This is a genomic window from Bacteroides timonensis (assembly GCF_000513195.1).
In the GTDB taxonomy this organism is placed as follows: domain Bacteria; phylum Bacteroidota; class Bacteroidia; order Bacteroidales; family Bacteroidaceae; genus Bacteroides; species Bacteroides timonensis.
The window spans coordinates 1-53,348 of the sequence record NZ_CBVI010000116.1; the positions used below are offsets into that span (position 1 = coordinate 1).

A 53,348-nucleotide genomic window follows, 5' to 3' on the forward strand; every position below is an offset into this window, starting at 1 on the left:
CGGTTGCTGGGGTCAGTTCGGTTGCTGGGGTCAGTTCGGTTGCTGGGGTCAGTTCGGTTGCTGGGGTCAGTTCGGTTGCTGGGGTCAGTTCGGTTGCTGGGGTAAACCTTCGCTACGCTCGGTTTCCCCCTAAATTTATATTTGAGAATGCTCTCAGTTTCAAATTGTTACAGTTTGGGACAAAACTATTCAGACCATAATAGGAGTAAGTCTTAGTGATTCTGTCCCAAATTTGGACTATTCAAACGAGTACTTCTCTTCAAGAGGAATGTACCCTTTAAGTCGAGTGCCGGGTACAGTTATCCTGTCAGAAATTTCAAAATATTTAGCCAAGTAGGTAGCCTTAGCTTGTAAGGATTTATCGTTATCATCCACAAGCTCATATTTATCATATATGTCCTGTAAGGTGGTTACTATCTCATTTTCTGAATATGGTCTGCCTATTATAAAGGTATCATGAATCTCATCTATCGGTACGAAGTAAATCTCCTTCTTGTGTGCGGTTTTAAGTTGCCGCTTCATGGTGGCTAAATCATAGTCAATTTCTACAATTCTATCCATACCAAACTTCTTATAGTATTTACAAAGCTCAGGAGCTTCATGTTTTAAAGACTTCAATTCCTCCTGCTGATCTTCTGTAAAGAATTTTAAGACTAACCCTTTAGGGTCTAAATCCTGTAACCGTTCCAATATCTGTAACTTTCTCTCTCTTGACAATGGTTTAGCCTTTACAGCTTTAGGTTTCTCTTTGTAATGCTCATAATGGTACGACACATTAAAATGTCCTGTCTCATTGTAAGCATTTACTAAGGATTGTAGATGTTTATAGAAAGATTCAAGTTTAGATTTCTGAATATGGCATTCTATCAGGAATGGGTTTATCTTGCCCTTGTAAGCGTCATTCTTAAACAAGAACTTATAAACAAGGATGCGTTCCTGAATCTCTGTCAGAAGTTCCCTTTCCCTACCTTTAAGAGTTTCTTTCAAGTCAGTAAGGATATTATAAACCTTCTTCTGTGCTTCCATCTCCTCAATGATTTCTTCACGGGATTGTGGCTTCAATTCATCATCCCAATTCGTAATATGGGTGATGCTACCAATTCCTAAACGAAACCTGCCTATTATTTGGACTGCATGAGTGAATGGGTCAATCATGGTCTGTGGCTTGCTCAAACAATCTGTAACCATTATTATATCAGGTTTATCAGGAGTGTCTAAATCTACCGCTGAATAGAACCTGCTCGTAAAGAAACTGTACTGCTCCAATATCTCGCCCGACATAAAGCTGTCGGAAGCCTCGTACCCGTCCTCATGGAGCTTACGAATGGCGTTATCCTTATTAGAACAATAGATTTTACTACGGTTTCTAATGTCGGCTTTCTCTATCAATGCCTTGGCATAGTCAGGTGAATTTAAGAATATGGCTTTCTTGTAATCGTTCAGGGATATTTGATTCAGAAACTCTTGCTGTACGTTATTTGTACCTATTAATGATAAGTTCTTCTTATAGTCAAAGGTGGGTACAATCTTGATATAGCTAAATGAATGGTTGGTAAAACCTTTTAAGGTTGGGAATAATGGGGTGGCTGAAATCAATGCCTTGTTGTCAAAGCTAAAGAAATCGAAGAATGGTAGAATTATATCAGGTCTGAAACCTGCGTCCTGTACAACTTTCTCACATTCATCTATTAAGAGGAAGAAGTCTTCGAAGAGGTTCACTTTTATATGTTCTGCCACTCGTTTGACTTTGGAATAGCTTTCAGGGGTTACTATGATCTTCTTGTAACGAATAGACCTGTTAAGTAGATATTTCTTAACATCATTATCCGAAATGCCTTCACGTACCCCCAATGAGTTGGGATATTTAACCTGCTTGCCGTCAATCACGGGTACATTGGGTTCAATGATTATGGAGTTACGTTTGGCATATCTATCGTCCAATTCACAGGTCGTAGCACCTTTGGCTGTCAAAGTCTTGTCGATTATAGCATTGCTCGGCAGACCGTCAGGATAAAGGTCTGACATGTATTCCTCGACCTGAATTTCAACGGGTTTTAACTCTAAGTTGGTGTTCTCTATCATAATCTGAATTTTAAATTAAATCGTTCATATTGTGAGACAAAATCAGTCAAAGTTATCTATATTAGGGTCTGAACAATTCTGTCCCAAGTTGGTGAAATATCGCTTAAAGATAAGCATATTGCTCAATTCCTCCTGATTGCCACTACAATTATTCCCTATATCGGACTTCAAAGCCATTCCTGTTACAAATCTCTTTCATTTCGTCCAATGTGTAGTAAGCATCCACTTCATCGCTGTCAGTCAGTAGCGTGTTATTGGGAGTATAGAAGTTCCGTATGTCAGGATGATATTGTGCCAACGAATCATTGATGAAGTAAGCACATTTCTGTTTAGCCTTTCGTGGCTCGTAGAATATATTAAACATTCCTTCAATGGTATCAACTTTCAGGAAACAATAAACCTTATCTATGTATAATGGGTAAATGCCTTTCACGTATTCACGCAACACTTTCATCTGTTTCTCAAGGTCGGCTTCCACCTCATTAAAATATTGCTCCGTGAAGTCCGTACTGTTGTACCGTTTAATATTGAAGTCTGAAAGCCTGATTCTGTCAGTCAGTTTATTCATTTGAACCCTGATAGATGTAAGTTCCTTCTCAATCTTAGACTTCCGTTCCTTGTAACGATTCTTATCTATGTCATTATCTAAATATAAGTCCTCCAACCTCGTCAGTTTATTCTCCTGTTCCTTATAAGAGGTTTTGAGAGCCTCCTGTTCCTCAATAGTTCTGCTCTTGTTCTCATTCTCTTCTGCTACGGCTTCAAGTCGTTGTTCCGCATTCATCTTACTAACATAGAATAGTTGCTCCTTAATGAAGTTCCATATAATAGGGTTTACAATTCGTTCATTCAGATAGACTTGGCTCATGCAACCTGTTGAACTACTCTTATTGCTTGTACATTTGAAGTGTACAGTATCCCTTTTATTGGAGTGTAACCTCGTATAGAATGCTCCACATTCAGAACACTTAATGAGTTTCTGTAATAAGTATTTGGTGGCTTTGGGATATGGGGTTGTCGTCCTGTTATGAGCCAGCTTCTCCTGTACCTTGTTATAGGTTTCTTCATCTATGATAGCAGGAATGTCAAAGTAGAATGTGTCAGTAATCTTGTCTATCTCGTCATAGATATTGGCTTCAACCCTGCCTGTATATGCACTGTTATTGAGTATAAACTTTGTGTTACCGATGCTTTTCAGTTTCTTAATGGCAGGGTATTTACCATAAATGTATCTTGTTGTAGTGATCAAAGCCTGTCCTTCTTCAAGGTACTTGTCAAACATTTCCTTTACGATTGTAGCATATTCATTCTTAACCAGGAATCCATCTTTTTGCCTTGTATAGCCGAATGGTGGGATGCCTGCGAACCATTGTCCCAAGCCTGCCGAATCCCGCTTACCAGATGCCATTCTAAAACGAATTGACACGAGTTCTTCCTCTGCTTGCTCAAATGCCTTACGCAGCTCCTTCTCAAATTCTAAATTGACTTCACCTGTCTCTACGTCAATAGTCCATTTCCTCTTATCTCTAAAGTAGATTGGAATGCTGTAGTCCCGATTAAACTTATCGACCAAAGTAACTCCATATAGAAAATTTCTCGTCAGCCGTGAAACCTCTGAAATCAGAACGACATCAACTTCATCGTTCTCACAGGCATTAATCAATTCATCCACTGATTTACGGTTGCCCTTACGAATATCATCCTTACCCGTTACATGTTCACCAAAGACCTTAGCGACTTTCAATTTAAATCTGTTGGCGACCTTCTCAAGTTCTAACTTCTGGCGATTATAATCCTGTATATTTGTGCTACATCTTAGCAATAATGCTGCTCGTTTCATTTCCTTAATGCTTGAATTTCAGTACAAATATAGCACTTTAAATTTAATCATAAAAGTTTTTAGTTTAGTTGATCAGAAAGAAACGTCCCAGGCTTCGTTCGGCATCCTGTTTGCTCTTGAAGTCGATGCTGTCTGTGTAGCCGAAACGCAGTTCCGGTGGTAAAAGAATGCGGCAAAACGTGGATTTCCGATACCCTTGGGCGCCTACCAATAGGGGCGATGTACTGTTGCCGTGCTGCCGGTCAAGTCCCCGCCAATGAGCCGTCATACTGAGAAACCAGCGGTAGAACAATTCCCGCCAATGCGGGTTTTCGCAGGGAACGAGATCGGCCAGGGCACGGATACGGTCTTTTCCGTCCCAGCGTCCGGTGTCGTTGAGGTATTCTTCCACAGGATTATGGAGGGGGATATAGTCGGAAGTAAGGTAGCGTGCTATGTCGCGGTCCCATACCCGGATACCTTCTTTCAGGGCATTGAGCGCTATGCTGCTTCGTATCCGCTGGTCGGCGGGGCGGAATTGGAAGTGGTCGCGCTGGCGGTATTCCAGCTCGCCCAACACGGTGTTGTAGCGGAATTCGTAGCGGCGGTTCATGAACTCTTCCAGGCGGAAGGCTGTGTCCTGTTCGGCGGTCATGCTGTTGCGGGTGCCGAAACCTTTACATTCACGGTAAAGATTATGTATGGCGGCACGTATTACGGGCTCGTCCGCTTCGCGATAATAATGCATCAGGGTTTGCCGGACTACCTCTTCCTCGGGAATGCCTGCTTTGTAACAGTGCTCGGCAAGCCGTGCCAATAATGGGCGCAGGTCGTCACCTCGTTTCCAGTTTGTCAGTTCGTCGAACGCGCGGTTGAGCGCTGCTTCGAAGAGCATGGAAAAGGTGTCCGATGAACTGTAGCCGGGCTGCATGCGTAATAGCGGATTGGTTTCCGCCTGCTTCTGTTCCTTGAAAGTGGTGTCGCCGGGCATGGCGAAGGGTTGTTCCAGGCAGAAGGGGATGGCAGCCGGATTATAATAAGGTCGCTCATCCAGCGTCATGCGGCAACTCTGGTTGAGCGACGGTTCTTTTAGGGTGATGGAGTAGGGCAGCAGGGGTTGGTAACAACTTACTGCAAGGCGGTAGGCGTGGGCATGAAACAGGGCCATTTCATTTTCATGTTTAGGGAATGAGCCGTCGGGCAGGGCGAAGAGCACCCATATCTTTACACTGCGTCCGCTGCTTCCACAAAAGGCGGCAAAGGTTTGAGGCAGCAGGGAAGCCTGTTGCTTTATCTGTTCCACTTCGGTGATACCTGCCAGATGGTTGACTTCAATCTGTACCAGTCCGTTGTAAATCTTCACCCGATGTTCTCCGTCTTTGGTGCGGGCATATTCCACGGCGGGGTAGATGCGGGGTAATTTATCTATGTTCAGATAGTGGTTATCTGTTCCTTGCAGCATAGGTATGAGGTGGCGCAGGGCTGATACATGTGCCGCTTTGTTCTCTTTCTTTATTTTTTCTATTAAGGTTTCAGCATCAAGGGTACTGAAAGATTCTTTGCCGGTTTCACGGTCGGCACGTATAAGGGTTAGCTTCATCGTGGTTATTTTTAGTTACTGTTTTTAAAAGACGGCGCAAGGTACAACAAAAAAACGGGGGGCAAAGTGTTTCTCAAATAAAAAAAGAATTCTGTGCCGAAACGGGTATAGGGTGAGTGGTCAGACTAAATATAATAGAAAATTTTCAGGTACACTTGAAAAAACTATCTTTTTTGAGGGGAAAATCAAGTGTACCTGATAAATTGTCTGTCGGATTGAATATTCTTATCCGGAAAATGGTAGTAATAGTATCCCTCTCTACAGGAGCCCTGAAGGGGTGAAATCAGATATAACCGTAAGAAAATTACGGAGTAATCAAAATAATACGTATCTTTGCTATTGAATCAAGTTGAAAATAAATATGCTAACAAAATTTGCAGTAACAAATTATAGAGGATTTGCCAATCGTATTGAGTGGGATTTATCCAATCCTGCCAATTATGAGTTTAACAAATCTGTGATTAAAGATGGTGTCATAAAAAATGGTATCATATATGGTCCAAATGGGTCTGGTAAGACGAATTTTAGTTTAGCAATATTCGACATAGAGAACCATTTGTCTCCGAAATGGAAGAAAATAGATTACTATGTGAATTTCGTTTATGCAGGTAACAATGACAGAGCCGTTAAATTTGAATACACATTTAAATTTGACAATGACACAATAGATTACATCTATGCCAAGAATGCTTCCGGGGTATTGGTAGAGGAAAGCCTTTTTGTAAACAAGATGAACATCTTTGAACGGAAGGATAATTCATTTCGTATTGACAAGCAGCAGTTCCCTATGGACGAAAGCATAGAAAAGAATCTTGAGAACAATGCCAATAATGTGTCTGTAATCAACTTCCTGTTTACATCTTATCCGCTCAATTCAGAACATTATCTGATTAAACTCAATAGGTTTGTCAATTCCATGCTTTGGTTTAGGAATCTTGATGTCCGTGAATTTATTGGACTTGAAACAAATATAACAATGTTGGATGAGTTTATCATCACAAACAATCTGCTTGATGATTTCTCCGATTTTTTACAAAAAGTAAGTGGTCAGACTTTCCGGTTTATTGCACATAATACTACGGATAAGCAGATTCTTTGCCAAATAGATAAAAATGAAGTCCCATTTAGACTGGTAGCATCAACAGGTACACAGTCGTTACAATTATTGTATTTTTGGCTGAAACGCATGGACGAAGCCTCGTTTGTCTTTATAGATGAGTTTGATGCTTTCTATCATTTTCGCTTAGCTTTTGAGGTGTGCAAGCGGTTGTTTGCATTGGATTGTCAGATTTTCACATCGTCACATAACACATATTTGATGACGAATGATTTGTTGCGCCCAGACTGCAATTTTATCCTAAACAATAACAAAATCAAGTGTTTGGCTGATTGTACGGACAAAGAATTGCGTTTTGGCCATAACATCGAAAAAATTTATCGTGCAGGAGCTTTTTATGATAAATAAGGAAAAAACGCTTTTTATCTTTGAAGGAGTCAAAACAGAAGATAAACTTATAGAGAAATTAGAGCATAATTTCTTGGGCAAAACGAATGCCATAAAATGTGTATTTGATGCCGAGATATACCAATTATATCGTGTCATAAAAGAAGAAAAAGAGTTCTCAATAGATATAGTTTCCTTATTAAAAGAACGTACGGCTGAAAACGCTAAAATTCTAGAAAATTACACCCGAGACAGTTTTGCCTATATATATTTGTTTTTTGACTATGATGCTCATTCTACGTTGGCAGATGACGATAAAATAAAAAAAATGCTTTCTTTTTTCAATGACGAAACTGAAGAGGGAATGCTTTACATCAGTTATCCAATGGTGGAAGCCATACGACATTTCAAGGATTTGGAAAGCTTCAAGTCTTTGACAATAAAATGCAAGCGCAGGAATTGTCCATATAAAGACGAATGTCATGACAAGGACGAATGCTTGAAAGAACCTCATTACAAAAGTGTTGCTGCTACAGATAGCAAGCCACAATTATCAAATGTAAATTCATATACAAAAACAGTTTGGCAGGAACTGATTACCGCCCATTTATGCAAAGCTAATGATCTTGTCAATGATGCTTTTACTTTGCCTACTTCTTTGATATCGCAGGAAGCTATCTTTTTAAAACAATTAGCGAAGCACATTTGTCATAAATGTCCCGAAGTTGCGGTATTAAGCGCATTTCCTCTTTATGTACTGGATTATTTTGGATGTGAAAGAACCATTACGAAGTTAAATTCTTAATCTGACAGTAAAATTCCATCATTCTTTTGGTTATGAGTTAATTCACCACAGAGTAACACAGAGTCTCGCAGAGTTTAATCAATTTGAAATCAAAAGAATAGAACTCCGTGAAACTCTGTGTTACTCTGTGGTGAAAACTCATTTCTTTCCGAAAGAACGCAAATTACACGAATTACGCAAATAAAAAACAGATAAGCTCTGATCTTTCTTTTGACACACCCTCCGTTATGTTCGGATGATAATAGCGCAGGGTAATATCTCTATACAAAACGCTCCTTGCGAAATGGCTGATTTGATATTGATTATCAGTGAAATGCAAGGCTTTAATTTCCTGTCGACAAGAAGCTAAGAGTTTGTCGACAAAAAGTTAACTTCCTGTCGACAAAGAGTTAACTTCTTGTAAACTGAAATCTGATAATTTTGCATTTTTGTTTACAAACTTTTTGGTGGCTCAAGCTTCTCAAGCTTTCAACTTGCTGTAGTTCATGAGTTTTCCTTCATGACTGTTTTACTCACAAAAAGAAGTAAAAATCGCAGTCCGTAAACTCAAGAACTTATAAACTCAAGAACTCACAAACTAATAAACTGCAGCAAGCTGAAGGCTTGCGAAGCTTCAATAAAAGTCCTCTTACACTTTCTTAAGAGAAACATCGCCTTTTCCTTGCTTTTACATCGCCTTTCCTTTATCTTTGTATCCGTTGTTTTGGTTTGTCCACGACTGTGAGCTTGCTGCTTTACAGCTCAGGGCTGACGCATTAAAAATATTTCATGGATAAAAGTTCACAAAGTAGTTCATTATCCCATCCTGCTGCCTTTCTTTTCCCTTTTACGCTTCCTTTTCTTTCATTTTTCTTAATAACCATCAGTGCTATTTTATTCATAAGTGAAACGTTTTGTGCCGCATTTCCGGTTTTTCTGCCTGCATCTTCATTAAAAGAGACATCCAACTGCCAATGCAAATTGTTTTCAATAGCCCAATGTGCCCGTATAGACTCTGCTATTTTTTGAGGTTCCAGCCCTAAAGAGGTGATATAAAACCTATGGCTTACAGAGGTTTCGCCTGTTGTTTTGATTGTTCTTTGTGAAGATATTCTCACAACCGCCTTCAATCCCTTCCATTCTTTGAACATTCCGGTTAACGCCTGGCAACTGTACACAAAACATTCACGGCGTTCATGTCTGCCATGAGACTCTTCCTCTGTTATATATTTGCCGTATCTGGTGGCATAATGTGCTTTGTTCACATCGATATTTTTATCATCCAAATCATCAAACCACCTTTTGACGGTATTATAAAGATTCTTATGGTTTTCTTTCAGAGCTAAGACATAATCTGCTCCACCCTCTATTATTTTTTTAGCAATATCCGTTTGACACCCCATCGCATCAATGGTTACAATGCACTTGACTAAATCCAAGGCTTCTAACAACAACGGGATAGCCACGATCTCGTTATGTTTTTCATTAACTTTCAGCTGTCCAAGACTGATGCCATTAGCTGTAGCCCAAGCACTAACCATATGAAGTTTAAAATTTGGATTACCAGTGGGGTGAGATGAGCTACATTTACTGGCACCACGAATGGTTTTGCCGTCAATAGCTACAACACCCTCATATTTCTCGCAGATTTCAAACATCCAATGCCGAAAAATACGTTCGAAATACTCAGGATTCAGAGCACTGAAAAAACGATTGAAGGTATCGTGACTGGGGATAGATTCCAATCCGGGCAGCCGTTCACGGAAAAAGTCAATCTTGGCATTGCCGAAATCTTCTACTTCATACCAGGATTCTGCACCACATATTACAGCAGCCATTGAAATATAAACGATAGCATCGGCAGAATGTACACGTTTCCTGTCAATACGAGGGTCATTGATTTGTTTACAAATACTAAATATTGCCATTATTTTAGTCAATTTATGTTTCTTAATTACGTATAAAGATAAGAATTTAAGATGATATATAAAAATAGTTTATGCATTAATTATCAATTATATATAGTGAGATTTTGATAAATTAAATATAAGTGTTTATGGTAAAAAACATAATGCGTCAGCCCTGCTTTACAGCTGAGAAGCAGCAAGCTCACAGCAATGAAGCATGTGCTTCACCATTGTGGGTAATGCGAAAACATCGTTTGTCAACGAAAGAAACATAGGCAGCCAACGAAAGAAACATAGGAGATTAACATAAGCAATCCCTGTTCTGGACATCACCGGAATGGGCGGGAAAATGCGAAAAAATAAAAGAACAATGGCGATATTATTTGATTGGTACGAGAATCCCAAAACCAAAGACAAGCAGGACGAAGAATTGACCCTGCACCCGCGCATCCGGCTGAACGGTTCCACGGGCACCGCCCAACTGCGGAGGTTCATACAAGAATATTGTTCGCTGACCGAAACCGATGTCTCGGCCGTGCTCGATGCCTTGTCGCACTTCATGGGGCGGGAATTGGGTGAAGGACGCCAGGTGCATCTGGACGGTATCGGCTACTTCCGCCCCACACTGACCTGCACCGGACCGGTGAAGGTGGACACCAAACTGAAAAGTACGAAGGTAAAACTGAAAAGTATCACCTTCCGTCCCGACATAGAGCTGCGAAGCGAGATAGGCAACATAAAAGTTAAACCGCTAAAACAACGGAATGTGTTGCAAAAGAAACTGACCCCGGAAGAGATTGACAAACGGCTGGAAAAATTCTTCGCTACCCATGATTTTATGACGAAAGGGGATTTCTATTCTATCACCGGAATGACAAGAACCACAGCTACCCGGCATATTCGGCGTCTTTGTGAGGAAGGAAAGCTGGAAAATAGAGGGTTGCAGAAACAGCCGATTTATGTGCTGAAGAGGTGTAATTGATAGATTATGAATGAGATATGCTTAAATGTATGGAGTGTAGGTAAAATTGCCTGCACTCCATACACGGTTGCTTGCACTACGCTGTATTGCCGATGAACAGGGGGATGCGGAGCGAGAGTGCAAGCGTGTAGGTAAAAGTGAGTATAAACTCTATGCAGAGAATGGGTTCGAGTTATAAATGCGACACTTCAGTCTCATAGTGCTGTTGAAGCTGAAGAATCTTTAGAAGATAAGGTTATAAAGAGAGCAATATTTTTATTACTTTTGCACCAATCTATCATTCATTTACTAAGGAATTCTATTTCATGGCTAAGAAAAATTCTACAAAAGATACGGAGCAATCCCTTTCCCTGTTTGGTAAAATAAGGGCGATCTTCAAAAACGAAACCATTCACTTTGTTATTGGCTTGGTACTGGTCATTTTCTCTGTGTACTTGCTGCTGGCCTTTTCTTCGTTCTTCTTTACGGGAGCGGCGGATCAAAGTATCATTGACTCGGGTAATGCACAGGAATTGGCTTCTACCAATAATGGGGTGAAGAATTATGCCGGTTCGCGCGGCGCTCAATTGGCAAGTTATCTGATTAATGACTGCTTCGGTATTTCCTCTTTCTTCATTCTTGTATTCCTTGCGGTGGCGGGGTTGAAGTTGATGCGTGTACGGGTGGTTCGTCTCTGGAAGTGGTTTATCGGTTGTTCGTTGTTGTTGGTTTGGTTCTCTGTCTTCTTCGGCTTTGCCTTTGTGGAGCAGTATAAAGACTCTTTCCTGTATCTGGGCGGTATGCACGGATATAATGTCAGCAATTGGTTGGTATCGCAGGTAGGTGTTCCGGGCGTTTGGATGATTCTGTTGGTGACTGCTATCTGCTTCCTTATCTACCTCAGCGCACGTACGGTTATCTGGTTGCGCAGATTGTTCAGCCTTAGCTTCCTGAAGCGCAAACAGAAAGAGGAAGAAGAGAAAGGAGAAACACCGGAAGAGTTTACAGACTCCTGGACGGCAAAAGGAAAGAAAAAGCCGGTTCCTGTTCCTGATGTGGCAGATATAAAAGAAGAAGAGGCTCCCGTTGAAATTCCCGAACCTATAAAAGAACCGGAAAATGAAATTACATTGGATTTGGGTGGCGTTACGGAAACACAGCCTGCCAAGGTATCGGGTGAAGAAGTGTCTATGACTATTGAGACGCCTGTTCCTGACCCTGTACCTCCTTTCCACGAAAAAGCGGCGGAACCCGTATTCGAAATAGAAGCTACTGAAAATGATGACGAATATAAAGGTCCGGAAAAGGAACCCTATAATCCCCGTCTCGATCTGGAAAACTATCGTTATCCTACTGTCGACCTGATGAAGCATTATGAGAATGCCGAGCCTACTATCGACATGGCGGAGCAGAATGCCAATAAAGATAAGATTATAAATACACTGCGCAGTTTCGGTATTGAAATCAGTACGATAAAGGCGACGGTGGGGCCTACGGTGACGCTGTATGAAATTACTCCCGAGCAAGGTGTTCGTATCTCCAAGATTCGCGGTCTGGAAGATGATATCGCTCTTAGCCTTTCGGCATTGGGTATTCGTATCATTGCGCCGATTCCGGGAAAAGGAACAATCGGTATTGAAGTGCCGAACTCCAATCCGAAGATTGTTTCCGGACAGAGTATCATCGGTAGCAAGAAGTTCCAGGAGTCTACTTATGACTTGCCGGTAGCTTTGGGTAAGACGATTACCAATGAGGTTTTCATGGTTGATTTGTGCAAGATGCCGCATATGCTGGTGGCCGGTGCCACCGGTCAGGGTAAATCTGTTGGACTGAACGCCATCATCACGTCTTTGCTTTATAAGAAGCATCCGGCTGAACTGAAGTTTGTGCTGGTAGACCCTAAGAAAGTTGAATTCAGTATCTATTCGGTGATTGAACATCACTTCCTTGCCAAGTTGCCTGATGGGGAAGATGCTATCATTACGGATGTAACCAAGGTAGTGCAGACGCTGAATTCTATCTGTGTGGAAATGGATACCCGTTACGACTTATTGAAAGCCGCGCACGTGCGCAATATTAAGGAGTATAATGAGAAGTTTATTAATCGTCAGCTGAACCCTGAAAAGGGACATAAGTTTATGCCTTACATTGTGGTGGTGATTGACGAGTTCGGTGACCTGATTATGACGGCGGGTAAGGAGGTAGAGTTGCCTATTGCCCGTATCGCCCAGTTGGCGCGTGCGGTGGGTATCCACATGATTATTGCTACGCAACGTCCGACAACGAATATCATTACCGGTACAATCAAGGCGAACTTCCCGGCTCGTGTTGCTTTCCGTGTATCTGCCATGATAGACTCGCGTACTATTCTCGACCGTCCCGGAGCTAATCAGCTGATCGGACGTGGTGATATGTTGTTCCTGCAAGGGGCAGATCCTGTACGTGTGCAATGTGCCTTTATCGATACACCGGAGGTAGCGGAGATTACTAAGTTTATTGCCAAGCAACAAGGGTATCCTACTGCATTCTATTTGCCGGAGTATGTAGGTGAAGATGGTGGCGGAAACGATTTGGGAGATGTGGATATGGGACGTCTGGACCCGTTGTTCGAAGATGCTGCCCGTCTGATTGTCATCCATCAGCAAGGTTCTACATCGTTGATCCAACGCAAGTTCGCTATCGGTTATAATCGTGCCGGGCGATTGATGGACCAATTGGAAAAAGCCGGTATTGTGGGACCTGCACAAGGCAGCAAAGCGCGCGAGGTGCTTTGTGTCGATGAAAATGACCTGCAAATGCGCCTGAACAATTTACTATAAATCGTGTTAAACTAATGATGAAGAATCTTCTTTTTGTTTATATCTGCCTGTTCGGTCTGGCATTGCCGCTTTCGGCACAGAAACTGGATGCCCAAGATATATTGGACCGTACAGCTACTGCCTTCCGTCAGGCGGGAGGTATTCAAGCGGATTTTACGGTTCAGACGTATGCGAAAGGTGCTTTGCAGGGGAGTTCTGTCGGGACCATCCGTCTGAAAGGAGAAAAGTTCCTGTTGGATGCCGACGGGGTGAAAACCTGGTTTGATGGTTGTACGCAATGGAGCTATCTCACTAACAGTGACGAAGTGAACGTTTCCGAACCTACTCCTGAAGAGTTGCAAAGTATCAATCCTTATGCCCTGCTGTCTATTTACAAGCAAGGGTATCACATGAAATTGGGCAAAACTGATGTTTATGGAGGTAAACCTGCTTACGAGGTGATATTAACTGCTTCTGATAAAAAGAAGGATTTGCAGTGCGTTATTATTTATGTAACGAAAGACACCTTTCAGCCTTTATGTATCAGCATGACGCAAAAGGGTGGAAATAGCGTGGCTATTCGTATTACATCTTATAAAGCGGGAGAATCATACAACGATCATTTTTTCACTTTTGACAAAAAAGCGTATCCGACTGCTGAAGTGATTGATCTGAGATAGATAATAACTAAATATATAAATAACGATTATGAAAACAGAAAAAGTAAAATGTCTGATTATAGGTTCTGGTCCTGCCGGTTATACTGCGGCTATTTATGCAGGGCGTGCCAACCTTTCTCCGGTGCTTTATGAAGGATTACAGCCGGGTGGTCAGTTGACAACAACTACAGATGTGGAGAACTTTCCCGGTTATCCGGAAGGTGTTAGTGGCCAGCAATTGATGGATGATTTGCGCAAACAGGCAGAGCGTTTCGGTGCAGATCTGCGTTTTGGTATTGCAACCGCTTCCGACCTGAGTGCGGCTCCATATAAAGTAACGATTGACGAAGAGAAAGTGATTGAAACTGATACGTTGATAATTGCTACGGGTGCTACTGCCAAATATTTGGGATTGGATGATGAAAAGAAATATGCCGGTATGGGCGTCAGTGCTTGCGCTACTTGTGATGGTTTCTTCTATCGCAAGAAGGTGGTGGCAGTGGTCGGTGGTGGTGATACGGCTTGTGAAGAGGCTGTTTACCTGGCCGGACTGGCTAAGAAGGTTTATCTGATTGTGCGGAAGCCTTTTCTGCGTGCTTCCAAAATCATGCAGGAGCGTGTGATGAAGCATGAGAATATAGATGTGCTATTTGAACACAATGCCGTGGGCTTGTTCGGAGAGAATGGTGTGGAAGGTGTTCATCTGGTGAAACGTATGGGTGAATCGGATGAAGAACGCTACGACCTGGCTATTGATGGTTTCTTTCTGGCTATCGGTCATCAACCGAACTCAGATATCTTCAAACCCTATCTGGATACAGACGAGACAGGTTATATCATTACAGAAGGCGACAGTCCTCGTACGAAAGTGCCGGGTGTGTTTGCCGCCGGTGACATTGCCGATCCGCATTATCGTCAGGCTATTACGGCAGCAGGAAGCGGCTGTAAGGCAGCACTTGAAGCGGAAAGATATCTTTCATCCAAGTGCTTGATCTAAATTCCTTATATTAAGTAACGCTTAAAAAATAGAAGGTGTGTCAAAATAAGGATTAGAACACAAATTACACGAATTACACAAATAATGATTTTTTAGACTTCTGATAATCAGAGCTTATCTGATTTGTTATTTGCGTAATTTGTGTAATTTGCGTTCTTTTATTCAGTTTTGACACACTCTCTATTTTTTAATATACTTCTATTTCATCTACGTATAAGTCCGAAGGGATAATATCTTCCGGTGAATCTTTCCGACAGTCAATTCCATTGCGCAATGTACCACCACTTTTTAAAGTCACTTTGATATAGCGTGCTTCGGTTGGCGTAAATTCCAGTACATCAGTGAACATCTTCCTGCCATGTTCAGGATATTCGCGGGTGTAGGAGGCCTGAGCTACTTCCTTGAATTCTTTGCCATCAGTGGATACTTCCACACGAGCTGCGCCTGCGGGCAGTACACGGAAAGCGGGATTATAGAGTGTACCAAAAATCACTTTACTGATCGTGGCCGGTTTTTCCAGATCGACGGAAAATACGAGCTCATTGTTATTCTTTTCATTCAGGTTGAAGGCTACCCATGGCGTGAAGGAAGCGATATTGCCGCGTTTTCCATTGGTCAATCCCAATGTTGTGGTATCTGCGCCTAATACATCATTCTCTCCGAAGATGTCACCGCTCATCCAACCCCAATGAGGAGTGGTGGTGTATTGCTTTCCACTTATCAGGTTTGCATACAGTTTCTTGCCGTTCACTTTCCCCAGCATTTTACCGTTCTTGAAAGCTGCTGCCTGCAAATCGATGTAACCCTCCCAAATGAATGGCTGAGTGTAAAGTTCAGACTTTGCAGTCGGTGCACTTCCATCCGTGGTATATCTGATTTCGGCATCCGGATAGAATGTTTCCAACACGGCTTTCAATGTGCCGTCGTACACGTGCGTATTGATATTGACATCGAAGAAATTGCGGCATGCCTTTACGTTCATGGCGTCCATACGCTCAAAGTCTTCTACCATGCGACTCCGGAAGCCGTTCCAGTTCTTCCGGTTGTTCTGTGTCCAGCCCGTCTCTGCCAAAGCCACGGCACGGGGAAATGCCTGATAGTCACGACGTTCATCACTTTGCATGTATTCGTTCCATATATTACCTTGCACGCCGATGATATGTTTTTTCACCAGTTCGTCAGCGTCATCGGGAACAGGATTATAACTATAGGTCTTTTTCAGTGTCTGATATCCGCCGATGGTAGTCGGTGCGGTTTCGGGTTCTTCCTGATACTGGTCCAGGTAAGCATACGGGCTGGGAGTCATAATTGCATCGTGTCCCGCTTTGGCGGCAGTGATACCGCCTTCCACACCACGCCAGGACATCACTGTTGCATTGGGTGCGAGTCCGCCTTCCAGGATTTCGTCCCAACCGATGATATTCCGTCCTTTGCTATTGAGATATTTCTCCATGCGGGTGATGAAGTAGCTTTGCAGCTTTTCTTCCTTTGTATGTTTCTTACCGTCAATGGCATTCGGAGTGGTATCATCTTTCAGACCTAACTTCTTGATCAGTCCTTGGCAATGTGCACACTTCATCCATGCATCTTTGGGACATTCGTCACCACCGATGTGAATGTATGAACTGGGGAATAATTCCATCACCTCATCCAGTACACCTTCCAGGAATTGGAACGTTTCTTCTTTGGGGCAGAAGACTTCTTCGAATACTCCCCATGTACCGGTTACTTCATACGTCGTATCCGGTCTGCAAGATAGTTCAGGGTAGGAGGCAAGTGCGGCAATGGCATGTCCCGGCATCTCTATTTCCGGGATTACGGTAATGTATTTGCTTGCTGCATAAGCCACTATATCTTTAATCTCTTCCTGTGTATAGTATCCTCCATGTTCTTTGCCGTCAAATATTTGCGGCCAGTTGACAAAATAGTAATCTATCAACGTTTCTTTCCGCTTCGAACCGACTTCCTGTAATTTCGGGTATTTCTTGATTTCTATCCTCCATCCCTGATCATCAGTCAGGTGAAAGTGGAAGGTGTTCATCTTATGCATGGCAAGCATATCGATGAATTTATAAATGTAGTCGGTCGTAGAGAAATGACGGCAGACATCCAGCATCAGGCCTCGGTAAGGAAAACGGGGAGCGTCTTCTATTTCAACAGCAGGCAGAGACCAGTTGGCACGTTTCATAGTTGCCTTTCCGTAAATGGCGGGTGGCAGCAGTTGATACATAGTCTGTATTCCATAAAAGAAACCGTTGGGATGTGATGCCGAAAGGGTGATCTCATTCGGTGCGATGGAAAGCTTGTATCCTTCCTTGGGCATACCTTCTTCCGTAACGAAGCGTATGTCTGGCTGTTCCGGATTCTCCTGTGAACTGGTTTTCAGAGAAATACCGGAGGTCAACTGAATTTGCGCAATCAAGCTGTCCGCAATGGCTTGTACTTCGGGAGTGCAACCGGCTGTGACGACAGATACTTTATTGCTCAGTAAGAAACGTCCCTCTTGGGGAGTCATCTGATTAGGCATCGGAACGATGTTGTACTCGTTCACCACTTCTTTTTGATTTTGCTGACAGCCGGAAGAGGCACACAGCAGGCTTGCTAATAGCAAAGCACTTAATCCTTTTTTCATGACATAAATGTGTGTTAAGTTTATAAATCGGGCAAAACAGGGAAAAAAGGTGTAGCTATCGTCAAGGGGGGGAGACGCTACTATTCTTTATCCTATTTTACTTATCTTTTTCAGCTTTTCTTCGTCGATGATCTTTATTTTTCGTCCGTCGATAGTGATTAAACGTTCAGTAGAGAATTGTGATAGCGTACGAATGGCATTGGAGGTTGTCATATTCGACAAATTTGCCAGATCTTCCCGCGAAAGGTATATACTGAGAGTTGAGCCATCTTCTTCCAATCCATAACTTTCTTTGAGGAAGAGCAGCGATTCCGCCAATCTTCCACGAATATGTTTCTGCGTCAGATTAACAGTGCGCTCGTCAGCAACTCCCAGATCGAAGGATAGTTGTTTGATAAAGAACATGGCAAGATCATTGTTCTGCGTCACCAATGTTGTGATGGCACTCATCGGTATCAGGCAGATCAGAGAAGGTTCGAAAGCGGCGGCAGCAGTAACGTAGTCTTCTTTGGCGAAATAAGCACGGTAACCGAAATACTCGACGGGTTTAATCATGCGGATAATCTGGCTTCTGCCACCGACACCATCCTTATAAATCTTGACTTTTCCATTCAGAAGGCACATAAGGTATTTAGGGGTTTCACCTTCGCAATGAATGACTTCATTTTTCTTATAATTCTGGAGCGTAAAATGGTTAGCGAGAAATTCCCGCTGTTCTTCATTCAGGGGCTCCCACATATCGGCTATCAGCTCCGGAACATTCACGTCTGACAAATTCATTTTTACCATAACTGCTGCAAAACTGTGTTATACAGCACAAATGTAAAAAGAAAAAATTAAATATTGCACAAAAGACACGAAAAGATGCAGTCTGGGGGCAGGAAAATGATAATTTAGCGGCGAAGCCGCTAAATTAAGTTACGAGCTACGAGCTACCAGTAACGAGTTGCCTTTCGGTATACTATTTATAGGTATAACTATCTCAATTAGCTTCGCTGACATATTATCTGATTTCTCTCATTAAAGTACGTTCCCCTCCTCCGCCGGAGGTTGCTCTCCCCCGATAACGGGGGAGTCGGAGAGGGTGGGTGACCAAAGGGCGGGGTGGTAGGTAAAGCAAGAAAATACCTATGAATCATATCAATAAGGAATTCTTTTCTTACCTACCACCTCCCCCCGTTGGGGTACTCCTCCTTCCAGAAGGAGGAGAACTGAGATACTCAAGGGATCATCCCAAAGGGTAACTTGTCACTTGTAGCTCGTAGCCTGTAGCTTAGCGGGCACAGCCCGCTAAATTATCATTTAGTGAACAGCAATTCCCTATATTTCGGCAACGGCCAGATCTCGTCGTCAACCTCCATTTCGAGGTGATCGATGTGGTCACGTATCTTTTCCAGATAAGGACGGACATTTTCTTCGTAGGCGAAAGCTTTGTCCTTGTAGCTATCCATGTGATTGGCAACTTTACGGGCTTCGGTCATTTCGCGCACCAGAACCTTGATGGACGTTACTCGTTTGGATATTTCACGTATCAGTTCCTTGCGGTCAGCACTCAGTACTTCGTATTCTTCGGGAGAGAAGATTTCCTTGAGTCCACGTAAATTCTCTAACAGACGGTTTTGGTAACTGACTGCAATGGGGACAATGTGATTAATGGCCAGATCACCCAGTACACGGCTTTCTATTTGTACTTTCATCGTGTACTTTTCCAGTTCCACTTCCAAGCGGCAGGCAAGCTCTGTTTCATTGAAGATGCGTTCACCTATCAGTACGGAACGAGACTGGTTATCCATATAATGCATCAGAGCTTCGGGTACGTGGCAGATGTTCGTCAATCCGCGACGGGCAGCTTCCTCTTTCCATTGGTCTGAATAGCCGTCACCTTCGAAACGGATAGCTTCGGAAGCAATAATGGTTTCTTTCAAAACACGGAAGATGGCTTCATCTTTACCAATTCCTTCTTCCATCAACTTGTCGATAGAGGCTTTGAATTCATTTAACTGGTTTGCCATAGCTGCATTTATGGCAATCATGGCAGCGGCACAGTTGGAAGAAGAGCCGGCGGCACGGAATTCAAAACGATTTCCGGTGAAAGCAAACGGAGAAGTACGGTTGCGGTCTGTCGTATCGAGAAGGATTTCAGGAATACGTCCGATTCCTAATTTAAGGGTTGTCTTCTCTTCAGCCGTCATCTTGTCATCGCCTACCTGGCGTACGATATCATCCAGAGTAGCCGATAATTGTCTGCCCAGGAATATGGACAGAATAGCGGGCGGCGCTTCATTGGCACCTAGACGGTGGCTGTTGCCGGCACTCATGATAGAGGCACGCAGCAAATTCTGATTTTTGTAGACCATCATCAGTACATTCACCAGGAAAGTCAGGAACAGCATGTTGCCTTTAGGATTCTTGCCGGGTGCAAAAAGATTGATGCCGGTATCAGTGCAGAGTGACCAGTTGTTGTGTTTTCCCGAGCCGTTTACACCGCTGTATGGCTTTTCATGCAGCAATACAGCAAAGTTATGCTTACGGGCGATGCGTTTCATCAGGTCCATTACTAACTGGTTATGATCGTTGGCAAGGTTGGCATTCTCAAAGATGGGAGCCAGTTCAAACTGGTTGGGGGCAACCTCGTTATGGCGTGTTTTTGCCGGAATACCCAGTTTGTGACATTCTATTTCCAGTTCTTTCATAAAGGCTGTTACCCGTGGCGGAATAGAACCGAAATAGTGGTCTTCCAGCTGTTGGTCTTTGGCGGAAGAATGTCCCATTAGCGTGCGTCCGGTCAGGCAAAGGTCGGGGCGGGCGTTGTATAGGGCAGAGTCTACCAGGAAGTATTCTTGTTCCCAGCCTAAGTTGGTGAACACCCGGGTTACATTTTTATCGAATAACTGGCATACTTCCGTGGCGGCTTTGTCTACGGCACCGAGTGCTTTCAGTAATGGAGTCTTGTAGTCCAGGGCTTCGCCGGTATATGAGATGAAGATTGTAGGGATACACAGAGTTGTATCTACCACGAAGGCGGGAGAGGAAACATCCCATGCCGTGTATCCGCGTGCTTCAAATGTATTACGGATACCTCCGTTGGGGAAAGAAGATGCGTCCGGTTCCTGTTGGATGAGCAATTTGCCGGAGAAGCGTTCAATTACATTTGAATTTTCTCCGAATTCGATGAAGCCATCATGTTTTTCGGCTGTACCATCCGTCAGCGGCTGAAACCAGTGAGTGTAATGAGTAACGTTCAGGGATTTAGCCCAACTTTTCATGCCGTTTGCTATCAGGTCAGCTATTTCCCGACTGATGGGAGTTCCTTTTTCAATGGCATCCGTTACAGCTTTGTAAGCTTCTCTGGGTAGATATTCCTGCATTTTCTTACGGTCGAACACATGGCTTCCGTAATAATCGGATAATTTGTTCGAAGGGGTAGTAACTTCAAGAGGGCGCCGGTTGGCAAGCTCTTGCAAGGCGTAAAATCTCATTTTTGACATATTTGTCCTTCTTTTGTTGATTGTTGGGCGCAAAATTATATGTTTTTTCTGGAAGTACCCCTATTTTTTAGGGGGTATTATTGAAAATAATATGTTTTTTCTGCGGATACCCCCTAAAATATTCGGGGGATGTTACAGGAAAAACTCTTTTAGGGGATTTTATCTCCGCTCTTTTCTATATTAAAGCTATGTCTGGGCTGTATCTGCTCCGTGTTATCTCCGTACCTATATGCTTAGACTTGATACGGAGCTACTACGGAGATGATACGGAGCTGTTACGGAGATGATACGGAGCTGTTACGGAGATGATACGGAACTGTTACGGAGATGATACGGAACTGTTACGGAGATCGCATGGACTCAATTTTGAATTAACTTTCATGAAGAATCTTTCATCCGGTTTCTTAAAAAGAGAGGTATTTCGTCGTTTTCCAACCTTTTTTTCTATATTTGTCCCTATATATTTGGAGGTATTATCGTTGAAACACGTCTTTTGTATAGGAACCTTGCTATGTCTTTTGCTTTCAGCTTGTCCGAAAGCGCAGGCAGCTTCTATCCCTGATCCTTACGATGCGAGATTGCTTTCTGCGGACTCTATTATGAAGAAAGTCATCTTCTTTGCTCCTTTTTATGAAAGCATCATCGACGACTATAGAGCCGCTCTTTATATTAAGGGAAAAGTGAATCTTCGCAAGAAAAATCATATCTTACGCTTTATTCCTACCATGTTCCGTATCCGGAAAGGAGTGAGGGAGTATATGATGGAAACTTATAGTGACTTGCATTTTACTGCTCCCGACATTTATGATCAGAAAGTAAAAGCCAGTGTCGGCACTTCTTCCGAGTTTTGGGAGCTGGACGGCAGGTTGCCGGAATATTTCCATGTTAATATCTACGCTTCCACCTTATTATATGATAAGCTCCTTTCGCCTCTGGCTCCAAATGCGATGAAGTATTATTCTTATCATGTCGATTCAGTAATGGGTAAAGTGCATGATTTGCAATATAAAATTAGTTTCAAACCGAAAAGCAAAAGCTTTCAGTTGGTTAGCGGTCACATGGTGGTCAGTGAGAATGTCTGGAGTGTGCGTGAGATGCATTTTAGCGGGCGTTCTGAAATGTTGCGTTTCAACAATATGATACGTATGGGAGATGTGGGTGAGTCGGATGAGTTTTTGCCTGTGCATTATGATGTGGATGCCACTTTCCGCTTTCTGGGTAATGTGGTCGATGCCAATTATATTGCTGTTCTCGATTATAAAACCATTCTTCAAAAAGACCCTTCACGGATGGAGCGGAAAAGGTTGAAGAGCAAGTATGATCTGTCGGATTCCTACACATTGCGCAGTGATACGAATGCCAACAGGAGGGATAGTTCTTATTTTGAGAGTATACGTCCGATTCCGCTAGATGTACATGAACAAGACTTATATAAGGATTTCTTTTTGAGCCGTGATACTTCATATCGATATAAGAAACCCAAAAATAAGAATCTGGAATTCTGGGGGCAGATAGGTGATGCGCTTATCAGCCGCTATACGGTGGATCTTTCGAAATTGGGAAGTGTGCGCTGTTCACCGCTTATCAATCCATTCTTGCTGAGTTATAGCGGGAAGAATGGTTTTTCTTACCGGCAGGAATTTAAGTACAACCGTATTTTTACGGGCGACCGCCTGTTACGTATCGTTCCCAGATTGGGTTATAACTTCAAGTATAATGAGTTTTATTGGTCGGTAAAGTCTGACTTTGATTACTGGCCACGTAAGCGTGCGGCTCTTCACATCAACGTAGGTAACGGCCACCGCATTTATAGTAGTAGGATGCTGGATGAATTGAAAAACATTCCGGATAGTGTTTTCGATTTTGATCAGGTACAACTGGATTACTTTAATGACTTATACTTGCAGGTGCGCCATAGTTGGGAAATTGTGAACGGCCTGTCGCTGGATGTCGGTTTCTCCATGCATAAGCGTACGGAGGCCAATCGCTCGATGTATGTATCCACGAGGGCGGCTTCGCGAAGTGTAGGCTCTTCTTCAGAAGTTTATCCTGATTGGACAGAGAAAATGCGTCATTCTTACAATAGTTTTGCTCCGCGTGTCCGTCTGACGTGGACGCCCGGTCAGTATTACTATATGAATGGGGATCGTAAAGTGAACTTACATTCCAAATATCCCAGTTTTTCAGTGGACTGGGAGCGGGGCATCAATGGTGTTTTTAAGAGTACCGGTACCTATGAGCGTGTCGAAGTGGATATTCAGCACTCCATTCCTTTGGGGTTGATGCGTGATTTTTATCTTCGCTTTGGATGGGGCGCTTTCACCAATCAAAAAGATATATACTTTGTGGATTTTGCCAACTTTACCCGTTCCAATCTCCCAGTGGGATGGAATGATGAAATTGGCGGCGTATTCCAGTTGCTTGACGGGCGGTGGTATAACTCCTCCCGTAAATATCTTCGTGGGCATTTGACATACGAATCTCCTTTCCTGATGTTGCGCCATTTGGTGAAGTATACACAGCATGTGCTCAATGAGCGTCTTTATCTGAACGCTTTGGTTGTTCCACATCTGAATCCTTATATTGAGGTTGGCTATGGCATCGGCACCAATATTTTTGATTTTGGAGTCTTTGGCAGCTTTGCCAACTGGAAATTTAAGGAGATAGGTTGCAAATTCACTTTTGAGTTATTCAACCGATAATCTTTAAGTTTTTCCTGTATTTCTGTTATTAACTTCCTTTATAAATTACCCGGCTTTCGTGTTATTGTAGTTTAGAAAAATAGTGTTCTATGTTCTATAACATGCAATGACGTATTCGATGAAAGTATAGTGTTTTCTCTGATTATCAATTGTTTATTTGTTTTTGACGTATTGATAACGTATTCTGAATTTTGAATTGACGTATTTAAGAATGGGTACTTAGGGCTTCTTTTATTGCATTTTACTCTATGTTTGCAGTGTTCAATTGAGAACGAAACCGAGAATTGTTAATCTTAATTTAGTAAAACTTATGAAAAAGTTATTATCAGTTTTATTTTTACTGAGCTTTACCTTAGCTTCTGCTGTATATGCACAAGATATACAGATAAAAGGTACGGTGGTAAGTGGTGCGGACAATGAACCCTTACCTGGAGTAAATGTGGTGGTGAAAGGTAATGCCACTACGGGAACAATCACCGGTATAGACGGTGAATTTGCTTTGTCGGTTCCTTCCGACGCAATCCTTTCTATTTCTTATATAGGATTCAAATCACAGGAAGTTTCGGTTAGTGGCAAGCGTGAACTGAAAATTGTTCTGCAAGAGGATTCAGAAGCGCTGGATGAAGTGGTGGTTATTGGTTACGGTACTCAGAAAAAGAGTGTGGTAACCGCATCCATTGCCAGAGTATCATCTGAAGATTTGGCAAATACGGCTCCGGTTCGTATGGATAATGCTTTGAAAGGTTTGGCAGCCGGTGTTACAGTTACTTCTTCTTCCGGTCAGCCGGGTGCTGCAGCTCAAATTCGTGTACGTGGTGTAGGTACGATTCGTACGGAAAATGGTGCAGCCGATCCTCTTTATATTGTAGACGGTATGCCTATTGAAGGTGGTCTGGACTATTTGAATCCGAGTGATATTGCTTCTATTGAAGTTCTGAAAGATGCTGCTTCGGGTGCCGTTTATGGTGCACGTGCTGCGAATGGTGTAATTCTTGTTACTACTAAAAGCGGTAAGATTGGTAAAACAAAAGTGACTTATGATTTTTCTTATGGCTGGCAAAGTGCATGGAAGAATCGGGATGTGTTGAATGCTACGGAATATGCACTCATGATGAATGAGGGTTCTATTAATGCGGGGATGGCTCCCAAGTACAATGATCCATATTCTTATGGTACGGGAACCGATTGGCAGAATGAAGTGTTTAATGATAATGCTCCGGTAATGAATCACCAGGTGAGCGTGAGCGGTGCGAGTGATAAGGTGAGCTACCTGTTTTCTGCCGGTTATTATACTCAAGATGGTATTGTGGGTGGTAACTTTAATCGTTCTAACTATGAACGTTTGACTTTGCGTAGCAATACACAGTATACTCTCTTTGATGAATCTAAGAACCGTAATTGGTTGAATAGTCTGAAGGTTACTTCCAATCTTTCTTATGCCCGTATTAAGAGCACCGGTATCGAGGCTAACTCTACTTGGGGATCTCCGCTAGGTTCTGCTTTGGCTTTATCTCCGATGTTGACTGTTTATGATGAAGATGCTGCTGCACAGGCTCAGCTTGACAAGTATGCCAATACAACGGACTACACTCCGATTTATGACCCACGCAATGGCAAGCTCTTTAGTATTCCCGGTTCGGAATTTGGTGAAATGACCAATCCTATTGCTAATCTTTCTTTGCCCGGTGCTAAGAACTGGAGCCATAAGTTTGTGGCTAATTTTTCTGCGGAACTGCAATTATGGGATAACCTGAAGTTCAAGACTTCTTATGGTGCCGACCTCTCTTTTTGGGGCAATGACGGCTATACTCCGCTTTACTATTTGAGAAGTGGTGGTGCTTCATCACGCTCTACAGCCTACTCTGAGAAACATGACGGCACTGTTTGGCAGTTGGAAAATGTGTTGATGTATGATAAGACCATTGACAAGCATACTTTCTCAGTATTGTTAGGTCAGTCAGCCAAGAAGAACACCGGTTCATATCTTAGAGGTACACGCAACAATATAATCAATTATAGTCGTCCTTACATCAATGCAAGTAACGGACAGGCGGCAGATGGTGATCAGACTGCAGAGGGTGCTCCTTCTGAGATTGCTACATTGGCTTCTCTTTTTGCACGGGCCAGCTATAACTATGATGAACGATATATGTTCCAGGTTACAATCCGTCGTGACGGTTCTTCCCGTTTCGGTTCTAATAATCACTACGCTGTATTCCCTTCCTTCTCACTTGGATGGAATTTAACAAACGAAAAGTTTATGGAGAGACGTCCTGAGTGGCTGACATCTACAAAAGTTCGTTTCTCTTGGGGTAAGAACGGTAATGAAAACATCGGTAATTTTAAATATACTGTGTTAACTTCAACCGGCAACAATTACATTTTCGGAGCCGGAGAAAAGGTGATCAACGGGGTGAAGGCCAGTGGACTCGCTAATCCTGACTTGAAATGGGAAGAATCAGAACAGTTGGACTTTGGTATTGACTTTGGTTTCTTCAATAACGCTTTGACTTTTACTGCCGACTATTACAAGAAAACTACCAATGGCATGTTGATGGAAATGAATATCCCTTCATATGTGGGTGAATCCAAGCCGATTGGCAACGTAGGTAAGATGGAAAACAGTGGTATTGAATTGGAAGCAGCATACAGATTTCGCGTATCTGACTGGAACTTCCGCATTGGTGGTAATCTAACCTATTTGAAGAATAAGTTGATTGAATACGGAAACGAATCAGGTTGGGCAAACCTCGACTCTTTCCAGGGAACAGGCGCGATCAGCCGTGCTCAGAATGGTAAACCTTTCCCGTATTTCTATGGATATAAGACGGCTGGTATATTCCAGAACATGGATGAGGTGAACGCTTATACTAATTCTAAGGGAGAACTGATACAGCCGAACGCAGTTCCCGGTGATGTTCGTTTTGTGGATGTGGACGGTAATGGTTCAATTGATGCTGATGACCGTACCGATATCGGAAAAGGTATGCCGGACTGGACTTATGGCCTTAATTTGAATGTAAGTTGGAAGAACTTCGATTTGAGTATGATGTGGCAAGGTACTATGGGCAATGATATCTATGATGCAACTCGTCGTACGGACATTTCAGCTACTAATCTTCCTTCATGGATGCTGAACCGTTGGACCGGTGAAGGTACTTCTAACCGTATCCCCCGTTTTATGCTGGGTGATAATACAAACTGGCAATCATCTGACTTGTATGTTTACGATGGCAGTTATTTGCGTCTGAAAAACATCCAGATAGGTTACACTTTGCCGGCAGCATTAACGCAGAAAGTGTTTGTTTCTTCACTGCGCTTCTATGTCGCAGCAGAGAATTTGCTTACTTTCACCAAATATCATGGTTTCGATCCTGAAATTTCATCCGGTGGTACTTCACTTGGTATTGACTATGGTGTATATCCTCAGGCCAGAACCTGGACTATTGGTGCCAACCTCACTTTCTAATTTCTCATCTTTAAAATATAAAAAGTTATGAAAAGATATAAATATATAGTAGCAAGTTTGATAGCGTCCGCTTTCTTGGCTACAGGATGTTCAGAGTCCTTTCTGGAGGTTGCTTCTCCAACGGATGAAACGATCAATACTTATTTTACTACCGATGCGCACATTCAAGAAGCTGTAGTAGCAGCTTATGACCCGTTGCATTGGTCCGACTGGGCGATGGATGAATATAATCCTGTGACTCTTATGAGTGATATCATGGCTGATGATCTTTGGATTGGCGGTCAGGACAGGACGGATAATCAGGCATGGCACTTAATGATGAATTTTGAGGCGCTTCCTACAAATGTCATTAAAGGGTTGTGGACTGTTTCTTATAGTGGTGTGAAGCGTTGTAATGATGTCATTACTTACTTAGGTTGGGCAGGAGATAATGTAACTGAAGAGAATCGGAAATATTACGAAGCTCAAGTTATCGCTCTCCGCGTACTCTACTACAACTGGTTATGGAAGTTCTGGGGCAATATACCTTACTATAATACTAACTTGACATCACCATACCTTGCCGAGCAATTATCTGCAGACCAGGTATATGAGAATATCATTACTGATCTTGAAGGTGTAATCGCAAGTAATGTTCTTCCGATGAAAGAAACTGCAGATAATTATGGGCGTGTAACTAAGGCTATGACATATATGCTTTACTCTGAAATTGTGATGTATCAGAATGATGAGTCTCGATATGGTAAAGCTTTACAGTATATGCAGGAGATTATCGGTAGCACTCAGTATGATTTGCTTGAAAATTATGCTGATGTATTCAAGGAATCAGGCGAATGGGGCAAGGAGTCTATATTTGAGGTGAATTATAAGGATGATGATGCTATCCGTTCATGGAATGGTCCGTTGAATGCAGGCGGTACTGTACTGCCTACGCTGGTTAGTCCCCATACTTGGCCTAATGGAACAGACGGTCATGATGAAGGATGGGGATTCTGTCCGGTTCGTCTGGAAACATATCAACGCTTTGCTGATAATGATGCTCGTCGTGATGTTACTTGCTGGAATGCACAAGCTGCAATTGATGCTCACAATGCCGCTAACCCTACGAATCAACTTACTTATAATCACCGCTATCAGGATACAGGCTTCTTCCTCGAAAAGTATGCTGCGCATACAGGTGATAATGCTGGACAGAAGGCAGATGCTCAGTTGAACTGGAACAACAATCTCCGTATCTATCGTTTCTCTGAAACTTTGCTGAATGCGGCTGAGCTGATTACTCGCGGTGCTGGTTCGGGGGATGCGAAAGAATATTTGAACCGCGTGCGTAAACGCGCTGGATTGACTACTGAAAAAGAAGCGACCATTGATAATATTATTGACGAACGTCATCTTGAGTTTACAGGTGAAGGTAAGCGTTACTGGGACTTGATACGTACAGGCAAAGCGGCCAGCGTGTTGGTGCCCGATGAATATGGTTACCGTACAAATACCTGGTCAGCAAATAAGAAGTATCTGCCTATTCCGCAGAGCGAGATTGATGCTGCACAAGGTACTTTAACTCAAAACAATTATTAATTCATTAAAAAAGAAGGATTATGAAAAAAATATATAGCTATATCGGAGGAATGTTGCTGATGACGGCTATGGCTTTTAGCATCACAGCCTGTTCACCTGATGATTTTACATCGCCCACTGAGGCTGGCGTTCCGACTGCATCTGCTTATGAGAATACGATTCAAATAGATGTAGATCAGGAAACGAATTGGGTTACTTTTATTTTCAACGCTCAACCGGGCATTACTCCCGTTTGGATATTTGACGGTAAGACCTATTCATCTTCATTTTCCATGAAGAAATATTATAGAAAAGCCGGTGACTATAGTGTGGATGTAAAGATTGCCAATGCCAACGGTATAAGTGACGGCAGTATTTCCAAAACCTTCCACATTAATAAGACGATTATGAATGGTTTCGGCGGATTTGTGTATGAAAGTGATTTTAATATGTGGACGAAGGCTACGATAGCGGCTCCCACTTTCTATTATGCTCCGGGTTGGTCAGCTATTGCAGATCCTGTGTATACGTTGGAAAATGGCACTTATAGTGTAAAATTGCCAGAGGCTACTGGTGAAACTTGGCAAGCACAAATGGCAATGGGAACCAATATTTCAACAGAGGCTGCTAAAAATTATGACTTTTCAGTAATTCTTACAGCTTCAGTAGCACACTCCAATGTTACAGTAAAATTGGTGGATAGTACAGATGATGGTAATTTCTATTTTGAACAAAAAGGTATAAAATTAGAAGCCAACGAACCGCTTTGCTTCTGGAAGAGTAATATGCCGGGCATTGATATCGCCAATCTGAAGCTTGTTTTTGATTTTGGCGGTAATGCAGCTGGTACGGATATGACTATTGAAAGTATTGTGTTGAAAGACCATGCGAATGACGATGGCACTGAAGTTCCTGTGATCGATGAAACTCCTGAACCTACATGGGTTGCTGTCGATAGTAAGGATAATCTTTGGAATGGCATAACCTATGTTAACAAATTCTTTTATGCAAATAGTGACTGGAGTCCCAAACCGAATCCGGAATTGGTGATTGACGGCAGATCTTATTCTTTGTCTTTCCCGGAAGCTACTGCAGAAGCATGGCAGAATCAATTCTCATTTGAAACAGATCTTACAGCTGACACAGAAACGGTGTATGACTTCCATGTTGTTTTATATTCAACAGTGGACCTTAAAAATGTGACTGTTAAGCTGGTGCAAACCAATGAAAAAGATGAGAATGGCGAAGAAATTAAGCATGATGGTAACTTCTTCTTTGATAAGAAAGTCGATTTAGTTGCCGATTCCGAAAAAGCAGTTTGGGTAGCTTCTGTCAAAGCTTCTGAAGCTATGCATGCTATTTCTTTAGTGTTTGACTTCGGAGGTAATCCTGCCAATACTGATGTAACTATTAAAGACATCATCTTCCAAAAACATAAAGATTGATATGATTAAGAATATAAAGCTAATGACAATACTTTCTTTCTTTACCTGCCTGCTCGGTTTCTTTAGCTGTAGCAGTAGCGACGGCGAACCGGAAGTATCCTCTCCTGTAGTCAGCGTAGCGCCCACTCAGATAACGGCTACTTATGAAAGCTCTGTTACAACTCTTTCGGTTAAGTCCGATCAGGAATGGACCGCTTTCAGTAATGAAGATTGGATTACTTGTGAAATATCGAGTAATACTTTACAGGGGACTGTTGAAGTGACGGTCAAGGCTAATACCACTTACCAACCCCGAGAGGGGGCGGTAGTGGTAAAGTCAGGTACTACACGCGTTTCTGTTCCGGTATCACAAGAAGCAAAACCTGACATTGTAGATCCGGATATCGATACTCCTGAAGGCTATCGGTTGATATGGCAGGATGAGTTTAATGACTCCAAACTGTCTACGCCCGACGAATCATTGTGGTGGTACGAGACAGGTGCCAGTGGCTGGGGAAACAATGAGATACAAAACTACATTCCCGGTTCGAAGAATGGAGAAACTTGTGCTCAGGTAAGTAACGGAACATTGAAGATTATCGCTAAAAAGGTGGGTAATGAGGTTTATTCCATTCGTATGAATACGGTTGAAAGTTGGAAGTATGGCTATTTTGAAGCTCGCCTCAAATTGCCCACAGGTAAAGGAACCTGGCCTGCGTTCTGGATGATGCCGAAGAATTATACAGCTTGGCCCGATGATGGTGAGATTGATATCATGGAGGAAGTGGGTTATGATCCTAATGTAATTTTATCAACAGTTCATTGTAAAGCTTATAATCATTCTATAGGTACTCAAAAGTCAGGAACCATAAAAGTGCCGACTGCGCAGACGGAGTTTCATGTATATGCTGTTGAGTGGACGGAAGAGTTTATTAAAGGGTATGTGGATGGTAAATGTTACTTTACTTTCGATAATGATAAAAAAGGTAACAAAGATACCTGGCCTTTTAATGCTCCCTTCTATTTAAAACTGAACCTTGCATGGGGAGGTGACTGGGGAGGTGCTCAAGGTATAGATGAGTCGGCTTTACCTGCAACTTACGAGATTGATTATGTACGCGTGTTTCAGAAAAAATAATTGAATAGGTATGAAAGCTATAAAGGTTTTTTCCGCCTGCTTGTTTCTCTTGTCTTTTGTCTCTTGTACGCAAGTAGCAAATAAAGGCAGTGATGCGGCAACTGAGAAAAAAGTAGAATCTCTCCTGTCTAAGATGACCCTTGAGGAGAAAATCGGTCAGATGAACCAGATTTCTTCTTACGGTAATATTGAGGATATGAGTGCTTTGATTAAGAAAGGTGAAATCGGTTCTATCTTGAATGAGGTGGATCCGGTGCGTATTAATGCATTACAGCGTGTGGCAATGGAAGAATCCCGGTTGGGTATTCCTTTATTGATAGCGCGTGATGTCATTCACGGGTTTAAAACAATTTTCCCTATTCCCTTGGGACAAGCGGCTTCGTTCAATCCGCAGGTAGCGAAAGACGGTGCACGGGTAGCAGCTATTGAAGCTTCGTCTGTAGGTATCCGGTGGACTTTTGCGCCAATGATTGATATTGCCCGCGATCCTCGCTGGGGACGTATTGCCGAAGGGTGTGGTGAAGATACGTACCTTACTTCCGTAATGGGAGCTGCTATGGTAGAAGGTTTTCAGGGAGATTCGCTGAATAGCCCTACTTCAATTGCTGCTTGCCCTAAACATTTTGTAGGTTACGGTGCAGCCGAAGGAGGACGTGATTATAATTCCACGTTCATTCCCGAACGTCGTCTGCGCAATGTTTATTTGCCGCCTTTTGAAGCTGCCACCAAAGCGGGTGCAGCCACGTTTATGACTTCATTTAATGATAATGATGGAATCCCTTCTACCGGGAATGCTTTTATTTTGAAGAATGTACTCCGTGATGAGTGGGGATTCGATGGTTTTGTTGTGACGGACTGGGCTTCTGCCAGCGAAATGATAAGCCATGGTTTTGCAGCCGGTTCAAAAGAAGCGGCAATGAAATCTGTGAATGCAGGAGTAGATATGGAAATGGTGAGTTACACTTTTGTGAAGGAATTGCCGGAATTGGTGAAAGAAGGAAAGGTGAAAGAAAGCACTATTGATGAGGCCGTTCGCAATATTTTACGTATCAAGTATCGTTTGGGACTGTTTGATGCTCCTTATGTAGACGAAAAACAACCATCTGTCATGTATGCTCCTTCTCATTTGGAAGCAGCTAAGCAAGCGGCTGTCGAATCGGCTATTCTGCTGAAGAATGATAGGGAAGTGTTGCCGTTACAGCCATCTGTGAAAACTGTTGCAGTGGTAGGACCTATGGCTAATGCACCCTATGAACAGTTGGGTACTTGGATATTTGATGGTGAGAAAGCTCGTACTCAGACTCCGTTGAACGCTATTAAGGAAATGGTTGGCGATAAAGTACAGGTGATTTATGAACCGGGACTGGCATATAGTCGTGAGAAAAATCCGGCAAGTGTGGCTAAAGCAGCTGCCGCCGCTGCGCGTGCAGATGTCATTCTTGCTTTTGTGGGTGAAGAATCTATTCTTTCGGGTGAAGCTCACTGTTTGGCTGATCTGGATTTGCGGGGTGATCAGGGAGCTTTGATTACTGCTTTGGCTAAGACGGGTAAACCTGTAGTGACTATTGTGATGGCGGGTCGTCCGTTGACTATCGGTAAAGAAGTCGAAGAGTCGACTGCTGTTCTCTATTCATTCCATCCGGGCACAATGGGCGGTCCTGCATTGGCTGATTTGCTTTGGGGGAAGGCTGTGCCGAGCGGAAAGGCGCCGGTCACTTTCCCGAGGATGGTGGGACAAATTCCTGTGTACTACGCTCATAATAATACCGGACGTCCGGCCACACGGAATGAAGTGTTGCTGAATGATATTGCTGTTGAGGCCGGACAGACTTCACTGGGATGTACTTCATTCTATATGGATGCAGGTTTTGATCCCTTGTTCCCGTTTGGCTATGGTCTGTCGTACACCACATTTAAGTATAGCAACATCAAACTGGCATCTGAGGTACTGAAAAAAGATGATGTGCTGACAGTGACATTCGATCTGGAAAATACCGGGAAATATGAAGGAACGGAAGTAGCTCAGCTGTATATACAGGATAAGGTTGGTTCTGTGACCCGCCCGGTGAAAGAACTGAAACGTTTCACTCGTGTGACATTGAAGCCGGGTGAGAAGAAAAGCGTTTCGTTTGAACTCCCTATTAGTGAACTTGCATTTTGGAACATAGATATGGCTAAAGTTGTGGAGTCCGGAGACTTTGGGCTCTGGGTGGCAACGGATAGTCAGTCCGGAGAAGAAGTTTTCTTCAAGGTAGTAGACTGATTGGTGATTTTAAGGTTAAAGTAGGAGAGGGGCGGTCTGTGATGGTTCGCCCCTCTTGATTATTTTATGACACTTAAATAGAATTCATGGTTATTTGATGCGTTTATAACCGTAAACAGCATTAGCGCCCAGTTCTTCTTCGATGCGAAGCAACTGATTATATTTTGCCATACGGTCGGAACGACTCAATGAACCGGTTTTGATTTGTCCGCTATTGGTGGCAACGGCGATGTCGGCAATCGTAGCGTCTTCCGTTTCACCGGAGCGATGGGAGGTCACGGTAGTGTATCCGTGGCGGTGAGCCATTTCGATGGCATTCAATGTTTCGGTCAGGGAGCCGATTTGGTTTACTTTAATTAGAATAGAGTTGGCACAACCTTTTTCAATACCCATGGCCAGGAAGTCAACGTTGGTAACAAAGAGGTCGTCACCTACCAACTGGCAACGGTCGCCGATGCGGTCGGTAAGTTTCTTCCAGCCTTCCCAGTCATTTTCGCTCATGCCGTCTTCGATAGAGTCGATGGGGAATTGGTTGATAAGTTGTTCCAGATAGTCAATCTGTTCGTCAGCTGTGCGTTTCTTGCCTTTCTCGCCTTCAAACTTGGTATAGTCGTAGATTCCGTCTTTATAGAATTCAGAAGAAGCGCAGTCCATGGCAATCATTACATCTTTGCCCGGTTCGTATCCGGCAGCTTTGATGGCGGCAATAATATTGTTCAGGGCATCTTCTGTACCTTCCAGATTCGGTGCAAAACCGCCTTCGTCACCTACAGCAGTGCTCAGACCACGATCTTTCAGTACTTTCTTTAAAGCGTGGAATACTTCGGCACCCATGCGCAGACCTTCACGGAAGGAAGTTGCACCTACAGGGCGTATCATGAATTCCTGGAAGGCAATAGGAGCGTCACTGTGTGAACCACCGTTGATGATATTCATCATCGGTACGGGCATTACGTATGTATTGGTACCACCGATGTAGCGGTACAGGGGGATATCGAGATAAGCGGCGGCAGCTTTAGCTACGGCGAGGGATACGCCGAGAATAGCATTTGCGCCCAGATTTGATTTTGTTTTTGTTCCATCCAATGCCAGCATGGTATGATCGATGCCCATCTGGTCGAGGGCTGACATTCCGACAAGTTTCGGAGCGATAATATCATTGATGTTTTCTACAGCTTTTAATACGCCTTTGCCTCCATAACGTCCTTTGTCGCCATCACGGAGTTCCAATGCTTCGTGTTCTCCCGTAGAAGCGCCGGAAGGAACGGAAGCACGGCCCATAAAGCCTGATTCCAACATTACATCTACTTCCACTGTGGGATTTCCTCTTGAATCGAGGATTTCACGTCCGATAATCTTTTCTATTTTCATAATTATGATATTATTTGTAATTATTTTAAATAGTGAACAAGAAACAATCGGTTTTTGTTCAGGAAAGTAGTACTGTAATTGCAATTAGATTATCATTTTCCGCCAACTGCTCCCCCCGCCAATGCAGCCAATATTCCCAACGTGATGCTGATTAAGGTATATGCTATAAACGTTCCATAGAAACCACCTTTCAGCAAGGTCAGACCATCATTGGAAAAGGTAGAGAAAGTGGTGAATCCACCGCAGAAACCGGCAGTCAATAACAGACGTACTTCGGGCGAGAGATTAAAACGGGCGGAAAGGGCATAAAACAATCCGATGAGAAAACTGCCGAAGATATTGACTGTAAATGTTGCCCAAGGAAAGGAATAGGGGATGATCCGTTCGTGCAGTAGTTCCTGTACATAGTAACGGAGCACACTGCCTGTTCCGCCACCAAGGAAAATGTATATCAATTCTTTCATTTTATTCTGTTATTATTCCGATAATGCCTGCAAAGGTACAATTTTTCATTTATATCGGGTTTATATTCCGGCTTTTCCCCTTAATGCTTAAAAATCAGAAACTAAACCAGTTATGCAAACGTTTGCCGGTAAATCATCTATATTTTCATTTTATTCCTTCGTTCACATGTCATTTCATCCTTATATTTGCATCACGATTATAATTCTCTAAAATAATTCAAATCATGAAAAACATGAAAGCAATCAAATTGTTCTGTCTCTTGCTCTTTTTGTTTGTAAGCAATTGGGCAATGGCTGAGAGTATCACCTCGCCGAACGGACAACTGCAACTGAACTTTTCAGTGAACGCACAAGGTGAACCGATCTATGAACTTTCCTACAAAGGAAAAGCTGTTATCAAACCTTCTAGACTCGGCTTGGAACTGAAAGATGCTCCGGGACTGATGAATGGATTTACACTGGCAAATACCCAAACTTCCACTTTTGATGAGACTTGGGAGCCGGTATGGGGTGAAGTGAAACAAATTCGCAACCATTATAATGAGATGGCTGTAACGTTGAACCAGAAAGCGCAAGATCGCAATATGATCATCCGCTTCCGTCTGTTTGATGACGGTTTGGGTTTCCGTTACGAATTCCCTTTGTCTAAGAACCTGAATTATTTCGTTATCAAGGAAGAGCATACTCAGTTTGCCATGACGGGCGATCACACAGCTTTCTGGATACCGGGTGATTATGATACACAGGAATATGATTATACAGAATCTAAGCTCTCTGAAATCCGTGGCTTGATGGATGGTGCAATCACTCCTAATTCTTCACAGACTACGTTCTCTCCGACGGGTGTACAGACTTCTCTGCAAATGAAAACAGCTGACGGTCTTTATATTAACCTGCATGAGGCTGCTTTGGTGGATTACTCCTGTATGCATCTTAATCTGGATGATAAGAATTTCGTATTCGAATCTTGGCTTACTCCTGACGCAAAAGGGGATAAGGGATATCTGCAAGCTCCCTGTAAGTCTCCGTGGCGTACGGTTATCGTAAGTGATGACGCCCGTGATATTCTGAATTCCAAACTGACGTTGAATCTGAATGAGCCTTGTGCTTATGAAGATGTTTCCTGGATTAAGCCGGTGAAATATGTAGGCGTATGGTGGGAAATGATTGCCGGAAAGAGCACTTGGGCTTATACCGATGATCTGCCTTCTGTAAAATTGGGTGAAACGGATTATGCCAAAACTAAACCTAACGGACGTCATGGCGCTACCAATGAGAACGTAAAACGTTATATAGACTTTGCTGCTGAAAATGGCCTTGATCAAGTGCTGGTAGAAGGTTGGAACGAAGGATGGGAAGACTGGTTCGGTCATTCTAAAGATTATGTATTTGATTTTGTAACTCCATATCCTGACTTTGATGTAAAGATGTTGAACGCTTACGCTAAAAGTAAGGGTGTGAAATTGATGATGCACCATGAAACTTCGGCATCCGTACGCAATTATGAACGTCATATGGATAAAGCCTACCAGTTTATGGTAGACAACGGTTACAATGCAGTGAAGAGTGGTTATGTAGGCAATATGATTCCTCGTGGAGAGCATCACTACGGTCAGTGGATGAACAACCATTATCTGTACGCCGTGACTAAAGCTGCTGAGTATAAAATTTGCGTAAATGCCCATGAAGCTGTGCGTCCTACCGGACTTTGCCGTACTTATCCTAACCTGATTGGTAACGAGTCTGCCCGTGGTACGGAATATGAGGCTTTTGGTGGCAGTAAACCGTTCCACACTACCTTGCTTCCATTTAATCGTCTGATTGGTGGCCCGATGGATTATACTCCGGGTATCTTTGATACAAAACTCGATTTCATGGGCGATCTGCCTCATGGACAGGTACAGACTACTCTCTGTAAGCAGTTGGCTCTTTACGTGACATTATACAGTCCGTTGCAGATGGCTGCCGATTTAGTTGAGAATTATGAGAAGCACATGGATGCTTTCCAATTCATCAAAGATGTAGCGGTAGATTGGGATGATAGTAAATATCTGGAAGCGGAACCGGGTGATTATATTACGGCAGCTCGTAAGGCGAAAGGAACGAATAACTGGTTTGTAGGTGGCATCACAGATGAGAATGCACGTACTGCTAACTTTACTCTGGATTTTCTGGAACCTGGCAAGCAATATGTAGCTACTCTTTATGCTGATGGTAAAGATGCTGATTACAAAGAGAATCCGACTTCTTATCAGATAAAGAAAGGTATTGTGACCAGTAAGACTAAGATGTCTGTGAAGTTGGCACGTAGTGGTGGCTTCGCCCTGAGTCTGATTGAGGCTACTCCGGCAGATAAGAAGGTTGTGAAGAAATGGAGATAGATAAGATTCATCGGATAACTCTCAGATTGAGAGGTACTCTAAAATTAGGGTAAAAAGAGGTTTTTATTAGGCATTAGGTAAATAAGGGGTGTGTCAGGCTATAAATTAGACACACCCCTTTCTTTTTTTCTTTGTATGACTTCTTGCTGAGTTTCTTACCCTATATTTAGTTGATACTAATAGTAGTCAACCAAATATAGGGTAAGAAACCTCTGAAATGGGAGGCTTTGCATTGACTCGATGGTTGCAGATAATGCACTGAATTATATCATTTGTCACTAAATTTGAATAAGCTTTAGAAGTCTTGTGATGTAACAAAGTTTGTCCTGTTTGCAAGGCATTAAGAGCCTGCTTACAAGAAGTTAAGAGTTTGTCGACAGGAAGTTAACTCTTTGTCGACAAACTCTTAACTTCTTGTAAGTGACTAATTCTCAGAGTAGTTTTAAAGTGCCTTTGTAGTTGAGGTAATGAACGAATAGTGTTAAATAAAATTCTTTATTGTTTGGTGTGTTAAGCATAGCTTGTATAGGGCTACACCTTTTGCCGCAAAGGGTGTAGCCTTACATACAAAAAGGTGTAGCCATCCGGGGTAAATGGTGTAGCCCTTTGGAAGTGCCCTTACAGGTACTTGTGGATGGGATTAAATGATATGATTAGAATTATTTTTATTAAACACTTTGTTCTTTCGAAAATCCCCCTTATCTTTGTGCCCATTAAGCGAACGATTAATAGTACATTTTGTTCTATTAAGTCTTTTGTTTACAGTATATTAGAAGTCGAGAACTGTGCTTTTTCAGCAAAATCAGCTTTTCCAGTCTTCAAAAGTGCCTGTTTGCATTTCCTGCGATAGGGAGTCTGAATTTAGGCCGTTGAACGTAGCAAATTCACCATCACGGATTTACGTTTTAACCGGAAGGAATTTTCATTCCCCGGTGTCCCCAAGAAATATCCAGACGAGAACAGTTAATCATTCATGAGCTCTCAATCTTCCATTCTGAATTCTGAATATCATTGGTATGCTTTGCGTATCACCTATAGCCGGGAACTCGTTCTGAAAGAGTTTTTGGACAAGAATAATATCGAAAACTTCATTCCTATGCGTTATGAATATGTAACGCGGAAGGAGCAACGTATTCGTAAACTCGTTCCTGCCATACATAATCTGGTTTTCATTTATTCCACTCGTAAGAAGATTGACGAAATTAAGGAGGAAAATGCTGTTCTTCTACCTCTTCGCTATATCATGGATCGTGAGACGAAGCAGCCGATTATCGTTCCGGAAATCCAAATGCGCCACTTTATAGCCATCGCCGGCTCTTACGACCAACAAGTAATTTACTTGCCGCCTACGGAATATTCCATGCAGAAAGGAGATCGTGTCCGCATCACCGGTGGGGTTTTCGAAGGTGTCGAAGGTATATTTGTTCGTGTAAAAGGTGATCGTCGGGTAGTTGTTTCTATTCAGGGGGTTATGGCAGTAGCTACCACTTTTATTCATCCCTCTCTTATTGTTCCGATAACAGAAGAATAATTCATAATTCTGCACATTGTACTTTGTTACTTATACGCTTTGTAATTCGTAATTCATAATTTGTAATTTTAATTGTATGAAGTCTCAAATCGATGCTTTGCGTCAACTCACGCATGAGCTTCTTTATCTTGGTATGGATGGTGAACCCATTTATGCGGATCGTTTTCGTCAACTAAATTCGGATGTTTATAATCAGGCGGAAGCCTTGTATCGGAAAAAAGCTCGGAATGATGAAGAAGAAGCGACTCTTTGTGTTACTCTCTTGAAAGCTTATAGTGCTACGATTTATGATCGTGGTGATAAAGGAGAAAAAGTTCAAATACTGCTTGATCGTAGTTGGGAGGTTCTGAATAAAATATCTGATTCTTTGTTGAAATGCCAATTGTTGGTGGTTTGCTATGGAGAGACGTCCGATGAGGAGTTGGCGAAAGAAGCACGTGCGATTATGAATGGCTGGGGTGATTCTCTAACTGTTGAACAACAAGAACTTCTAAATGAATTTATTCCTTAATATTTGTCCATAGTTTTATATGAAAATTCTTGTTACGGGGGCTGCTGGTTTCATTGGCTCGTATGTTTGTAAACGTCTGCTTTCTCGTGGAGATGAGGTGATAGGGCTTGATAATATCAACAGCTATTATGACGTCAATCTGAAGTATGGACGTTTGGGTGCTTTAGGCATTGATAAAAATACAGTTGATTGGTATAAATTTGTCCAAAGTAATATATTCGAGCAGTTTCGGTTTGTTCGTATAAATCTGGAGGACAAACAGGCGATGCAGATGCTTTTTGCCAATGAGTCTTTTGACAAAGTTGTAAATTTAGCAGCTCAGGCTGGAGTACGTTATTCAATAGAGAATCCATATGCATACGTGGAAAGTAATATAGATGGTTTCTTGAATGTGCTGGAAGGTTGCCGTCATTACAAAGTGAAACATTTGGTTTACGCTAGCTCCAGTAGTGTTTATGGATTGAACGGAAAAGTTCCTTTTTCTGAAAAAGATAGTATCGCGCATCCTGTAAGCCTTTATGCAGCGACAAAGAAATCAAATGAATTGATGGCTCATACTTATAGCCATTTATATGGCATTCCTTCTACTGGTTTGCGCTTCTTTACAGTTTATGGCCCTTGGGGGCGTCCGGATATGTCACCTTTCCTTTTTGCAGATGCCATGTTACACGGGAGGCCAATAAAGGTTTTCAATAATGGTGATATGTTGCGTGATTTTACTTATATTGATGATATTGTTGAAGGAATCCTTCGGGTGATAGACCATATTCCTACTTCTAATCAGGATTGGAGCGCTCAAACCCCTGATCCCAGTTCTTCCACTGCTCCATATAAAACTTATAATATAGGTAATTCTTATCCAGTGAAACTTATGGACTTTATTCAGGCTATTGAAGAAGCTATTGGGCATCCTGCAGAGAAAATATATCTTCCGATGCAACCGGGAGATGTTTATCAGACAAATGCAGATACTTCGGCTTTGCAGAATGAGTTGGGATTTAAGCCTGACAAACCTATTAAAGAGGGAGTTCAGGAAACGATAGACTGGTATCGTTCTTATTATCAATTGTAATCAAAAGTAAACTAAGATAATATGAAAATAGCAATAGTTGGTACCGGCTATGTCGGTTTGGTGACAGGTACCTGTTTTTCGGAGATGGGGATTGACGTGACTTGTGTGGATGTGCAGGAAAGTAAGATAGAAAATCTGAAGAAAGGTATTATTCCCATTTATGAGCCGGGCTTGGAAGATATGGTTCATCGTAATTATACTGCGGGTCGTCTGAAATTTACAACGGACTTGAAGGAGTGTCTGGATGATGTAGAGGTTGTGTTCAGTGCAGTTGGTACTCCTCCTGATGAGGATGGCAGTGCTGATTTGAAATATGTACTGGAAGTTGCGCGTACTATTGGACGCAATATGAATAAATATGTACTGGTTGTAACTAAGAGTACGGTTCCTGTGGGTACTGCACAAAAGGTAAAGTCTGCCATTCAGGAAGAACTTGACAAGCGTAATGTAGAGATAGAGTTTGATGTGGCTTCCAATCCCGAGTTTTTAAAAGAAGGTGATGCGGTAGATGATTTCATGAAGCCTGACCGTGTAGTGGTAGGTGTGGAATCGGAAAAGGCCAAGACAATAATGGAACGTCTTTACAAGCCTTTTATGATGAATAACTATCGGTTGATATTTACTGATATTCCGAGTGCGGAAATGATAAAGTATGCTGCTAATTCTATGTTGGCTACACGGATTAGCTTTATGAATGATATTGCTAATCTCTGTGAGTTGGTTGGTGCTGATGTGAATATGGTTCGCAAAGGTATTGGTGCGGATAGTCGTATTGGCAGTAAATTTTTGTATCCCGGTTGTGGATACGGTGGTTCTTGTTTTCCGAAGGATGTGAAGGCATTGATAAAGACTGCAGAAAAGAACGGTTATCCGATGCGTGTGTTGAAGGCTGTGGAAGAGGTGAACGAGAAGCAAAAGAGTATTCTTTTTGAGAAATTGTTGAAGCATTATAATGGAGATTTGAAAGGTAAGCAAATCGCTTTATGGGGTTTGGCTTTCAAGCCTGAAACGGATGATATGAGAGAGGCTCCGGCATTGGTTTTGATTGATAAGTTGATAGAGGCTGGCGCAAATGTGAAGGTTTATGATCCGATTGCGATGGATGAATGTAGGCGCAGGATAGGGGATAAGGTTGGCTATGCTACGGATATGTATGATGCGGTGTTAGATGCGGATGCGTTGTTGCTGGTGACGGAGTGGAAAGAGTTTAGGATGCCGAGTTGGGGAGTAGTGAAGAAGACGATGAAGAAAGCGGTGGTGATTGATGGGCGAAATATCTATGAGGAGAAAGAGTTAATAGAGGTGGGAATTGAATATTCCTGTATTGGCAAATAATTAATTCGATAGCTCATGAAAGTTTCAGAAGCTCACCTTCTCGACTTGCCTAAAATTTTAGACAAGCGAGGTAATTTGTCTATCATTGAAGAATTTAAAAATATTCCTTTTAAAATAGCCCGTACTTATTGGATATATGATGTCCCCGGTGGCGAAGTCCGTGGTGGTCATGCATATCGTAGAAATGAAGAATTTATTGTAGCGCTTTCCGGTAGCTTCGACATTGTACTGGATGATGGAACAGAAAAGAAGATTTTTTCTTTGAATCGTTCTTATTATGGCTTGTATGTGCCTAAAGGACTGTGGCGTGAAATGAATAACTTTTCTACTAATTCATTGGCGCTAATTTTGGCTTCAATTCCTTACGATAGAACTGACTATATCTATGATTATAATGAGTTCAAGACCTCATTAAAAAGAGATTGATATGAATAAGCCTACAGTTTATGATTGTTCTATTATTGAACTTCCGAAGATAGAGAATCGTTCGGGTAATATCACGCCGATTCATGGTAACGTAAATGTACCATTTGCTATAAAGCGCGTATTCTATTCGTATGACATTCCGGGGGGGGGAAAGCCAGAGGAGCGCATGCCCACAAAAAGTGTCACCAGTTTTTAATAGCTGCCAGTGGCAGTTATGAGGTGATATTGGATGATGGTACTAATAAACGTACTGTACTTTTAAATCGCCCCTTTTACGGATTGCATGTTCCTCCCGGTATTTGGGCCGCTGAGCAAGGATTCTCATCAGGATCTATCTGCTTGGTACTTGCTTCTCATGGCTATGATGAAGGTGATTATATCAGAGATTATAATGCATTTATAGAATACCAGAAATGAATATACTCTCTAAGAATTTTGAGTTGGAGCGTTATGGTGTGAAAGTCCGATTGGTGACGGAACAGGATGCCTCTTTCATACTCTCCTTACGTACAGATAAAAGGCTATCAAGATTTCTTCATAAGACAGATAATGATTTGGTGAAACAGCTTGAATGGATGAAAGCTTATAAGGAAAGGGAGCGCAAGGGGGAGGATTACTATTTTATCTACACTAATGATGATGGTCCGTTTGGTCTGAACAGAATCTATGATATCCACGGTGATTGCGGGACGGGAGGAAGCTGGCTGTGTAAACCTGACACTGATGTTGAAGCTTCCATTGCTACCCTGCTGATTATGCGTGATATTATGTTTGACTGTATAGGATTACAAAATGACCTCTTTGACGTTAGGAAAGGCAATAGTCACGTTCAAAAGATACATAAAATGATGGGCGCTAAAATGATAGGTGAAACGGATTTGGATTATTTGTTCAAACTGTCAAAATCAGATTATCAGGCTTCTAAAGAAAAAATACTTCAATTACTGAATTTAAAAGAATAAATAATGGAGTTAAATGATTTTATAATGAATTTTGCGGATCAGTTCGATGAAACTGATGCTTCTGTATTTGATAAGGATACTCGTTTCAGAGAATTGGATGAATGGAGTTCCTTGGTGGCTATGTCTCTAATTGCCTTTGTAAAGACTTCATTCAATAAAGTTGTGACAGGTAAAGAAATTCGTTCCTGTGACACCGTGGAAGACTTGTATAAACTTGTTCTTTCCAAATAATGGAAGAGTTGCATTTTAATCCTTTTTCTCTCTCCCGAAAAAAAGTACTTGTTACAGGTGCTTCTTCCGGAATAGGAAGGGCGATTGCGATAACATGTTCTAAGATGGGTGCTACTGTGGTATTGACAGGACGTAACCGTCAGAAGCTGGAAGAAACCTTGTCTTTGATGTCTGCTGGGATGCATACCATTATTTGTGCCGATTTGAATGTACGACAAGACATTGATGACCTTGTTGGAAGTATCTCTAATTTGGATGGTATAGTTCAATGTGCCGGTGTGGGGAGTCGTGTGTTGTGCAAGTCAATAACACAAGATGATCTGCAGTATGTTTTTAAGCCTAATGTAGAAGCTCCTATATTGTTACAGACAGCATTGTTGTCACAAAAGAAAATTAACAGAGCAGCTTCTATCGTCTTTGTCGCTTCCCGTGCGGCTGATGCTCCAAGTATTGGAAATGCCGCATATAGTGCTTCCAAAGGAGCAATCCTGAGTTATGCCAAATGTCTGGCTTTGGAACTGTCTCCGAGGCTGATACGCGTCAATAGTATTTGCCCGGCGATGGTTTGGACTGATTTAATTTTGCAGGGCGGCATATCCAAGGAAGAACTGGAACAGGCTCAATTAAAGTACCCGTTGAAACGTTATGGAACTCCGGAAGATGTTGCTTATTTAGCAGTTTATCTTTTGTCCGATGCTTCTTCCTGGATGACAGGTAGTAGTATTGATTTGACGGGGGGGGCGAAGGAACTTTAACAATTTGAAAGTATGAAGGCTTATATAAAAGCAATTTCTTATTATTTACCGGAAAGAATAATGACCAATGATGAATTAGTCAGTCTATTTCCAGAGTGGAGTGTGGAGAAAGTAGCTTCCAAAGTAGGAGTTGATTTTCGCCATGTTGCTGCTTCGAATGAAACGGCAGGTGATATGGCAGAGAAAGCAGCGAGAAAACTTTTTGACGAGTATCACGTCAATCCAAAGGAAATAGACTTTGTCATGCTTTGCACTCAAAGTCCTGATTATTTTTTACCTTCTACGGCCTGTGTGCTTCAGAACCGTTTGGGGATTCCAAAGAATAGTGGTGCTTTTGATTATAATCTTGGATGTTCTGGCTGTGTCTATGGTCTTGCTTTGGCTAAAGGCCTTATATTGGCAGGCATAGCAAGGAATATTCTTTTATTAACATCAGAAACGTATAATAAATATTTGCATCCTCAGGATAAAAGTAATCGTTCTATTTTTGGAGACGGAGCTGCTGCATGTCTGATATCTTCTGACGGTATGGCTGAGATTGGAGACTTTGTTATGGGAACTGATGGCAGTGGGGCGGAAAATCTAATAGTAAAGACTGGGGCATCCCGTTATAAAAACAGGACAGGGTATTCGGATGAAGATGATGAAGGGCATCTTCGTTATGATGACTACCTTTACATGAATGGAGGTGCTATCTTTAATTTTACTCTTGATGCTGTTCCTTTGATGCTTAAGCAGGTACTTGAAAAAAATACTATCAAAAAGGAGGAGATAGATTATTTTGTCTTTCATCAGGCAAATAAATTCATGCTTAACACTATACGGAAGGTCTGTGTACTGCCTAAAGAAAAATATTATATAAACCTTTCTGAAACAGGCAATACGGTTTCTTCTACTATACTGATAGGTTTGAAAGACTGTTTGACAAATGAAATAATTCATAAAGATATGCAAGTGATGATTGCCGGATTCGGGGTTGGTCTGAGTTGGGCGGGTACTGTTTTAAAATTCTAATTATTATGATAAAGTTTTTGGATTTACAAAAGATTACTCAGAAGTATGCTGATGAAATTCATGAAGCCGTAGATCGGGTAGTGGATAGCGGTTGGTATCTTCAAGGAAAGGAGAATGAAAGATTTGAAGCTGATTATGCTCAATATATAGGAACGAGATATGCAGTAGGTTGTGCTAATGGTTTAGATGCATTGATTTGGATATTCCGAGCTTATATAGAAATGGGAGTTATGAAGCCTGGTGATGAAGTGATTGTACCTGCAAACACTTATATTGCTTCTATTCTAGCGATTTCAGAAAATGGTTTAAAGCCTGTATTGATAGAGCCGAGTATTGAAACTTATCAGATAGACGATTCAAAAATAGAGGCTGCTATTACGGAACGTACTAGGGCGATCTTGATTGTCCATCTGTATGGACAATGTGCTTATACGGAAAAGATAGGTGAATTGTGTAAGAAATATGATCTAAAGCTCGTAGAAGACAATGCGCAGGCTCATGGCTGCAAGTTTAATGGACGAAAAACGGGGTCTCTAGGTGATGCTGCTGGTCATAGTTTCTATCCGGGCAAGAACTTGGGGGCATTTGGCGATGCGGGTGCTGTGACAACGGATGACGAAGAATTGGCAGAAGTCGTTCGTGCGGTAGCTAACTATGGTTCTCAAAAGAAGTATGTGTTTAAATATTGTGGCCGTAACAGTCGTTTGGATGAAATACAGGCTGCTGTATTGGGTGTAAAGTTGAAGCATTTGGATGAGGATGTGGCTATCCGTAAGAAAATTGCTAAATATTATATTGAGCATATAACCAATCCGAATATCATTACTCCAATAGTGAAAGACTGGGATGCTCATGTATTCCATATCTTTACCATCCGTACAAAGAAACGTGACGAGTTGCAGAAATATCTGGCTGACAACGGAGTGCAGACAATCATCCATTATCCGATTCCTCCTCATAAGCAAGAATGCTATAAGGAATGGAATAATCTTTCATTCCCTATTACTGAACAAATACATGATGAAGAATTGAGTTTGCCGATGAGTCCGGTAATATTGAAAGAAGAGTTGGAATTTATTGTTTATTATTTAAATAAATATAGATGAGAGGAAAGGGAATATTCTATAAAGCTAGATTTATATATTGTAATCTAATGGCATTATTTCTTAATAGGCTTGTTTGTAGGGGGCGAATTCCTTTATCCATTCAAAAGGTATATTATTTAGGAAAAGGGAAATGTTATATTGGTGATAATTGTATATTGGGATATAAAATAGGAGGATATTACAGGGGGGCAGGTATTGAATTACAGACTAGAAAAATTGAAGCCACAATAGTAATTGGAAATAATGTAGCTATAAATAATAATTTTTTTGTATGTGCAATTAATTCTATCCAAATTGGAAATAATGTGAGGATAGGTTTCAATGTATGTATTATGGATCATGAAGCGCATAATACTAATCCGTTATTGAGAAGTCGCTTAGGGCATATTGGAAGTGTTGGGATCGGAGATAATGTATGGATTGGTAGTAATGTTACAATATTGAAAGAAACATATATAGGGAAAAACTCTATTGTTGCTACTGGAGCGGTAGTTTCTGGCTCTTTTCCAGAAAATGTTATTATTGGTGGAATTCCTGCGAGAATAATTAAACGGATAGATGAAGGATGTATCTAATAAACAGGCTTATCGACAGATTATTAAGGCAACTTCTATATTTGGTGGGGTACAGGTAATTAATATATTGGTTGGGATAGCCCGTTCTAAGATTATTGCTTTATTATTGGGACCCTCAGGGTATGGGCTTTATAGTTTATTGCAGTCTACAATACAAATGATTGCAGGTTTTACCAATGTTGGTATATCTTCGAGTTCTGTTAGGAATATATCTGAGGCTTATGCTTCAGAAAATATGGAAAAAATAACAATTACAGTATCTGTTGTGAATAAACTGATGTTGTTATTGGGAGGGATTGGAGTTATAGTAACAATTTTGTTATCACGTTTTATTAGTATTTTTACATTTGATAGTGTTGACTTTGAATACGCATTTATAGTTTTATCTATAACTATTTTGTTTCAGCAGATGATGCAAGCTAAAATGTCTGTCCTTCAGGGTATGAGAAAAATAAAATATTTAGCTAATTCTTCTGTATTAGGAGCTATTCTAGCTTTTTTAATTTCCATACCTTTTTATTATTTTTGGAAAATAGATGGAATTGTTCCAACATTGCTTTTAACGTCTATTATAACTTATTTATCGGTATCCTATTTTTATAAGAAATTGAAAATAGAATATGTGAGATTGCCGTTGAAGGTTATTTGGCGAAATGGGAAAGATATGATTGCGATGGGGTTTGCAATGGGACTTAATAGCATGTTGGGGTTATGTATTAGTTATTTTATGCGCGCATTTTTAAATATTAATGGTGGAATTGTTGAGGTTGGACTCTTTCAAGCAGGTTGGTCTGTCGTTAGTACTTATGTTGGAATGATATTTACTGCAATGGGTACAGATTATTATCCACGTTTGGCTACTGTTAATAAAAATGATGTAAAATGTTGTGAGTTGATGAATCAGCAAGGAGAAATTTCATTGTTGATAATAACTCCGATAATTATATTATTTTTGCTTTTTGCTCCATTGGCTGTGGTTATATTATATTCATCTGATTTTATTGCAATTACGACATTTATGCAACTCTCAATGCTTGGTATGATTTTTAAAGTAGGAAGTTGGGTAATGGGATATTCATTTGTTGCAAAAGGAGAGAGTAAATTATATATATATAATGAGTTAATAGCTAATGCTTATATGTTACTTTTAAATATATGTTGCTATTTGTCATGGGGGATTGATGGACTAGGGGTTGCATTTTCACTTGGGTATTTAGTTTATATGTTGCAAGTTTATTTTATTGTGAAAAGAAGATATGATTTTCGGTTGTCTCGTAATGCTATTTCAATTTTTCTTTTTTCCTCCTTATTTGTTTTGGCAAGTTTCGCTTTTATAAAATATATGGCTCAACCATATTCTTATGTTTGTACTAGCATAGTTATGCTATTTAGTTTTATTTATTCTATTCTCTCTTTAAAGAAAAAAATATTTTAATGTGAATAAAATTTCGGTTTCTTTTTGTTTATTTACTTATAATCAAGCTGCTTTTGTGGCGGAAGCTGTTAAAAGCGCTCTATCTCAGGAGTATGATGATTTAGAAATAATAATTTCTGATGACTGCTCATCAGATGAGACATTTGAGATAATACAAAGTGTAACAAACTGTTATACAGGTAAACATAAACTAATTCTTTTGAGGAATGATTATAATATGGGGTTAGTACCTCATATTAATAAAGTACTATTTAATCATACTCATGGAAAATATATTATTTTAGCTGCTGGTGATGACGTTTCATTACCTCATAGAACTAAGCTAACTGTTAAAGCTCTTAGTAAAGATACAGTTGTAGGTGTAGTCTTTCCAGTTGTAAAAATAAATACAATTGGGGGAATTATAGATAATCCTCGAAAAAAATATAATCATATTTATAAGTTAAATGCTTCTTATTTAAGGAAGAGTTCTTTTATGGTATATGGTACGGGATTATCTTTTATTCGAGAAGTTATGGAGGTATTTGGGGAATTGAATGATTCTTGTCCCACTGAAGATAGTACATTTCGTTTGAGGTGTTTATTAATGGGAAGAATTCTTCTGATGGGAGATAGCTGCATGTATTATAGGATTCATGATAATAATATGTCATCACCTGGTAATATATATACTTTGAAAACGAAGTGTATTGCAGAACAGTATTTTACAGACATAGAGACGGCCTTTAATTCTAAACTCATATCGGAAAAAAAACGAGTTTGTCTTTTAAAAAAGGTTAGTAAATATATGAGATATAGAGAGTTGTGTCAACTTGCCTATGATAGAAATGATTTTGTTTCAAAAATTCGACTATATTGGCTGAATTTACTATATAGATTTATTTGAAACATGAGAATTTTGATAGTGAATCAGGGCTTATCTGATAATTATGGAGATCAAGCCATTGCTTATTGTTTAGAAAGAGTTTTGAAAGAAGCAAATCATGAAGTATCTGTTGCTAATTTCTCTGGTGATTCTTTTGGTAATTATCATGAAATTGCTAATTGTAATACTAATTTTAGAATATTAAAAAATATATTTAAATTTATATTACCCAAATATTTGATATGGTTATTTAAAAATTATTTTAGGATTAGAAATGTACTAGCTGATAAATTTGATGTTGCTATAATAGGAGGTGGGCAATTAGTATTGTCAAAATCAAATTTTCCAATAGCTATGTTTATGTGGACACTTCTTTTGAAATCAAAAATTATTTTATTTGCAGTTGGGTGCGGCAGTCATTTTAGCTATTTAGATAGTTTTTTATATCGTGTAAGTTTTAGGAGAGCTGACTCAATATATGTTCGTGATAAACATTCACAAAATATGATGAAAAAGGAATTTGGTTTAAATGTTGGTTTTGTTCCGGATTCAGCCTTTTTAATTCATCGGTTATTAACAAAGAAGGATTCTTATAGTAAACTCTGTTTGATTTCAATAGTTGATTATAAAGTTTATCGTTTATATAATGGAAAGTTGAATTTAGAGGAATATTGTTCGTATTGGATAGATTTGATTCGACAAAAGTGTGCACAAGGATATGAGGTTAGTTTGTTTTATAGTACTTATGAAGATTTTGTCTTTTTGAACTCATTCAAAAAACATGTATCGGATATAAAAATTGTGCAGGTTGATTCTTTGAATACTTTTCTGACAATTTTATCTAGAGCTGAACTTGTTATATCTGGGCGGATGCATCCATTGATTATTGCTTACGCATTACAAAAAAACATTGAAGTATTCTCTTTTTCAGATAAGTTACGTTCATTTAAGAAAGAATATTGCATGGATAACAATATTTCTCCTCTTTTATCTCAATCTGTATACGATACATTATTTTATTCCTTATATAATTGAATTCGAAAATATTTTCTTTTTCTTCAATTTTATGTACATATATATTAATGTTTGTATATGTATATAATGTTCCGTTTAGGTTTCTTCCCGTATCATCAGGCAAACTACTTGCTTTCATGGGAATATTATTGTTTATAGTGAAGAAGAAGAAAAAGGTATTTCTTCCTTTGAATATGAGAACTATCCTTTGGGGATGGATTATACTTATTTGTTATTCTTGCTTTTTAGTAATAGGTAAAAGAACTTATGATTTTAGTCTGATTTATTCTGAATTGTTATTTGTAATAGAGCATTTATTAGGGGCAGTTACAATAGTGTATTTGCTTATTAAAGTTGGTAAAAATAATATTAACTCTATAATGCGAATGCTTGTGAATGTTATTACCTTACAAGCTGTGATAATGTTGTTAAGCATTTCTTTTCCCTATATAAAAGATTTTCTTTTCTCAATAGTGAAGGAGGATACAAGGATGCTCATAAGTGACAGGTATGGAGGATTTCGTGGAGTTGGTTTAGCGGCTAGTACTACGTATGATTTGGCGGTGTTGCAATCTATTGGGTTAATGATTATTCCATTGTTGTATAAAGCGCAAATGAAAGGATTTTTCTTTCTTAAATTTGTGGTGATTATTTTGTCTGTTTTTATATCGGGGAGAACGGGGTTTATTGGAATAATACTGTCATTTGTTCTTGTATTATTATCTTGTATTGGTAGTAACTTTACATTGATCTCTAAGACAACCTTAATAAGATTGTTGAAGGGTTGCATATTGGGATGTGGAATATTATTTATTATTGCGTTGCTGTGTTATAGAATTATGTCGGCTGATTTAAAATTTATGATTGATGAATATATGATACCTTATGCATTTGAAATGTTTATCTCATATGAAAAAACTGGGGCAATAGAAACGCATTCTTCTAATTATTTGATAGACTGGTATTCTAACATACCTCATACTGATGTGATATTTGGGGATGGCCGTTATGTTGATCCCTTTGATAGTCAGTTTTATTATTTAGGGATAGATGCAGGCTTTTTGAGACATTATTTCTATTTCGGTCTTATTGGTACTTTTTTTATAATGTTTATTTATAGTAAAATATTTTCATCTGTATTGTACTATAACCGAAATAATAAGTTACAATTTTGCTTTTTTATATTCTTGATTATTTATTTTATACTTTCACATGTAAAAGGAGATTTTTTGTTAGGTTCAAATATGAATATTAAGGTGTTGCTTCTTTTTTATTGTTTCTATAATTTTTCCAATTACTTTAATGAAAAAAATAGCTCTAATAGTACCTGTATTAAGTAGTGGTGGAGTAGAGGCAGTAGTTTCCACTTTGTCTCAAAATATCGGTGATGATGTACTAAAAGTTATCATTTTATATAATTCTAAAGTGATAGCATATCCTTATTCTGGACATATAATTTCACTGAATGTCAAAATTGGAGGTAATTTTATATTGAAAATATTTTCTTTTATAAAAAAATGTATTGCTATAAAACGTATAAAGAAAAAATGTCATTTTGATGCAGTGGTGAGTTTTCAAGAAAGTGCAAATTTGATAAATGTAATGACTAGATGTAGAGAAAAAGTTGTAGTATCAACTCATTCTTATAAGTCAAACGAATTGAATGGAATAAGAAAGATATTTTATAAAGTAGCTTTTGGAATATTCTATAATATGGCGGATCGAGTAGTTGCGGTGTCTAAAGGAGTAGGAAACGATTTAGTTGAAAAATGGGGAGTTAAAGGAAATTTGGTAGAAGTTATTTATAATCCAGTGGATGGTGAGCGTATAAAGTGTTTGGCTGAGGCTGAAATAAATGATGATGAGAAGACTTTATTTGGAGAAAAAACATTAGTGATTGTTGGTCGATTAAGTTATGAAAAGGGGCAAAGATTTTTATTAACGGCTTTCTCTGATATAGCAAAAGAAAGACAAGATGTAAATTTATTGATTATTGGGGAAGGACCTGACTACAACTTTTTGAAAGATACAATTATTCGCTTAAATTTAAAGAATAGAGTCTTTCTTTTAGGTTATCAAGCTAATCCATATAAATATATTAGACATTCTTCTTGCTTAATTCTTTATTCTTTATGGGAAGGTTTTGGATTAGTATTAGTTGAGTCTTTATTGTGTGGAACTCCTGTTATTGCGGTCGATTGTTTATCTGGACCTGCTGAGATCCTAGGTGTTAAATCAGGGGGTGATGATATTATTCAAACGCCATATGGATATTTAATTCCAGCAATAAATGAAGATAATTTGATCACAAATCAATTTTTATGTACTGCAATCAACTCTCTTTTATGTACTAATTTTAGAGTGAATTTATGCCTGTTTGATGAACGATTTTCGTTGGAACGGTGTATTCAGAATTGGCGGAATCTTTTATAGGTTAAATATTGGGCTAACGGAATATGTAATATTTATATAAATAATATTATCAAGTAACTTAATGGCATAAATAATAGTTTATGATGTAATTTTTTATATTCTTAGCTTTATTGTTATACAAAAAGCTCTTATCAAATGTATAG

Annotated in this window: 38 protein-coding genes and 2 pseudogenes; 31 read left to right on the forward strand and 9 right to left on the reverse strand. The window is 40.7% G+C overall.

Annotated features, from left to right (window positions below; genetic code table 11):
* Positions 1-237 precede the first annotated feature (237 nt).
* From BN161_RS21185 to BN161_RS21195, 3 genes and pseudogenes are all read right to left on the reverse strand, one after another.
* On the reverse strand, positions 238-2,082 hold the full coding sequence (locus tag BN161_RS21185; protein ID WP_044270045.1) for a hypothetical protein: 1,845 nt from the start codon (positions 2,080-2,082) through the stop codon (positions 238-240).
* 148 nt (positions 2,083-2,230) lie between these two features.
* Complete coding sequence (locus BN161_RS21190) at positions 2,231-3,922, reverse strand: recombinase family protein (RefSeq protein ID WP_044270047.1); 1,692 nt, start codon at positions 3,920-3,922, stop codon at positions 2,231-2,233.
* Positions 3,923-3,989: 67 nt separating this feature from the next.
* Positions 3,990-5,501: pseudogene (locus BN161_RS21195) on the reverse strand (BT4734/BF3469 family protein); the annotation flags it as partial.
* Between the two features lie 361 nt (positions 5,502-5,862).
* Between BN161_RS21195 and BN161_RS21200 the strand changes: the two are divergent.
* Both BN161_RS21200 and BN161_RS21205 read left to right on the forward strand, forming a co-directional pair.
* A complete protein-coding gene (locus BN161_RS21200) occupies positions 5,863-6,966 on the forward strand; it encodes an AAA family ATPase (RefSeq protein WP_044270049.1) in 1,104 nt (367 codons plus the stop codon).
* The gene (locus BN161_RS21205) at positions 6,956-7,750 is read left to right on the forward strand and encodes a hypothetical protein (protein ID WP_044270050.1); all 795 of its coding nucleotides are present in this window, start codon (positions 6,956-6,958) and stop codon (positions 7,748-7,750) included. Before BN161_RS21200 ends, BN161_RS21205 begins: the two co-directional genes overlap by 11 nt.
* 755 nt (positions 7,751-8,505) lie before the next feature.
* Here the strand turns inward: BN161_RS21205 and BN161_RS21210 are convergent.
* Positions 8,506-9,657, reverse strand: coding sequence for an ISAs1 family transposase (locus BN161_RS21210; RefSeq protein WP_044270052.1), 1,152 nt, complete (start codon positions 9,655-9,657; stop codon positions 8,506-8,508).
* Between the two features lie 128 nt (positions 9,658-9,785).
* Between BN161_RS21210 and BN161_RS30860 the strand changes: the two genes are divergently transcribed.
* From BN161_RS30860 to trxB, 5 genes are all read left to right on the forward strand, one after another.
* A complete protein-coding gene (locus BN161_RS30860; RefSeq protein WP_262483931.1) occupies positions 9,786-9,911 on the forward strand; it encodes a hypothetical protein in 126 nt (41 codons plus the stop codon).
* Between the two features lie 95 nt (positions 9,912-10,006).
* Complete coding sequence (locus BN161_RS21215) at positions 10,007-10,618, forward strand: HU family DNA-binding protein (protein WP_044270054.1); 612 nt, start codon at positions 10,007-10,009, stop codon at positions 10,616-10,618.
* A gap of 305 nt (positions 10,619-10,923) precedes the next feature.
* Positions 10,924-13,416: a DNA translocase FtsK gene (locus tag BN161_RS21220; protein WP_044270056.1), complete on the forward strand. Its 2,493-nt coding sequence runs from the start codon at positions 10,924-10,926 to the stop codon at positions 13,414-13,416.
* Positions 13,417-13,430: 14 nt separating this feature from the next.
* Complete coding sequence (locus BN161_RS21225; protein WP_044270058.1) at positions 13,431-14,075, forward strand: LolA-like putative outer membrane lipoprotein chaperone; 645 nt, start codon at positions 13,431-13,433, stop codon at positions 14,073-14,075.
* A 28-nt stretch (positions 14,076-14,103) separates the two neighbouring features.
* Positions 14,104-15,051: a thioredoxin-disulfide reductase gene (gene trxB / locus BN161_RS21230; RefSeq protein WP_044270060.1), complete on the forward strand. Its 948-nt coding sequence runs from the start codon at positions 14,104-14,106 to the stop codon at positions 15,049-15,051.
* Between the two features lie 187 nt (positions 15,052-15,238).
* Here trxB and BN161_RS21235 read toward each other — a convergent pair whose 3' ends face one another.
* From BN161_RS21235 to BN161_RS21245, 3 genes are all read right to left on the reverse strand, one after another.
* Positions 15,239-17,683, reverse strand: coding sequence for a glycoside hydrolase family 20 protein (locus BN161_RS21235; protein WP_044270062.1), 2,445 nt, complete (start codon positions 17,681-17,683; stop codon positions 15,239-15,241).
* 87 nt (positions 17,684-17,770) lie between these two features.
* A complete protein-coding gene (locus BN161_RS21240) occupies positions 17,771-18,472 on the reverse strand; it encodes a Crp/Fnr family transcriptional regulator (RefSeq protein WP_007212829.1) in 702 nt (233 codons plus the stop codon).
* A gap of 509 nt (positions 18,473-18,981) precedes the next feature.
* Complete coding sequence (locus BN161_RS21245; protein ID WP_044270064.1) at positions 18,982-21,171, reverse strand: glutamine synthetase III family protein; 2,190 nt, start codon at positions 21,169-21,171, stop codon at positions 18,982-18,984.
* A 599-nt stretch (positions 21,172-21,770) separates the two neighbouring features.
* Here BN161_RS21245 and BN161_RS21250 point away from each other — a divergent pair.
* The 6 genes from BN161_RS21250 (at position 21,771) to bglX (ending at position 33,724) form a co-directional block, all read left to right on the forward strand.
* Positions 21,771-23,873: a DUF5686 family protein gene (locus BN161_RS21250; RefSeq protein WP_209441920.1), complete on the forward strand. Its 2,103-nt coding sequence runs from the start codon at positions 21,771-21,773 to the stop codon at positions 23,871-23,873.
* A gap of 310 nt (positions 23,874-24,183) precedes the next feature.
* Complete coding sequence (locus BN161_RS21255) at positions 24,184-27,342, forward strand: SusC/RagA family TonB-linked outer membrane protein (protein ID WP_044270066.1); 3,159 nt, start codon at positions 24,184-24,186, stop codon at positions 27,340-27,342.
* 27 nt (positions 27,343-27,369) lie between these two features.
* Positions 27,370-28,920, forward strand: coding sequence for a RagB/SusD family nutrient uptake outer membrane protein (locus BN161_RS21260; protein WP_044270068.1), 1,551 nt, complete (start codon positions 27,370-27,372; stop codon positions 28,918-28,920).
* 20 nt (positions 28,921-28,940) lie between these two features.
* On the forward strand, positions 28,941-30,344 hold the full coding sequence (locus BN161_RS21265) for a hypothetical protein (RefSeq protein WP_044270071.1): 1,404 nt from the start codon (positions 28,941-28,943) through the stop codon (positions 30,342-30,344).
* A 1-nt stretch (position 30,345) separates the two neighbouring features.
* A complete protein-coding gene (locus BN161_RS21270) occupies positions 30,346-31,461 on the forward strand; it encodes a family 16 glycosylhydrolase (RefSeq protein WP_044270073.1) in 1,116 nt (371 codons plus the stop codon).
* Between the two features lie 10 nt (positions 31,462-31,471).
* Positions 31,472-33,724, forward strand: coding sequence for a beta-glucosidase BglX (bglX, locus tag BN161_RS21275; protein WP_044270075.1), 2,253 nt, complete (start codon positions 31,472-31,474; stop codon positions 33,722-33,724).
* A gap of 90 nt (positions 33,725-33,814) precedes the next feature.
* On the opposite strand, the gene eno is transcribed toward bglX, so the two are convergent.
* Positions 33,815-35,095 (reverse strand): phosphopyruvate hydratase, encoded by a 1,281-nt coding sequence (gene eno / locus BN161_RS21280; protein WP_044270077.1) that lies wholly within the window; start codon positions 35,093-35,095, stop codon positions 33,815-33,817.
* 92 nt (positions 35,096-35,187) lie between these two features.
* Positions 35,188-35,559 (reverse strand): fluoride efflux transporter CrcB, encoded by a 372-nt coding sequence (crcB, locus tag BN161_RS21285; RefSeq protein ID WP_044270080.1) that lies wholly within the window; start codon positions 35,557-35,559, stop codon positions 35,188-35,190.
* A gap of 224 nt (positions 35,560-35,783) precedes the next feature.
* Between crcB and BN161_RS21290 the strand changes: the two genes are divergently transcribed.
* From BN161_RS21290 to BN161_RS21375, 18 genes and pseudogenes are all read left to right on the forward strand, one after another.
* On the forward strand, positions 35,784-37,940 hold the full coding sequence (locus tag BN161_RS21290) for a glycoside hydrolase family 97 protein (protein ID WP_044270083.1): 2,157 nt from the start codon (positions 35,784-35,786) through the stop codon (positions 37,938-37,940).
* A 973-nt stretch (positions 37,941-38,913) separates the two neighbouring features.
* Positions 38,914-39,471 carry a UpxY family transcription antiterminator gene (locus BN161_RS21295; protein WP_007212841.1) on the forward strand — a complete coding sequence of 186 codons (558 nt, stop codon included), beginning with the start codon at positions 38,914-38,916 and terminating at the stop codon, positions 39,469-39,471.
* A 76-nt stretch (positions 39,472-39,547) separates the two neighbouring features.
* On the forward strand, positions 39,548-39,982 hold the full coding sequence (locus BN161_RS21300; protein WP_044270086.1) for a UpxZ family transcription anti-terminator antagonist: 435 nt from the start codon (positions 39,548-39,550) through the stop codon (positions 39,980-39,982).
* A gap of 19 nt (positions 39,983-40,001) precedes the next feature.
* Positions 40,002-41,054: an NAD-dependent epimerase gene (locus BN161_RS21305; RefSeq protein WP_044270087.1), complete on the forward strand. Its 1,053-nt coding sequence runs from the start codon at positions 40,002-40,004 to the stop codon at positions 41,052-41,054.
* Positions 41,055-41,075: 21 nt separating this feature from the next.
* Positions 41,076-42,389, forward strand: a complete 1,314-nt coding sequence (locus BN161_RS21310; RefSeq protein ID WP_044270089.1) for a UDP-glucose dehydrogenase family protein — start codon at positions 41,076-41,078, stop codon at positions 42,387-42,389.
* A gap of 15 nt (positions 42,390-42,404) precedes the next feature.
* Positions 42,405-42,815, forward strand: coding sequence for a sugar 3,4-ketoisomerase (locus BN161_RS21315; RefSeq protein ID WP_044270090.1), 411 nt, complete (start codon positions 42,405-42,407; stop codon positions 42,813-42,815).
* A gap of 1 nt (position 42,816) precedes the next feature.
* Positions 42,817-43,232 (forward strand): annotated as a pseudogene (locus BN161_RS21320) (sugar 3,4-ketoisomerase).
* A complete protein-coding gene (locus tag BN161_RS28265) occupies positions 43,229-43,777 on the forward strand; it encodes a GNAT family N-acetyltransferase (protein ID WP_052356386.1) in 549 nt (182 codons plus the stop codon). Before BN161_RS21320 ends, BN161_RS28265 begins: the two are co-directional and overlap by 4 nt.
* Positions 43,778-43,780: 3 nt before the next feature.
* Complete coding sequence (locus BN161_RS21330) at positions 43,781-44,008, forward strand: hypothetical protein (RefSeq protein WP_044270092.1); 228 nt, start codon at positions 43,781-43,783, stop codon at positions 44,006-44,008.
* Positions 44,008-44,763, forward strand: a complete 756-nt coding sequence (locus tag BN161_RS21335) for an SDR family NAD(P)-dependent oxidoreductase (protein ID WP_044270095.1) — start codon at positions 44,008-44,010, stop codon at positions 44,761-44,763. Before BN161_RS21330 ends, BN161_RS21335 begins: the two co-directional genes overlap by 1 nt.
* Positions 44,764-44,775: 12 nt before the next feature.
* Entirely contained in the window at positions 44,776-45,777 is a 1,002-nt protein-coding gene (locus BN161_RS21340) for a 3-oxoacyl-ACP synthase III family protein (protein WP_044270097.1), read from the forward strand.
* 5 nt (positions 45,778-45,782) lie between these two features.
* The gene (locus BN161_RS21345; protein WP_044270099.1) at positions 45,783-46,883 is read left to right on the forward strand and encodes a DegT/DnrJ/EryC1/StrS family aminotransferase; all 1,101 of its coding nucleotides are present in this window, start codon (positions 45,783-45,785) and stop codon (positions 46,881-46,883) included.
* On the forward strand, positions 46,880-47,458 hold the full coding sequence (locus BN161_RS21350; protein WP_052356387.1) for an acyltransferase: 579 nt from the start codon (positions 46,880-46,882) through the stop codon (positions 47,456-47,458). The genes BN161_RS21345 and BN161_RS21350 overlap by 4 nt, the downstream gene beginning before the upstream one ends.
* The gene (locus BN161_RS21355; RefSeq protein WP_044270101.1) at positions 47,442-48,893 is read left to right on the forward strand and encodes an oligosaccharide flippase family protein; all 1,452 of its coding nucleotides are present in this window, start codon (positions 47,442-47,444) and stop codon (positions 48,891-48,893) included. The genes BN161_RS21350 and BN161_RS21355 overlap by 17 nt, the downstream gene beginning before the upstream one ends.
* Before the next feature lies 1 nt (position 48,894).
* Positions 48,895-49,779 (forward strand): glycosyltransferase, encoded by an 885-nt coding sequence (locus tag BN161_RS28270; protein WP_052356388.1) that lies wholly within the window; start codon positions 48,895-48,897, stop codon positions 49,777-49,779.
* A gap of 3 nt (positions 49,780-49,782) precedes the next feature.
* A complete protein-coding gene (locus BN161_RS21365; RefSeq protein WP_081743768.1) occupies positions 49,783-50,793 on the forward strand; it encodes a polysaccharide pyruvyl transferase family protein in 1,011 nt (336 codons plus the stop codon).
* A gap of 116 nt (positions 50,794-50,909) precedes the next feature.
* Positions 50,910-52,112: a hypothetical protein gene (locus BN161_RS21370; RefSeq protein ID WP_044270103.1), complete on the forward strand. Its 1,203-nt coding sequence runs from the start codon at positions 50,910-50,912 to the stop codon at positions 52,110-52,112.
* Positions 52,075-53,205: a glycosyltransferase gene (locus BN161_RS21375; RefSeq protein WP_044270105.1), complete on the forward strand. Its 1,131-nt coding sequence runs from the start codon at positions 52,075-52,077 to the stop codon at positions 53,203-53,205. The genes BN161_RS21370 and BN161_RS21375 overlap by 38 nt, the downstream gene beginning before the upstream one ends.
* Positions 53,206-53,348 lie beyond the last annotated feature (143 nt).

Excerpts from the sequence above, each read along its gene's own strand:
- BN161_RS21375 (WP_044270105.1), top strand. The coding sequence starts at position 52,075 with ATGAAAAAAATAGCTCTAATAGTACCTGTATTAAGTAGTGGTGGAGTA.
- BN161_RS28265 (WP_052356386.1), top strand. The coding sequence starts at position 43,229 with ATGAATATACTCTCTAAGAATTTTGAGTTGGAGCGTTATGGTGTGAAA.
- BN161_RS21305 (WP_044270087.1), top strand. The coding sequence starts at position 40,002 with ATGAAAATTCTTGTTACGGGGGCTGCTGGTTTCATTGGCTCGTATGTT.
- BN161_RS21300 (WP_044270086.1), top strand. The coding sequence starts at position 39,548 with ATGAAGTCTCAAATCGATGCTTTGCGTCAACTCACGCATGAGCTTCTT.
- BN161_RS21365 (WP_081743768.1), top strand. The coding sequence starts at position 49,783 with ATGAGAATTTTGATAGTGAATCAGGGCTTATCTGATAATTATGGAGAT.
- BN161_RS21295 (WP_007212841.1), top strand. The coding sequence starts at position 38,914 with ATGAGCTCTCAATCTTCCATTCTGAATTCTGAATATCATTGGTATGCT.
- BN161_RS21260 (WP_044270068.1), top strand. The coding sequence starts at position 27,370 with ATGAAAAGATATAAATATATAGTAGCAAGTTTGATAGCGTCCGCTTTC.
- BN161_RS21315 (WP_044270090.1), top strand. The coding sequence starts at position 42,405 with ATGAAAGTTTCAGAAGCTCACCTTCTCGACTTGCCTAAAATTTTAGAC.
- BN161_RS21190 (WP_044270047.1), bottom strand. The coding sequence starts at position 3,922 with ATGAAACGAGCAGCATTATTGCTAAGATGTAGCACAAATATACAGGAT.
- BN161_RS21265 (WP_044270071.1), top strand. The coding sequence starts at position 28,941 with ATGAAAAAAATATATAGCTATATCGGAGGAATGTTGCTGATGACGGCT.
- BN161_RS21220 (WP_044270056.1), top strand. The coding sequence starts at position 10,924 with ATGGCTAAGAAAAATTCTACAAAAGATACGGAGCAATCCCTTTCCCTG.
- trxB (WP_044270060.1), top strand. The coding sequence starts at position 14,104 with ATGAAAACAGAAAAAGTAAAATGTCTGATTATAGGTTCTGGTCCTGCC.
- BN161_RS21245 (WP_044270064.1), bottom strand. The coding sequence starts at position 21,171 with ATGTCAAAAATGAGATTTTACGCCTTGCAAGAGCTTGCCAACCGGCGC.
- BN161_RS21255 (WP_044270066.1), top strand. The coding sequence starts at position 24,184 with ATGAAAAAGTTATTATCAGTTTTATTTTTACTGAGCTTTACCTTAGCT.
- crcB (WP_044270080.1), bottom strand. The coding sequence starts at position 35,559 with ATGAAAGAATTGATATACATTTTCCTTGGTGGCGGAACAGGCAGTGTG.
- BN161_RS21250 (WP_209441920.1), top strand. The coding sequence starts at position 21,771 with ATGAAGAAAGTCATCTTCTTTGCTCCTTTTTATGAAAGCATCATCGAC.
- BN161_RS21310 (WP_044270089.1), top strand. The coding sequence starts at position 41,076 with ATGAAAATAGCAATAGTTGGTACCGGCTATGTCGGTTTGGTGACAGGT.
- BN161_RS21355 (WP_044270101.1), top strand. The coding sequence starts at position 47,442 with ATGAAGGATGTATCTAATAAACAGGCTTATCGACAGATTATTAAGGCA.
- BN161_RS21270 (WP_044270073.1), top strand. The coding sequence starts at position 30,346 with ATGATTAAGAATATAAAGCTAATGACAATACTTTCTTTCTTTACCTGC.
- BN161_RS21205 (WP_044270050.1), top strand. The coding sequence starts at position 6,956 with ATGATAAATAAGGAAAAAACGCTTTTTATCTTTGAAGGAGTCAAAACA.
- BN161_RS21335 (WP_044270095.1), top strand. The coding sequence starts at position 44,008 with ATGGAAGAGTTGCATTTTAATCCTTTTTCTCTCTCCCGAAAAAAAGTA.
- BN161_RS21240 (WP_007212829.1), bottom strand. The coding sequence starts at position 18,472 with ATGGTAAAAATGAATTTGTCAGACGTGAATGTTCCGGAGCTGATAGCC.
- eno (WP_044270077.1), bottom strand. The coding sequence starts at position 35,095 with ATGAAAATAGAAAAGATTATCGGACGTGAAATCCTCGATTCAAGAGGA.
- BN161_RS21330 (WP_044270092.1), top strand. The coding sequence starts at position 43,781 with ATGGAGTTAAATGATTTTATAATGAATTTTGCGGATCAGTTCGATGAA.
- BN161_RS21185 (WP_044270045.1), bottom strand. The coding sequence starts at position 2,082 with ATGATAGAGAACACCAACTTAGAGTTAAAACCCGTTGAAATTCAGGTC.
- BN161_RS21290 (WP_044270083.1), top strand. The coding sequence starts at position 35,784 with ATGAAAAACATGAAAGCAATCAAATTGTTCTGTCTCTTGCTCTTTTTG.
- BN161_RS21210 (WP_044270052.1), bottom strand. The coding sequence starts at position 9,657 with ATGGCAATATTTAGTATTTGTAAACAAATCAATGACCCTCGTATTGAC.
- BN161_RS21225 (WP_044270058.1), top strand. The coding sequence starts at position 13,431 with ATGATGAAGAATCTTCTTTTTGTTTATATCTGCCTGTTCGGTCTGGCA.
- bglX (WP_044270075.1), top strand. The coding sequence starts at position 31,472 with ATGAAAGCTATAAAGGTTTTTTCCGCCTGCTTGTTTCTCTTGTCTTTT.
- BN161_RS21345 (WP_044270099.1), top strand. The coding sequence starts at position 45,783 with ATGATAAAGTTTTTGGATTTACAAAAGATTACTCAGAAGTATGCTGAT.
- BN161_RS21340 (WP_044270097.1), top strand. The coding sequence starts at position 44,776 with ATGAAGGCTTATATAAAAGCAATTTCTTATTATTTACCGGAAAGAATA.
- BN161_RS21200 (WP_044270049.1), top strand. The coding sequence starts at position 5,863 with ATGCTAACAAAATTTGCAGTAACAAATTATAGAGGATTTGCCAATCGT.
- BN161_RS30860 (WP_262483931.1), top strand. The coding sequence starts at position 9,786 with ATGGTAAAAAACATAATGCGTCAGCCCTGCTTTACAGCTGAGAAGCAG.
- BN161_RS21350 (WP_052356387.1), top strand. The coding sequence starts at position 46,880 with ATGAGAGGAAAGGGAATATTCTATAAAGCTAGATTTATATATTGTAAT.
- BN161_RS21215 (WP_044270054.1), top strand. The coding sequence starts at position 10,007 with ATGGCGATATTATTTGATTGGTACGAGAATCCCAAAACCAAAGACAAG.
- BN161_RS21370 (WP_044270103.1), top strand. The coding sequence starts at position 50,910 with ATGGGAATATTATTGTTTATAGTGAAGAAGAAGAAAAAGGTATTTCTT.
- BN161_RS21235 (WP_044270062.1), bottom strand. The coding sequence starts at position 17,683 with ATGAAAAAAGGATTAAGTGCTTTGCTATTAGCAAGCCTGCTGTGTGCC.